This is a genomic window from Pseudoalteromonas sp. SG43-3, assembly GCF_014164385.1.
Lineage (GTDB): Bacteria > Pseudomonadota > Gammaproteobacteria > Enterobacterales > Alteromonadaceae > Pseudoalteromonas > Pseudoalteromonas distincta.
Genome location: NZ_JACJFC010000001.1, coordinates 173,015 through 230,685 on the forward strand (window position 1 = coordinate 173,015; position 57,671 = coordinate 230,685).

At 39.3% G+C, this 57,671-nt stretch carries 51 protein-coding genes and 1 tRNA gene (2 of these 52 running past the window's edge); 25 read left to right on the forward strand and 27 right to left on the reverse strand.

Features of this window, described 5'->3' with window-relative positions; all coding sequences use genetic code 11:
* From H5157_RS00875 to H5157_RS00895, 5 genes are all read right to left on the reverse strand, one after another.
* Positions 1-1,732, reverse strand: the 5' portion of a protein-coding gene (locus H5157_RS00875; RefSeq protein ID WP_182723936.1) for a VCBS repeat-containing protein. The gene continues 971 nt to the left of window position 1, outside the view; only the first 1,732 of its 2,703 coding nucleotides appear in the window; its start codon is at positions 1,730-1,732; the stop codon falls past the left edge of the window.
* Positions 1,733-2,046: 314 nt separating this feature from the next.
* Positions 2,047-2,724, reverse strand: a complete 678-nt coding sequence (locus H5157_RS00880) for a DUF799 domain-containing protein (protein WP_008165257.1) — start codon at positions 2,722-2,724, stop codon at positions 2,047-2,049.
* A gap of 1 nt (position 2,725) precedes the next feature.
* A complete protein-coding gene (locus tag H5157_RS00885) occupies positions 2,726-3,073 on the reverse strand; it encodes a DUF4810 domain-containing protein (protein WP_008165258.1) in 348 nt (115 codons plus the stop codon).
* Positions 3,073-3,753, reverse strand: a complete 681-nt coding sequence (locus H5157_RS00890) for a CsgG/HfaB family protein (RefSeq protein ID WP_076923668.1) — start codon at positions 3,751-3,753, stop codon at positions 3,073-3,075. The genes H5157_RS00885 and H5157_RS00890 overlap by 1 nt, the downstream gene beginning before the upstream one ends.
* Positions 3,754-4,052: 299 nt before the next feature.
* Entirely contained in the window at positions 4,053-4,829 is a 777-nt protein-coding gene (locus H5157_RS00895) for a DUF1223 domain-containing protein (RefSeq protein ID WP_259399334.1), read from the reverse strand.
* 177 nt (positions 4,830-5,006) lie between these two features.
* Here H5157_RS00895 and H5157_RS00900 point away from each other — a divergent pair, with 177 nt between their 5' ends.
* Positions 5,007-5,684 carry a glutathione S-transferase family protein gene (locus tag H5157_RS00900; protein ID WP_182723937.1) on the forward strand — a complete coding sequence of 226 codons (678 nt, stop codon included), beginning with the start codon at positions 5,007-5,009 and terminating at the stop codon, positions 5,682-5,684.
* A 52-nt stretch (positions 5,685-5,736) separates the two neighbouring features.
* On the opposite strand, the gene H5157_RS00905 is transcribed toward H5157_RS00900, so the two are convergent.
* The 6 genes from H5157_RS00905 to gss form a co-directional block, all read right to left on the reverse strand.
* The gene (locus H5157_RS00905) at positions 5,737-7,476 is read right to left on the reverse strand and encodes a SulP family inorganic anion transporter (RefSeq protein WP_182723938.1); all 1,740 of its coding nucleotides are present in this window, start codon (positions 7,474-7,476) and stop codon (positions 5,737-5,739) included.
* 257 nt (positions 7,477-7,733) lie between these two features.
* A complete protein-coding gene (locus H5157_RS00910) occupies positions 7,734-8,531 on the reverse strand; it encodes a hypothetical protein (protein ID WP_182723939.1) in 798 nt (265 codons plus the stop codon).
* Between the two features lie 309 nt (positions 8,532-8,840).
* Positions 8,841-11,780, reverse strand: a complete 2,940-nt coding sequence (locus H5157_RS00915; RefSeq protein ID WP_182694014.1) for a TonB-dependent receptor — start codon at positions 11,778-11,780, stop codon at positions 8,841-8,843.
* Positions 11,781-12,388: 608 nt separating this feature from the next.
* Complete coding sequence (gene dps / locus H5157_RS00920) at positions 12,389-12,913, reverse strand: DNA starvation/stationary phase protection protein Dps (protein ID WP_024595435.1); 525 nt, start codon at positions 12,911-12,913, stop codon at positions 12,389-12,391.
* Positions 12,914-13,149: 236 nt separating this feature from the next.
* A complete protein-coding gene (locus H5157_RS00925) occupies positions 13,150-13,518 on the reverse strand; it encodes a DUF2237 family protein (RefSeq protein ID WP_182723940.1) in 369 nt (122 codons plus the stop codon).
* A gap of 135 nt (positions 13,519-13,653) precedes the next feature.
* Complete coding sequence (gene gss, locus H5157_RS00930) at positions 13,654-15,516, reverse strand: bifunctional glutathionylspermidine amidase/synthase (protein ID WP_182723941.1); 1,863 nt, start codon at positions 15,514-15,516, stop codon at positions 13,654-13,656.
* A gap of 288 nt (positions 15,517-15,804) precedes the next feature.
* Between gss and H5157_RS00935 the strand changes: the two genes are divergently transcribed.
* The 4 genes from H5157_RS00935 (at position 15,805) to H5157_RS00950 (ending at position 20,101) form a co-directional block, all read left to right on the forward strand.
* Positions 15,805-16,638 (forward strand): mechanosensitive ion channel family protein, encoded by an 834-nt coding sequence (locus tag H5157_RS00935; RefSeq protein ID WP_182723942.1) that lies wholly within the window; start codon positions 15,805-15,807, stop codon positions 16,636-16,638.
* A gap of 241 nt (positions 16,639-16,879) precedes the next feature.
* On the forward strand, positions 16,880-18,952 hold the full coding sequence (locus H5157_RS00940) for a catalase (protein WP_182720839.1): 2,073 nt from the start codon (positions 16,880-16,882) through the stop codon (positions 18,950-18,952).
* A 104-nt stretch (positions 18,953-19,056) separates the two neighbouring features.
* Entirely contained in the window at positions 19,057-19,527 is a 471-nt protein-coding gene (locus H5157_RS00945; RefSeq protein WP_182723943.1) for a GFA family protein, read from the forward strand.
* A gap of 100 nt (positions 19,528-19,627) precedes the next feature.
* Positions 19,628-20,101, forward strand: a complete 474-nt coding sequence (locus H5157_RS00950; RefSeq protein WP_182673298.1) for a VOC family protein — start codon at positions 19,628-19,630, stop codon at positions 20,099-20,101.
* A 218-nt stretch (positions 20,102-20,319) separates the two neighbouring features.
* On the opposite strand, the gene H5157_RS00955 is transcribed toward H5157_RS00950, so the two are convergent.
* Positions 20,320-20,404, reverse strand: a tRNA-Leu gene (locus H5157_RS00955).
* A gap of 391 nt (positions 20,405-20,795) precedes the next feature.
* Between H5157_RS00955 and H5157_RS00960 the strand changes: the two genes are divergently transcribed.
* From H5157_RS00960 to H5157_RS00975, 4 genes are all read left to right on the forward strand, one after another.
* The gene (locus H5157_RS00960) at positions 20,796-21,785 is read left to right on the forward strand and encodes a fatty acid desaturase (protein WP_182723944.1); all 990 of its coding nucleotides are present in this window, start codon (positions 20,796-20,798) and stop codon (positions 21,783-21,785) included.
* A 401-nt stretch (positions 21,786-22,186) separates the two neighbouring features.
* Complete coding sequence (locus tag H5157_RS00965; RefSeq protein WP_002958068.1) at positions 22,187-23,479, forward strand: amidohydrolase; 1,293 nt, start codon at positions 22,187-22,189, stop codon at positions 23,477-23,479.
* 234 nt (positions 23,480-23,713) lie between these two features.
* On the forward strand, positions 23,714-24,127 hold the full coding sequence (locus H5157_RS00970; RefSeq protein ID WP_007377055.1) for a GFA family protein: 414 nt from the start codon (positions 23,714-23,716) through the stop codon (positions 24,125-24,127).
* A gap of 97 nt (positions 24,128-24,224) precedes the next feature.
* Entirely contained in the window at positions 24,225-24,446 is a 222-nt protein-coding gene (locus H5157_RS00975) for a hypothetical protein (protein ID WP_154903460.1), read from the forward strand.
* On the opposite strand, the gene H5157_RS00980 is transcribed toward H5157_RS00975, so the two are convergent.
* A complete protein-coding gene (locus H5157_RS00980; RefSeq protein ID WP_154903461.1) occupies positions 24,435-25,631 on the reverse strand; it encodes an MFS transporter in 1,197 nt (398 codons plus the stop codon). The genes H5157_RS00975 and H5157_RS00980 overlap by 12 nt on opposite strands.
* Positions 25,632-25,737: 106 nt before the next feature.
* Between H5157_RS00980 and H5157_RS00985 the strand changes: the two genes are divergently transcribed.
* Positions 25,738-26,532 (forward strand): helix-turn-helix domain-containing protein, encoded by a 795-nt coding sequence (locus tag H5157_RS00985; protein WP_182692930.1) that lies wholly within the window; start codon positions 25,738-25,740, stop codon positions 26,530-26,532.
* A gap of 7 nt (positions 26,533-26,539) precedes the next feature.
* Here the strand turns inward: H5157_RS00985 and H5157_RS00990 are convergent, their stop codons facing one another.
* The 3 genes from H5157_RS00990 to H5157_RS01000 form a co-directional block, all read right to left on the reverse strand.
* Positions 26,540-28,600, reverse strand: coding sequence for a TonB-dependent receptor (locus H5157_RS00990; protein ID WP_182723945.1), 2,061 nt, complete (start codon positions 28,598-28,600; stop codon positions 26,540-26,542).
* Between the two features lie 74 nt (positions 28,601-28,674).
* The gene (locus tag H5157_RS00995; RefSeq protein ID WP_182723946.1) at positions 28,675-29,331 is read right to left on the reverse strand and encodes a YoaK family protein; all 657 of its coding nucleotides are present in this window, start codon (positions 29,329-29,331) and stop codon (positions 28,675-28,677) included.
* A gap of 29 nt (positions 29,332-29,360) precedes the next feature.
* Positions 29,361-30,050, reverse strand: coding sequence for an ABC transporter substrate-binding protein (locus H5157_RS01000; protein ID WP_182723947.1), 690 nt, complete (start codon positions 30,048-30,050; stop codon positions 29,361-29,363).
* Between the two features lie 122 nt (positions 30,051-30,172).
* On the opposite strand from H5157_RS01000, the gene H5157_RS01005 reads away from it, so the two are divergent.
* From H5157_RS01005 to H5157_RS01015, 3 genes are all read left to right on the forward strand, one after another.
* Positions 30,173-30,421: a TIGR03643 family protein gene (locus H5157_RS01005; RefSeq protein ID WP_039485113.1), complete on the forward strand. Its 249-nt coding sequence runs from the start codon at positions 30,173-30,175 to the stop codon at positions 30,419-30,421.
* 76 nt (positions 30,422-30,497) lie between these two features.
* Positions 30,498-30,860, forward strand: coding sequence for a hypothetical protein (locus H5157_RS01010; protein ID WP_182723948.1), 363 nt, complete (start codon positions 30,498-30,500; stop codon positions 30,858-30,860).
* 23 nt (positions 30,861-30,883) lie between these two features.
* Positions 30,884-31,966, forward strand: a complete 1,083-nt coding sequence (locus H5157_RS01015) for an endonuclease/exonuclease/phosphatase family protein (protein ID WP_182723949.1) — start codon at positions 30,884-30,886, stop codon at positions 31,964-31,966.
* 216 nt (positions 31,967-32,182) lie between these two features.
* On the opposite strand, the gene H5157_RS01020 is transcribed toward H5157_RS01015, so the two are convergent.
* The gene (locus tag H5157_RS01020; RefSeq protein WP_182723950.1) at positions 32,183-32,515 is read right to left on the reverse strand and encodes a hypothetical protein; all 333 of its coding nucleotides are present in this window, start codon (positions 32,513-32,515) and stop codon (positions 32,183-32,185) included.
* A 54-nt stretch (positions 32,516-32,569) separates the two neighbouring features.
* Between H5157_RS01020 and H5157_RS20800 the strand changes: the two genes are divergently transcribed.
* Positions 32,570-32,992, forward strand: a complete 423-nt coding sequence (locus H5157_RS20800) for a hypothetical protein (RefSeq protein WP_220496763.1) — start codon at positions 32,570-32,572, stop codon at positions 32,990-32,992.
* Between the two features lie 102 nt (positions 32,993-33,094).
* Here H5157_RS20800 and H5157_RS01030 read toward each other — a convergent pair whose 3' ends face one another.
* Complete coding sequence (locus H5157_RS01030) at positions 33,095-33,439, reverse strand: hypothetical protein (RefSeq protein ID WP_182723951.1); 345 nt, start codon at positions 33,437-33,439, stop codon at positions 33,095-33,097.
* 384 nt (positions 33,440-33,823) lie between these two features.
* On the opposite strand from H5157_RS01030, the gene H5157_RS01035 reads away from it, so the two are divergent.
* Complete coding sequence (locus tag H5157_RS01035; RefSeq protein WP_182723952.1) at positions 33,824-34,171, forward strand: hypothetical protein; 348 nt, start codon at positions 33,824-33,826, stop codon at positions 34,169-34,171.
* A 158-nt stretch (positions 34,172-34,329) separates the two neighbouring features.
* Here the strand turns inward: H5157_RS01035 and H5157_RS01040 are convergent, their stop codons facing one another.
* On the reverse strand, positions 34,330-35,706 hold the full coding sequence (locus H5157_RS01040; RefSeq protein ID WP_182672851.1) for an NAD-dependent succinate-semialdehyde dehydrogenase: 1,377 nt from the start codon (positions 35,704-35,706) through the stop codon (positions 34,330-34,332).
* A gap of 216 nt (positions 35,707-35,922) precedes the next feature.
* On the reverse strand, positions 35,923-36,438 hold the full coding sequence (locus tag H5157_RS01045) for an NUDIX hydrolase (RefSeq protein WP_182716784.1): 516 nt from the start codon (positions 36,436-36,438) through the stop codon (positions 35,923-35,925).
* 234 nt (positions 36,439-36,672) lie between these two features.
* On the opposite strand from H5157_RS01045, the gene H5157_RS01050 reads away from it, so the two are divergent.
* From H5157_RS01050 to H5157_RS01075, 6 genes are all read left to right on the forward strand, one after another.
* On the forward strand, positions 36,673-38,013 hold the full coding sequence (locus tag H5157_RS01050) for a sigma-54 dependent transcriptional regulator (RefSeq protein ID WP_039485084.1): 1,341 nt from the start codon (positions 36,673-36,675) through the stop codon (positions 38,011-38,013).
* 14 nt (positions 38,014-38,027) lie between these two features.
* The gene (locus H5157_RS01055) at positions 38,028-38,237 is read left to right on the forward strand and encodes a histidine kinase (protein WP_039485081.1); all 210 of its coding nucleotides are present in this window, start codon (positions 38,028-38,030) and stop codon (positions 38,235-38,237) included.
* Positions 38,238-38,275: 38 nt separating this feature from the next.
* On the forward strand, positions 38,276-39,760 hold the full coding sequence (locus H5157_RS01060) for an ATP-binding protein (RefSeq protein WP_182716785.1): 1,485 nt from the start codon (positions 38,276-38,278) through the stop codon (positions 39,758-39,760).
* Positions 39,761-40,222, forward strand: a complete 462-nt coding sequence (locus H5157_RS01065) for a response regulator (protein ID WP_039485075.1) — start codon at positions 39,761-39,763, stop codon at positions 40,220-40,222. It abuts the gene before it with no gap.
* Positions 40,223-40,232: 10 nt separating this feature from the next.
* Positions 40,233-42,200: a hybrid sensor histidine kinase/response regulator gene (locus H5157_RS01070; RefSeq protein ID WP_182723953.1), complete on the forward strand. Its 1,968-nt coding sequence runs from the start codon at positions 40,233-40,235 to the stop codon at positions 42,198-42,200.
* 332 nt (positions 42,201-42,532) lie between these two features.
* Positions 42,533-43,153: a fumarylacetoacetate hydrolase family protein gene (locus tag H5157_RS01075; protein WP_182711480.1), complete on the forward strand. Its 621-nt coding sequence runs from the start codon at positions 42,533-42,535 to the stop codon at positions 43,151-43,153.
* On the opposite strand, the gene H5157_RS01080 is transcribed toward H5157_RS01075, so the two are convergent.
* From H5157_RS01080 to H5157_RS01090, 3 genes are all read right to left on the reverse strand, one after another.
* A complete protein-coding gene (locus tag H5157_RS01080; protein ID WP_149602191.1) occupies positions 43,104-44,027 on the reverse strand; it encodes an ABC transporter substrate-binding protein in 924 nt (307 codons plus the stop codon). The two genes, H5157_RS01075 and H5157_RS01080, sit on opposite strands and share 50 nt — an antisense overlap.
* Positions 44,028-44,144: 117 nt before the next feature.
* Complete coding sequence (locus H5157_RS01085; protein WP_154903473.1) at positions 44,145-45,197, reverse strand: aldo/keto reductase; 1,053 nt, start codon at positions 45,195-45,197, stop codon at positions 44,145-44,147.
* Positions 45,198-45,215: 18 nt separating this feature from the next.
* Entirely contained in the window at positions 45,216-45,644 is a 429-nt protein-coding gene (locus tag H5157_RS01090) for a thioesterase family protein (protein ID WP_002958095.1), read from the reverse strand.
* Between the two features lie 730 nt (positions 45,645-46,374).
* Between H5157_RS01090 and dinB the strand changes: the two genes are divergently transcribed.
* Positions 46,375-47,427: a DNA polymerase IV gene (gene dinB, locus H5157_RS01095; RefSeq protein ID WP_182723954.1), complete on the forward strand. Its 1,053-nt coding sequence runs from the start codon at positions 46,375-46,377 to the stop codon at positions 47,425-47,427.
* Positions 47,428-47,556: 129 nt separating this feature from the next.
* Positions 47,557-49,077, forward strand: coding sequence for a leucyl aminopeptidase family protein (locus tag H5157_RS01100; protein ID WP_182723955.1), 1,521 nt, complete (start codon positions 47,557-47,559; stop codon positions 49,075-49,077).
* 71 nt (positions 49,078-49,148) lie between these two features.
* On the opposite strand, the gene H5157_RS01105 is transcribed toward H5157_RS01100, so the two are convergent.
* Together H5157_RS01105 and H5157_RS01110 are read right to left on the reverse strand one after the other, a co-directional pair.
* Positions 49,149-50,786, reverse strand: a complete 1,638-nt coding sequence (locus tag H5157_RS01105; protein ID WP_154903475.1) for a methyl-accepting chemotaxis protein — start codon at positions 50,784-50,786, stop codon at positions 49,149-49,151.
* Positions 50,787-50,928: 142 nt separating this feature from the next.
* Entirely contained in the window at positions 50,929-53,154 is a 2,226-nt protein-coding gene (locus tag H5157_RS01110; RefSeq protein WP_182723956.1) for a S9 family peptidase, read from the reverse strand.
* Between the two features lie 111 nt (positions 53,155-53,265).
* Here H5157_RS01110 and H5157_RS01115 point away from each other — a divergent pair, with 111 nt between their 5' ends.
* Positions 53,266-53,670 carry an HIT domain-containing protein gene (locus tag H5157_RS01115; RefSeq protein WP_024597591.1) on the forward strand — a complete coding sequence of 135 codons (405 nt, stop codon included), beginning with the start codon at positions 53,266-53,268 and terminating at the stop codon, positions 53,668-53,670.
* A gap of 41 nt (positions 53,671-53,711) precedes the next feature.
* Here the strand turns inward: H5157_RS01115 and H5157_RS01120 are convergent, their stop codons facing one another.
* The gene (locus H5157_RS01120) at positions 53,712-55,412 is read right to left on the reverse strand and encodes a dipeptidyl-peptidase 3 family protein (RefSeq protein ID WP_182723957.1); all 1,701 of its coding nucleotides are present in this window, start codon (positions 55,410-55,412) and stop codon (positions 53,712-53,714) included.
* A gap of 296 nt (positions 55,413-55,708) precedes the next feature.
* Here H5157_RS01120 and H5157_RS01125 point away from each other — a divergent pair, with 296 nt between their 5' ends.
* Positions 55,709-56,548 carry an HDOD domain-containing protein gene (locus tag H5157_RS01125; RefSeq protein WP_039485043.1) on the forward strand — a complete coding sequence of 280 codons (840 nt, stop codon included), beginning with the start codon at positions 55,709-55,711 and terminating at the stop codon, positions 56,546-56,548.
* A 55-nt stretch (positions 56,549-56,603) separates the two neighbouring features.
* Here H5157_RS01125 and H5157_RS01130 read toward each other — a convergent pair whose 3' ends face one another.
* On the reverse strand, positions 56,604-57,671 hold the 3' portion of the coding sequence (locus tag H5157_RS01130) for an amidohydrolase (RefSeq protein ID WP_182723958.1). 615 nt of this gene lie beyond the right edge of the window; the window shows 1,068 of its 1,683 coding nt (coding positions 616-1,683); its start codon lies beyond the right edge, outside the window; its stop codon occupies positions 56,604-56,606.

Genomic DNA, 57,671 nt, shown 5'->3' on the forward strand with positions numbered 1-57,671 from the left:
AAGGTGATTCTCTATTTGCGTTATGCCATAAAATTTCGGGATTTGGAGTAATACCAGCGACTACTAGTATATCTTTACCTGAACTGCTTAAGCCTGTCCCCCAAACAATTTCTTCTTTACCATCATTATTAATATCGCCAACAACCATCGCAGCGCTGCCATGATCTATAAGTGGCAGTGTCCACAGCTCTGCATGGGTATTATCAGTAATATCGTAGGCGTGAACTTGACCCCATTGGCAGTCGCCAATTATTATCTCATCGGCTGGGTCGTTATCTATATTTGCTGTGGCTACAGAACAATTATCCTGATTATTAATAGTTAGGATTTGAGAGCGATCATTAGCATTCCATACTGTTATCGAATTCCATCCTTCAGTGCTAATGATCTCATCTATACCATCGCTATTTACGTCACCTGTTGCCATAATTGGGCCAAAGCCGTCAGCGTTAAACCATTGACTGCTAGCACTTTGGATATCAAAAACTTCACCGTTTGAGAGTATTAATTCTAATGATGTGTCGCTATCGATATTGGCAACAGCTATTTCAATAGGAGAATCTCCCTCTAGAGAAAAGCTAAAAAGCTCTGTTTGAAAATTATTGTCGTAAACAACAGCTTCTTTAGCGCTATAGCTTTCACCAAAAATTACGATTAATTCAGGTTCGCTATCACTATCAATATTTTTTACCATAAAATTGTGGATAGTTTTACTTGTCGAAAATACACTGCGAGGGGGCTGTGTAAAACCACTTACTTGATAGATATTATTATTTGTTCCTACAAAGGTATTGTTTGCGCCATTATCTTCTTTAAATACAGATAGGCGCATTTCATTCTGATTACCGCCAAAAGAGTATGGGTAGCTGTAAATTGATTCGAATCCATCGCTTTTTTGAGATATAACAGACAGTCCACCTAATTTATCAAGCACCAACATTTCGTTATTTTCATCGCCAATGAAGTTACCAATTTGCATACCGTTAGATATATGGGTGAGCTCAATATCCTTTCGCATTGTAGGTGCTTTAAAGTTTGGTATTGTTACATTTATTTCACTAACTAATGGCTCAAGGGTTCTATCAGATGTAAAAGCAAATTTAACCGTATTTTGTTGCGTTATCATAGGCAATAGTGGGGTCCATTTTACTTCCCCTTTGCTTGATACCGTCATTCCAGTGGGTCCGTATAATAACTCGACTGGGGTGTCTGACTCAGCATCTTTATTTACATTGAATGTAACTTCTTCGCCTGCTTTTGCTTCAGTAGGTGCGCTTGATAAAGACAACGTTATTGCTCTATCAAGTGTAAAAATAGCACTGCCGCCAGTGCCTGATTCATACCATTGCATTTGTTGTTCATTAGGAAAACTAGCAAATAGCTCAAGGTTAGCCCCAACAATATAATCAAAAGAACTTTCACAGTCATACCCTTGATTTTGTTGCTCAAAGCTTAGGGTTAATGAGTGACGTTCACCGCTATCAACAGGTGCATCAAATGAGTAGCTACCGGTTACATTCGACTGATTAGAATTGATTTCGAAACTACCATCTGTATTAAACTGAAATGTTTCTAAGCATTTATTTGGGTACTCGTAAAACCAAGTGGCACTAATTGATTTTGATGTTTCATTAACAGCAGTTACAGCGGAGTTTGGGGCGTCTTCACCCCCGCCACCGCAACCGGAAATGAAGCTCGTTGATAAAAATATTACAGAGAGTAGCTTTCGCATTACATCTTCCTTAATCTGAGCTTTGATAAGCCATATAAATAAACTGAAATATAAGATTAGCCATGACGCTGAGCATAACTAATGTATAAAAGTGAACGAATTGTGAATAAAAATAATCAGTAAATCTAGTTAAATCATAATTATTTGTAAACATAAGTAAATTGAACGACTGCTAAAGTGGTTGGTTTGAGATAATTAATAGTCGTACGGCTGTTGCGCATAGCCGGTACTAATTGAGCGTCCAAAAAAAAGGCCGGTTACTACTTGGTAGTACGGCCTTTTAAAACTCTAGAATAGATTAGTAATTATAAAGTTTATTTTTTCTTTTCGCTTGGTGCTGGTTGGCCATAATTAGGTGAACGAGGTCCATATAATAAGCCGTTGTAAACATCTGAAGAAAGTAAGCGTGTTGAAGTCATTGCTGCGATTTCAAAGCCTTTATCGGTTACCGTTTCAGCAATTTGATTGATTGCTGCAATAACAAGCATACCTACAAGGCCACCACCGCCATTACTTTGTTGTTCAGCTGAAGAGGCTCTTGCTTTACCTTGCCATAATTGCTCGCCAGTGCGTAAATCAACTAGTGAGGCTGACACAGTTACAGCTGTTTCGCTAGAAATTACAACATAGCTAGTACCGTACTCTTCAATAGTGATGTAAAGCGCAGAGTCTGCACCAAAAATTTCATGTAATTTATTCACCGGTACTTGGTGTACGTCGCTTGCAACAGTGAGGCCATTACCTTTAAAGGTTTGATCAACTAAAGCAACAGGAAAAACATAAAAACCCGACTCAGCTATAGGCGCGACCATTTGAGTCATCACACTGTATGGTGCAATTACTTCAGGTGTATTATTTAGCGGAGGTAAAATAATAACTGAGTGAGGGTCTGCTTGTTTAAATGCTGTGTAGTCATGTGCTGGTGGAGGTGAAACACAACCAGCGAGTAATGCGACTAATGCGATCGCTGTGTATGATTTTAAATTAAGCATATTAAGCGCCTTTCGCAGATTTTAGAAGGAAGTCGATGTAATGAACTGATTCTGGGAAAAGTGATTTCTCAGTTTCGAAGTGAGTAGTGCCTAATGAAGGATTACCCGTTTCAAAGTACAGCATACCTAGGTGAGCATGTAGGCCAGGTGCAACATTCTTACTTTTGTTTGCGGCATCGGCAATAATTTGCTCAAGCATACTAATTTGCTCTTCGGCTGTTACGTCATCTGCTTTTAAATAGGCGTATACGGCAGTGCTATAGTCACCGTAATAGTAAATAGGTTCTTTCGTTGAGTTACAACCCGTTAGGGCTATACAAACAAATGCTAAGGTAATTAGCTTTTTCATTATTTATTGCCCCATTGGCCAGCTTCAAGACCAGTAACTAACTTGTTAACGACTTCGCGAATAGCTAGATCAAGTACTTTGCCATTTAATGTGGCATCGTATGAAGCTGTGCTACCAAAACCAATAACTTCACGTTCTGATAGGCTGTATTCACCAGCACCTTGCACTGAATAAATAACTTCTGATGTAGTAACATCAACAACATTAAGCGTTACTTTAGCATAAGCAATTTGCGATTTACCTTTACCCAATAAACCAAAAAGCTGGCGATCGCCAATGGCTTTACGGCCAAACTCTGTTACATCACCAGTTACAACAAATTTAGCACCGCTAAGAACTTGTTTTGTACCTGTTAACTTTGCCTCTTCCGCAAGGGCTGCCATATTGTCGCGATCAAGCACACTAAAGCGATTTGTTTGTTGTAAGTGGCTCATTAGTGTTGTTTTTGCTTGGCTACCTAAACGGTCTTGGCCTGATGCAAATATACCATTTTGAAAGCTCGAACGGTTTACAAACTGACCTACGACTAGTTTGCTTTTTGCACCTGAGTAGGTTGTGTTATAGCTAGCAACAGTTGGTGTTTCTATTACTTTTGATGATGTTGTAGCACACCCAGCTAAAGAGGAAGCTGTAATTGCAGCGATTACAATTGTTTTAATGTGGCTTTGGTTAATTCGCATAAATTTTTGTCCATATAGATAATTGCAGAAGTTTTTATTGATAGGCGCTTGATTTTTATACTTATAAGTCAATTACTTATTTCAAGAGTCCATTCAACTTACTTTATAAACAAAAGTTGATGTAAATACAATGTTATTTATGTTTTATACAGATACACACAATGAAAAAGAATAAATTCTTTGTAATAACAATGCTAATTCATTAGTTTTTAAATTATTGAAAGCCTTTTTCTATAGTTGATATACAGGGAGATTTATTGCGTGCTGAGTTGTTAATTAGTAATTTTATTCAATTAACTTTAATTTTTAAAACCAATTGGCTGCAACTTGAAGTGGGGTAGGGTCGCCTTTTTAGATACCCAAAACACTAAGGTTTGCTTTGTTGGCGATATTTTTTTAGCGCGAGGCAGGGTTAAGCCAGTTAATGATAATTGCTGCTTGGTCTGCATGTCACTTTGCTCGTAGCCAATAACAACAAAGTCGTGTTTTAACTTGTGTCCTGCGTTTTCGCCGCTGTGTATTTGTGTTTCTATGCCAAAGCCTAATAGAGCTACATGGGCTATTAAGTTTTGGTTAGTATTATCTTCGGTATTAACAGAATCGTATTCGAGATTAATTTTACTGTTGTTTATAGTCGCTTTTAAATTACCTAAATAACGGGCTTTAGCTACGGGAATAGCTTGTTTATAAAACCAACCTTGCCACCCGTTGCCGTTAACCATAAATCCTGGAGTAGCTACAATCCTACTTTTACCGAGTGCCTTATACGTGCGTTGTCTTTTACTAAAAACAGCAGAGGCAAACGGGTCTTTCCATCCTAAATAATCCCAATAAGTAACATGAAAATTAATAGGGATTAAATCAGTCCATAGTTTTTCATCATCTGTAAACGTTGAAATCCAGCGCTCTGCTGGTGGGCAGCTACTGCAACCTTGCGATGTGTAAAGCTCTAAAAAGGTAGTCGGATTAGCTGTACTGGAAATAGTTACTTGCTCAGCAGCTTGGCTTTGAAAGCAAAAAATTATTAACCCAACAAGTGAGATTAAAAATGGACGGGATATTGCTTTAAAAGGCATGTTACTTCTCGCAAAGGCTGATATTGCATTCAGCCTAAATGATATTTACGAATGAAGTATCACGAAATACTCACAATTAAATCACGTTTTAACTGTGTATTTTACTTAGTTAAAACTTAATTTGAACACCCGCTCAAGTTGTGCTTTAATCGTTGCTCAATTATTGAGGAACTTTACATGATTAAATTTTATTTTCACCATACTCCTAACCCAATGAAGGTTGCACTCTTTTTAGAAGAAACAGGCTTACCGTTTGAACTTGTTCCTCTTGATACTTTAAAAGGTGAGCAACATACACCTGAATTTAAAGCAATTAATCCAAACGCTAAAGCGCCAGCAATTGTTGATGGTGAAACACGTGTGTTCGATTCGAATGCTATTTTAATGTACCTTTCTGAAAAGTATGGGAAGCTTGAAGGCAAGGGCGAGGACCGCGCTGAAATGCTGTCGTGGTTAATGTTTATCGCATCGGGTTTAGGTCCGTATTCAGGGCAAAGTGTTCACTTTAGACACATGGCGCCAGAAGGGCTTGATTACGCGGTTAATCGCTATTTACGTGAAGCGCAGCGCCATTACGAAGTACTTGATACTCACCTTGAAGGTCGTGACTTTATAGTGGGTGATACGTATACCATTGCTGATGTATCTGCATGGGGTTGGATTGATAAAGCACCGGTTGTATTAGGTGAAGAGGGTTTAGCACCGTACCCAAATCTTAAGCGTTGGTTTGAAAGTATTAATAACCGCCCAGCGGTTGCACGCGCACGCGCAATTGGCACTGACATCGAATTTAAAAAAGAGTTTGATGAAGACGCTAAAAAAGCGTTTTTTCCTTCAAACTATCCAAAAGTATAAAAAGTAATTAATACTAAACAGCAGATCAGTTAGCTGATCTGCTTATTGTATTTTATTGCTGTGTGAGCGGTTCTTTATTTTCGTCTGACTCAAACAAGCTAACCTCTTGCGTGTGCTGGCTTACGCTATTTCTTTTTAGGGCGATGTATAAATCTGAGTGAATATATATACCTTCTTTTCCTGACTTCATTCCTGCAATATCAAACCACGAAAGTAACTGACGTTTTCTACCTGCAAGCTCAAGCCTTATATCACGCTTTTTAAATATAACGTTGAGATCTGCAAGCATGGCCATTACGCTTAAATCTAAATGAGTAAAGCAGGGCACAGCGTCAATTATTACACATTGTGTATCGTCTTTTTGCCTTGCATATTGCTCAAGTAATCTGCGTTTAAAGTAGCTGGCATTAAAGTAAGTTAAAGGTGAATTAAAGCGATAGATAAACACGCCTTGCACTGCTTTTGCTTTATCTGTGGCGTCTAAACTTCTTACTACACCGTTAACATCTACGCCGAGTATATTGTCGGTTGGACGCATAACAGTGCGAATAAATTGAAATAACCCTAGTAATACAGCAAGTGTGATCCCTGGTATAACGCCAATAAATAACACAGCAAGTAAGGTGGCTGAGGCGAGATAAAATGCCTGTTTGTCTTTTCGTTTTAATTGCCAAACAGCTTTTAAATCGAGTAAATGGACAGAGGCAATAATAAGTACAATACCTAGCGCTGCGCTTGGAATAAATTCAAGTGGGGCTGTTAAAAATACAGCTATGACAGCAATAATGGCCGCTGCAATTATTGATACTAACTGCGTTTTACCACCTGTTGCATCGTTAACAGCGGTGCGTGAGTCGGCGCCACTGACTGCAAAACCTTGCGAAAGAGCTGACGCTATATTGGCAATACCTAACGCTCTAAATTCTTTATCGGCGTCTATGTCGTAGCCATTTTTAGCAGCAAAGCTGCGGGCAGTTAGCATCATACTAACAAAGCTCACGATGGCTAAGTTAAGTGCGGGTACCACCAGCTCACGAATAATTCCTAAATCAAAAACAGGGGTATTAAAAACGGGAAGCCCGCCAGTTACGGTGCCAATGGTTTTTATATCAAATTGTTTTAAATCAAAAATCCATACCAAAAGCGCACCAAAGGTAATAGCAAACATAGATGCAGGCCACGTGGGCTTTATCCGTTTCATGGCAAAATAGACCGCCAGTGTAAACAAAGCCATTAATAAGGTGGGAACATGTGTTTGCGCTAGGTATGTGGGCACACCACCGAGGCGTTCAAGTAAGTAGCGCTCATCAAAAGTAAAACCAAATACTTTAGAAAATTGACCCACAATAATAGTGATAGCTACGCCGTTTAGTAAGCCCATTAAAATAGGTTTAGATAAAAAGTCAGCTAATACACCTAACTTAAATTTACTGGCTATAAAGCACCAAAAGCCGGTCATGGCGGTCATGGTGACAACAAGTTGCCAATGCTTAAAGCTGTCACCTGCAGCAAGAGGTGTTACTACAGCGGCAATAACGGCGCAGGTTGCGGCATCAGGGCCGACTATTAATTGTTTTGAAGTGCCGAAAAGTGCATATAGCATCATTGGCAGTATGCAAGAGTATAACCCTACTGCGGCGTTAACACCGGTTAGTTGTGCGTAAGCAATGGCAACAGGTAAAGCCACTGCAGCTACTGATAGCGCCGCCCTTACATCATCAGCAAACCATTGGCGTTCATAGTGCAGCAATGTATTTAAACCGGGCATAAAATTATATAAACGCGACAGCACTTTAGTTTTCCTGCTAATAGTTACAACGTTTTGATAGTAAATTTAATATTCAAATAAGTATAGCTAGGACGACGGTTATTTTAATAAATTGCAGGTGATTATTTATCAAGATATTAAATTTATAATTTGGCAAAAAAGTGAAAATTGAATTTTCCTGAGGTGTCTTTTAATCAGCTTATGTGCGTAGTATTAATGTACTGATATTGAGCACCTCAAGAAATCACTAAATCTAAAATCTAGTTTTAAATTTTTTAAGATTATTTAGCACCACATGCCGGATATAACTCAAGCACCTCTGTTACTACTTGTCCAAATAAGGCTTGTTCTTGCTGTGTTAAATCTATAGCAGGAATAAATGGCATTGTGTCTGTTAATTCCGAGGTAATGATTTGATAAAAGGTCATCGCTGTAAGGACATTGCCAGCATAGGATGCATGATTACCGTCGGCACTATGAAGGTTTATACTAGGCATTATTTCTAATACTCGATTCCATACAAAGCCAACAGGCGCTATGCAGCTAGGTTGTTTTTTACTGATTGCTAAATGGAGGTCGTAAACCTGCTTTGCTTCTGCGGGATCTCCTTTTTGAGGATGCTCTGGAAATAAAATTGGTGTAATTTTATGCTCTTTTGCGTTCGAGATTAATCGCTCCGTTGCACCTGTAGGGTAGTCAGTCGAACCTGATTGTGAGTACTTTTGGCCTTGAAAAATTGCATGACTCCAGTTATCACTTTTTAATTTATCGACATTCGCATTTACTGCGACTATTTCATCTAAAAATCGACCACTGACAGTCGTTATTTTGACTGAAGTGCTAGGTAACTGGCTTGTAATAATTATTTCTAATAAGCCCCCTAACTGTGAACTATGGCTATTACCATAGATAATTATTTTGTAGTCACTTAAGGGACTGTTATTAATAACCGCTTTTGATTGTGGTATTTCAATGCTTTCAGCCTCTTTTGTTTTACTTCCCCCAGAGCCGCATGCTGTTAATAATAGTAATAGTAATGATAATGTGATTGATATTGTTGTTATGTATTTTAGAAACATTGTTAATCCTTTTTTCGTACCAATTATAAGTACAGCTTTAGAATACTAGACATTTTATAACCAAGCTGCAAGGTTGCTGGTTTTTAGTACAATGTATGGTGCTTAGTTTGTGCGCTAAAAGTGAAGTGCAGAAGGTTGATATTGTTTACGCGGTATCTAAATTTTAGTTTGGGGTATTATTCAATGATAATTTTATTGCTTTAAATAAATATTTAGTTATAAAAATTGTGCGATGTTTTAACACAAGTGCCACTTTTTTATAGACGTAAAAAAGCCTGCATAAAAGCAGGCTTTAGTTTTTAGGGAAAATTAAAATTTAGCGCGAATACCAAAGCTGTAACGGCGATCCGCTTCAGTGTACTTCCAAGCACCACCTAGTTCAGATAGGTAAATAGAAGGCTCACCCGTTAAGTTGGTCGCATTACCTACTAAGGTCACGTTTTCGTTAATATCCCAGCTTGCAGAGAAGTCTAACTGGCCTCTGTCGTCACGGTAGTTATTACCGTAAACAGTACCTTCTGCTGAAATACTGCCGTCTGAGTTAATATTTTCTACACGTTTCTCGTTTTCAGTATCTAAGAAACTGTCACGGTAGTTATAAGCTAGACGAGTAGAGAAACCTTCGTATTCCCAAAATACTTGTAAGTTATACGTATTTTTAGAAATATCTAATAACGGGTTACCGTTTGGTTGCTCGCTGTCTGCGTATGTGTAGTTTGCGTTAATGCCTAAGCCAGAAAATGCACCAGGTAGGTCTGTAAAGAACTGTTGATAACCAACTTCAAAGCCTTGTACTGAGCCGTTTTCACCGTTTACATTTTTAACAGTATCGATACCCGTTAGTCCTGCGTCACGTAAGCCTGCTACATGGTTAAAGCCATCAGCATCTACTGGGAAGTCAGTTGCATCCGAGTAAACTAGGTTGTCTTGTGAAACACCTGCAACGTCAAGCTGACATACTTGGTTCCATTGAGTTACGTTTTGACCTGTTGAAGTGCTTGATGCAGCTACACAGCTACTTTCGTTACTTAAGAAAGATTCAACATCTTTATAAAATACTGCGAAAGAAATTACGTTACCTTGGTCAAAGTAATGCTCTACAGATAAGTCGTATTGCGTTGCACGATATGGTTCTAAATCAATAGAGCCTTGCGTTGCACCTGTAATGTCGTTATTAACGTCAAATGCAGGACTTAGTTCGCTAAAGTCAGCGCGGCGCATAACTTTTGCAGCAGCAAAGCGGAATAATGTTTCGTCTGAGTAGTTATACGTTACGTTTAAGCTTGGTAAAAAGTCGCTGTAGTCATTGTCGCCAGTTACTTTTTCGCCATTAAGAAATACGCTTGATTCTAAATCTGTAGTTACATAACGACCACCCACAATTGCAGTGATGTTATCAAAGTCTAAGTAGGCTGATATATACACGGCAGCAGTATCTTCAACTACGTTGCGGTATGCGCTTTCTTGGAACTCTTGGTTATCTGAAAGACTACCTGTTGACGCTAGGTTAGTACCTGCAAGTAACTGCTGAAGCTGAGCGTAAGTATTGGCCGGGTTAGATAAACCGTTGTAGCTTAAAAAGGTTAGTAGGTCGTTTTGTCCCGAATGACCTAATTGGTCAAATGAGTTGTCGTGGCTAACTGTTGTAAAGCTATTTGAAAAAGCAGCGTTGTAGTCATCAACCCATAAAGTGGCTAACGAACCGTCTGAGTCGTTAAATGCATTTTTATAAATGTCTTTAATTTCTACTTTGTATTGCTCATATTCGTAATCGCGGTTAGTAACACGTACACCCGCTTTTACTTTAGATACCCAGCTTAAGCTGCTGAGTGGCTCAAACATTTCAACATCAAAACGAATAGCTGTTTCGTCATTGTCTGTTCTTCTATCTTCACTTTTAAACGTACGAAGTGCTAAGTTTTGTGGGTCAGTAAATGCATTAGGATCTGAATGAATGATGCTTGGTAATTTATTACCGTCTTGAGAAAATGCACCATCATATAAATGATTTGTTAGCTGAGTTCCACCACTTGCTTCAAATGTTGATTTTTCGATTGGGCGAAGTGTAAATTCAGAATCAGGTCTTACGCTTTCTGATGATGCTACCGCAATTTCACCAGAGATTTTGATACTGTCAGTAAGGTTCCACTCTGCACCAAGTGCATTTGAAAACGAGTCAGTTTCACGAAAGTCACTGTATGTTTTAGGAATACCAAATTCGTTTGTTAACGTGTAATTATTTACGCCGTTAGCATCTTGAGTTGTATTTGCATCTGTTGATAGTGAACCTGCGACACCTAAAATAGAGTTACCAGCTTGTTCACCTGAGCGCTTTGTGCCGCTTAAATCAAGATACACCATGCCATTACCTGATTGTGGTGCCCATTGAAGAGATAAATTTACAGCAGTTCGTTTACGCTGCTCTACGTATTGTTCAACACTGTGCTCGTCTCTTACGATAGCGTTGCCACTAGGTGTATTACCTTCTTGGCCATTAATTTCGATATCTTGAGGTTTAACACGGCTAGATGTTTCATCTTGGCGAATTTCGCGATCTTGGAATGAAAACATAGCAATGGCACCAAAGGTACCCATTTCATCAAAGTCCCAGTTGTTACCAATTGAACCACTAAAAATAGGAGCTACATTTTCTGTTTTATCAGCGTATTCGCCATCTAATGAAACTGCGCCAGTTAGTTTATCTAACTCTAATGGGCGAACTGTCTTTAAACTAACTGTTCCGCCTAATGCACCCTCAATCATATCGGCAGTAGGAGACTTAACTACTTCTACTGTTTTTAAGAAGCTTGATGGGTAATCTTGCAAGCTAATGCCGTCACGAGAGTCACCAATAGTAGAGCGACCATTTAATTCAACACGGTTTTGAGGTAAGCCACGAATCGAAACACTGTCACCCACACCAAAATCGGTATTAATAGATACGCCAGTAATACGTTGCAACGCTTCTGCAATATTATTATCTGGTAACTTACCAATGTCTTCAGCAACAATTGCATCTACAATACGTCCGTCAGTACGCTTAAGCATAGCGGCGGCTTTCATACTGCCTAGCATGCCTTTTACTTCAATAACTTCAATGTCTGCAGCTGCCGTTTCTGAAGCTGCGGGAGCCTCTTGCGCTGCAATATTTGAAGAAGCCATTAATAAAAGGGCTGCGGCACTGATTGTTGTAGAGCTACTTCTTTTATGCTTATTAATTAATGTTGAAGTAATTTGATTGAGTTTCATGTATCTCTCCCGTTTGGGTACGACTTGCGTCATTGTGTGTGTGTTGTTACTTGGCTTGGTTAACCAATTTAACTGTTTCTTTCCTGTAGTGTGTCATACAGGTGGTATGGTTGAAATTAATCCAATTCAACTTTATTTACAACCTTTGTTTACCAAAATTTCACAATGTGTATTACAAAAACCTCTTTTATTTTTCTTATATTTAATAAATTTAATGGCTTATAGGGTGTTTTTATTTTTTGTATTTTGAATGAATTTTATTGAAGTATCTTTACCAAAGGCATTTTTATATATTATTTGTACTATTTAATACATTTGTTAGTACTATTTTGAAATTTTATGTCGTACTTTTATACGTGTTTAGTTTTCTTTTTAAGTGATATTGAATTGGAAGAGCGACCATTAAAAGTTCTAAATGATTTATAAATTTGCGAAATAGTAGAGAGGTTAAAATAATTAAAAATCATTTTGGTAATACCAATTTTCTATTGTTTTTATATTGATTTTGTACTAGCTGGGGGGGGGCGGTAAGCTAGGTAGCGATAAATAGATTTTTACGCAAAAAAAAGCCCAGCATAATAATGCTGGGCTTTCTTACTTTAGATGTATTAGCTTTGTAATTCGCCTGTAGATGATTCTAAATGTGCTCGTATGAACCACTGAAATTGCTCTAAATCGGCTAGTTGGCTGGTGATCATATCTTCAGAGACCGGATCTAGCTCAGAAAGAGTCTCAATTGCTTTGCGGTGATCGGCATTAACGCCATTATATACTTTATCAAGCGCAGCCAAATGTTCGGTTACTAGGCCTTTGCCTACTGAGTATTCGTCCCAAGTACGGCGATCTACAATTGATTTTGGTGTGCCAACAGGTACTGCACCAAGAGTCGCAATTCGCTCTGCAATTGTATCTGTCATTTCGCGCACAATGTCTACTTGTGGGTCTATCATTTCATGTACGCCAATAAAATTAGGTCCCACTACGTTCCAGTGAATATGCTTTAAAGTTAGTTGTAAGTCTATCAATGCAACCATGCGGTTATCGAGGGTAGCTATTGTTTTTTGGGCTGATTCGTCACTCATACCTGGCGCGGTAAATTTAGTTGTTTTGTTTGATTCGTTATTGTTACTCATAATTTCTCCTACATTAAGTAATGTGTTGCTCATATAATATGTTGCGTTATGAGCATGACTTAAACTTAATGAAGCAACTGTTATGCCGTAAGTTGCTTTATTTGAAAAGTGATTCAAAAACAATTGGTTATATTTTAAATTAAGGTTTCTAAGGCTGCAGAGGAGATTGGGTTTTTGAAAAGCCTGCATATATTTGTAAAATATGCAGACTTCGATTTAGTTACTCTTAGGTGTATTTAAACGTTGGCTATGTATTCGTGCGCTTTTAAAACATCGAGCGGCACTATTTCTAATGATTTTTTATTTGTAGCCTCAAGCACCACTGGTGGCGCAACGTTTGCTGAATTAGCATGAAGCCATCTTACTGCACACAAGCACCATTTATCACCGGCTTTTAAACCTTCGAAATCGTAAAGAGGGTTCGGGCTTATTAAATCGTTACCTTGTGATTTTGAAAATTGTAAAAATTCATCAGTCATAATTGCACACACACTGTGATTGCCAAGATCTGACTCTGGTACATAACAAAACCCTTCACGTGTGTAGCCACCATTACCGCAACATAGTTTTAAGCGTGTGCCGAGTACATTAAATTGATTCGCCATGAAATACCTTAATTTGTGGTGTTTAATAAATTTACTCTAACAGGAGTAACTCGCTTGAGATAGCTATAAAACTTAAAAGAGGGAAGGGCTACACAAACTTAAGCCCGCAGCAAATTGCGGGCTTAGTATTGTTTATTATTTAATACGCAGCGCCATACAATCGCTATGACCGTTTATGATCATGCTTTTATCAACACGCACGCCACCACCAGAGTATTTACCGGCGGCGGTAAAACTACATATTTGTACAAAGTAGTCATCTACTTTAGGCAGTGCAAATAGTTGTTGGTATATTTGGTCTTGCTCGGCAAAGTGCCCCATTGTTTTTTCTATAACTTGCTGATGCTCATCAATAAGTTGAATATTAGCGCCACAGCGTCCTACTATTGGTTTAACTACATAACCGGATTGTAATAACTCGTCGTTAAGCTCAAACGCGGTATTAAGTAAATATTTATGATTAGGGAATAAGCTCCACAGTATTGGCAAAATAGCCTTGTTACTTGGAATTAATGTCCACAGCGGTTCAAACACCATGACATTTTTACGCAGTAATACATCGACTAAGCGTGGCGTTTCACCAGCTTTGAATTGTGGTTCAAAGTTATCACCTAATGATTGGTCGGCTTCGCATTCTTCACGAATTTGATCAAGTGCGGTTTCCCACGACCAGGTTTTCCATACGTAACTCAGTTGTGCGCCATCAGTATCTACTATGTTGCCTGACTCATTCCAGCGAAGTGTGCTTAAGCCAATTACTAGCTTACATTCAAAGCCTGCGGCTTCAATAGCTTCTTTCATAAATAATGCGTGGTAATGTTCTTCTGGTTCATCATCTTGCAGAATATGAACAAGACCTTTTACCTCACTTTTACGCCATGCTTTTACGAGATCTTTAAATAAATTTTGGCCTGCATCTACACCTGTTTTAACGCCAAAGTGTTTTGCCCATTTACCCTGAACTTTGCCGCTTTCCATGTAACACGATGCCGAATCGCAATTGTATTCGTAAACTTTTAAACCTGCTGCTGTTAAGGCAAAGTCAAACCGGCTGGTAATTAATTGGTTTAAGCGGTTATCCCACGATTGGCGAATTTTATTAAGCACAACATCGGGTAAATTAAACTTTTCTAATAACTCAGGGTGCTGCAATACATAGTCGGTTGCATGCATAAATAAGCCATGCAGCTCATTTGTTGCATGCTCAATGCTTTGCTGCGCCGTTTGAGATATTGCAAAGTAATTATGCTGATCCTCATCTACGGATGTAAGTTTATGGCCTTGCATCATTTCTACGTAGGCAGCTTCATCGTCATTCGCAATATTTAACCATGACTTGTTTGCTTGGCCTGTATCTGCTGCTTTATGGGCTTCTATAGTAAATAAGTCAGTGTTTAGCTCAAACGTTGGCTCAGCATATTCTGTTTCATCAGTTTGTGTCATCCAACCTAAAATAGTGGCGTCGCTGTAAGAGCACTCAATCCAATAGTCGCCATCTTTAGTTACTTTTGCTTTTAGTTCACGGCACCAGTTTTGATTTGTTGGCCATATTTGATGCCCTACATTTTGCTCAGCAAGACGTATTTTATCTTCATGCACTTCAACAATGACAGCAACATGACCTGTTTCTTCAAACTCGCCGCCTTCTTCCCATATAAGTAAACTACCTACTTGAGGGGGATGTTTAGCACCATTTTTAAACGCGTTTAGTGGCAATCTGTTTTGGCTATTTACATCGCGCACTGAACGCAGCTCAAAAATATCGTAAGCCATGGCTATGTCATCAAAAATATAACCATGATTGAGGTACATCCATCTACGGGCAAATTCAACGCATTGCCATTTATAGCCCATGTAAATACCGTCTAGGTAACTACGATAGGCGCTACGATTAGGATAAATGCTTTCATCAGCCGTATCATAATCAGATGAGTAAACAGCAACATTACCAGGTGCATAACCTAATAAAGTACCAAAATCACTAGCAGAAGATTTCATAAACAAAGATGTTCAAAATAAGGTGTGATAATTTGCTGACTATATGAGCCAAACTGCGTTATAGCAAGATATTACTGGGTATAATCTTTAATTAAATATTGGCGCTAAATAGGGCTTAAAATTATATTTTATCAATCCATCGTTTTAAAAGCAGTAGTTAAGAAATCCCTCCTTCAAAGCGCTTATACATGTAAAACTGAACCTATATTCGTACTTTAGTTAATTTTTTGTTAAACTATTGCGTTTGGCATAGCAAAACTAGCTAAAAGTTTTAAAACAGGAAAAACAATGGAAGACATAATAAACAACATTGATATTAATCAATATTTACCCGCTGCAATTACGTGGGCAACCAACATATTACTAGCAATTGCAATTTTACTTGCGGGCTTATGGTTAGCGGGCAAAGTACGCAATTTAATTATTGGCTTGTGTCATAAATACACTCATCTTGACGATACGCTTTTTCGCTTTTTAGGCAGCATGGCTCGCTACATCATATTAGCGTTCGTTATTATTGCTGTGTTAAATCGCTTTGGTGTACAAACAGCCTCTATTATTGCTTTACTCGGTGCTGCGGGACTTGCTATAGGCTTGGCGTTACAAGGTGCAATGTCGAACCTTGCCGCAGGCGTTATGTTGCTAATATTTAGACCTTATAAAGTGAATGACTTTATTGAGGCTGCAGGGCGTTTTGGTAAAGTAACAGAAGTAGATATGTTTACTACTATTTTACAAACGTTCGATAATCAACAGGTTATTATACCAAATAGTCAAATTTGGGGCGCGCAAATTATAAACCATTCACATCATCCAATTCGTGGTGTAGATATGCATTTTGGTGTTGCTTACGGTGAAGATACAACGGCTGTACGTAAAGTTATAGATGGGGTACTTGCAGCGCACCCACACATACTAAAAGATCCAGCGCCTTTTGTTGAAGTAGAAACTCTTAACAACAGCTCAGTAGACTTTTTAGTAAGGCCATTTTGTAAGGGCGAGCATTACTTCGATATTCTTTACACTGTGCCAGAGTTAATTAAAAAAGCACTTGATGAAAACAACATTGAAATACCTTTCCCACATCGTAAAGTTATTTTAGTTAACGAGAATAAAGATTAACTAAATTTAAAAATGCATAAACCTAAGAGCACTTTTAAGTGCTCTTTTTTGTGTGAAAAAGTTACATACCTGTGTAACCTTTTCTTTTATAAATCACCTCAAATACTACATTGTTATCTGTACAGCCCTTTTTTACTAGGTTTGATGTCTGGTCTTTATTTTGCATTTGCATAGTCGCTTTTAGTTTTAAAGCTCATAAAAACTATCGACCCATTAAATCAAACTGTATGAAGGACTAAACATGGCTGAATCATTTAAATACTCAGGTAATAAAGGGCATGGCGGCGAATTGCATCAAAAAGCGTCGGATGAACACCCTACCATGACCACCGCGCAGGGCTGCCCTGTAAGTGACGATCAAAACTCATTACGTGCGGGCAAACGTGGCCCCGGATTATTAGAAGATCACATAATGCGCGAGAAGATCTTTCACTTTGATCATGAACGCATTCCTGAGCGTGTAGTGCACGCTAGAGGCTATGGTGCACACGGATATTTTGAAACTTACGACACGCTTGAAGATTTAACCTGTGCAGATATTTTTCAGCGAAAAGGTGAAAAAACGCCTGTGTTTACTCGCTTCTCTACGGTTGCAGGTAATAAAGGATCACCAGATTTAGCACGTGATGTACGCGGTTTTGCGGTAAAATTTTATACCCAAGAAGGAAACTGGGATTTAGTGGGTAACAATATACCGGTATTCTTTATTCAGGATGCAATGAAGTTTCCTGATTTAATTCATAGCGCTAAAGCCGAGCCTGATCGTGGTTTTCCGCAGGCGCAAACAGCACATGATAACTTTTGGGACTTTGTGAGTTTGTCACCTGAGTCAATGCACATGGTTATGTGGGCAATGTCTGATAGAGCTATTCCACGCTCTTTACGCTTTATGGAAGGTTTTGGTGTTCATACCTTTAAATTTATTAATGCCAAAGGTGATGAAAAATTTGTTAAATTTCATTGGAAACCAAAAGGCGGAATGCAATCTGTAGTATGGAACGAAGCACTTAAGCTAAACGGCGCGGACCCTGATTTTCATCGCAGAGACATGTGGGAATCTATTGGCAACGGCGACTTCCCTGAGTGGGAACTAGGTGTACAGGTGTTTGATCAGCAATTTGCTGATGAATTTGAATTTGATGTTTTTGATGCCACCAAGCTTATACCTGAAGAGCAAGTACCAGTGCAAATTGTTGGTCGTATGGTGCTTGACCGTGTTGTAGACAACTTTTTTGCAGAAACAGAGCAAGTAGCATTTTGTACTCAAAACATTGTACCGGGGCTCGACTTTACACCTGACCCGCTACTGCAAGGTCGTAACTTTTCATACTTAGATACTCAAACCAAGCGTTTAGGTGGTCCTAACTTTACGCATATTCCGGTCAATGCGCCTAAATGTCCAATGCGTCATTTTCAGCAAGATGGCCACATGGCAATGCACAATCCAAAAGGGCGTGTTAATTATGAGCCAAACTCATGGAGCGGCGACGAAAACAACCCGCGCGAATGCCCAGTACATGGCTTTAAAAGCTCAAAGGAACCTGAAGTAAGTGGCGGTGATAAACTGCGTTATCGCTCAGAAACATTCAGCGATCATTACAGTCAAGCTCGTCAATTTTATTTAAGTCAAACAGAGGTAGAGCAGGCGCATATTCAATCTGCGTACGTGTTTGAGCTGTCTAAAGTTGAGCATTTGCCAATACGAGAACGTTTGGTATCGCACTTGTTAAATATTGACGAAACCCTCGCAAATAAAGTTGCCGAAGGACTTGGCTTGCAAGAAATGCCAGATCCGGCAGAAGCTGCAATGCCAACACGTAAAGACTTACCTGTATCTGATGCGTTAAGTATTTTGAAAAATGCGCCCAACACCTTCAAAGGCCGTAAATTAGGTATTTTAGTAAGTGATGGCTTTAATGCAGAAATTTTTGAATCGGTTACCAATGCACTTAAAAGTGAAGGTGCAAACTTTGAAATTATTGCCCCGCAAGTTGGCGGTGCTAAATGCAGTAAAGGTAAACACTTTAAAGCTGATCAGGTTATTAATGGTGGTCCATCGGTTTTATACGATGCGGTACTTGTACTCACCACCGAAGATGGAGCTAAAAAACTAGCTGCCGTAGCAGAAGCTAAAGACTTTGTAAGTGATGCGTACGCACATATGAAATTTATAGGCTTTACAAATGAGGCTAAGCCTTTATTTAAAGCGGCAGGCCTTGATGGAAAAGTAGATGATGGTTGGATAGATTTAGAGGCACATTCAGCCGATAAATTTATAAATACATTGCGTAATTTAAGATATTGGGAGCGTTAGTAAGCTCAATAATTAAAAAAACCACAGCATGTAATTGTTGTGGTTTTTTTTAGCTCACCTAGTTAAGGTATTAGTTCAAGCCAACAATAAATATTGGATATATTATGAAGCTTAATGGCGCTTGTCACTGTGGCAAAGTGGTATTTACGGTCAACTCAAAACACCCTTATCCTTACAATTTATGTTACTGCTCTATATGCCGTAAAACCGCAGGGAGCGGCGGGTTTGTTATTAATTTAAACGCGCAATACAGCACGCTTGAGGTTACAGGGCGTGAACACATAACTATTTATCATGCAAAAATAGGCGATAAAATCAGCCCTGCAGAGCGTCATTTTTGTAAGCATTGTAGTGCTAACTTGTGGTTATACGATGCACGTTGGCCTGAGCAAGTTCACCCCTTTGCTGGTGCAATAGATAGTGAGTTACCCATACCGCCAGAGCGCACTCATTTAATGCTTGGTAGTAAAGCAAATTGGGTAAATGCGCCCATTAATGTAGGTGACAAGCAGTTTGAAGAATACCCTGATGAAAGTATTGCTGCTTGGCATAAGCGTTTAAACCTCGAAAAGTAACGCAATTTTTTGTATGAGCTAAGCTTAAATTTAGGGGAAATTAAGCGCATATTTAGTTAATTAAATATTAAAAATCACCGCGTAAGTAAAGGAGAATATTATGGCAGTCTCAGCAATACCAAAAGGGTTTCATTCCGTTACACCTTATTTAATTATGAATGACGCACAAAAAGCGATAGATTTTTATTGTGATGCATTTAGTGCTGAACATGTAATGCAGATGCCTTTACCTGATGGTGGAATAGCCCATGCAGAAATAATAATTGGTGATTCGCATATTATGCTTTCAGATAATGGTTCTGAAGAGCATTTAAAAAACCCAAAAGAACTCGGTGGTACAGCGCTAAGCCTTATGCTTTATGTTGAAGATGTTGATACCGTGTTTAAAAAAGCAATTGAGCTTGGTGCAACAGAAATAAGACCCGTACATGATCAGTTTTATGGTGATAGGACCGGCACACTACAAGACCCATTTGGTCATATATGGATCATTGGTACACATAAAGAAGATGTTAGTGACGAAGAGTTAAATAATCGAATTGGGAATATAACAAATCAAGAGCAAGACGCATAACTCGCATGCTAATTAGATTTATGTACCTTTCTAATTACATTGATGGCTTTAATGGAAGGTTTGTGGCTTTTGCTTAAACTTAACTAGGTTTTACCTTGTTATCGACACGGTTTTCTTACCTAAAAGTAGCTCACTTCGTAAAGCGAAGTGGTATAGATTACTAGTTAAATTTTAGGCATAAAAAAACCTCAGCCAATAATTAGCTGAGGTTCAAAAAGTGGTACCAGCGGCCGGACTCGAACCGGCACTCCTTTCGGAAGGGGATTTTGAATCCCCCATGTCTACCAATTTCATCACGCTGGCATAGTTTTTCTTTAATCTTTTAAGCATAAAAAGATAAAGAAAAACCACTTAAAATAAAAAGGATACTTATATACCTCTTATTCTGTATCCGCATTATACAAACAAAAGAGGGGGCGGCAAGCCTTTTCTTTTATTTGCATAAACAACTGGTTGATAATTAATCGTTTATAGCAAGGAGACTCCATCGGTGAATTTTTTAAGTCTTTTTGGGCTGATATATAAAGCGAATATTTTGGGTTATGAGTGCTATTAAACTGTTATGCGATTGAATAAATAAGCAATTGAACTATTGATAATAGTGAATCGTATTATAATAATTATTCCTGCTTTATGCCGATTTTGCGCTTGATTCAGGTATTATTTGTACAACAAGGTTTTTAAGACATTAATTATGACCCAATTAAGTGCCAAACAGAACATTCAATCGATTGTTAAAGCTATTAAGGCAGAGGAAGCATCACTTCGTCAAAAATACCCATTACTTGCACATCAAAATACCTTAGGGTTAATTATTTTATTGCTGTCGTTTAGCGCATTAATTGGTGCTGGTGTTTTATATTATTTAGCCCTAATACCTGCTTGGGCATGTATAGTACTTGCGGCTATTGCTGCGTCTATTTCCCATGAGTTAGAGCACGACCTTATACATAAACAATATTTTAGCAATCAGCCTTTCATGCATAATTTTATGATGTTAGTAGTATGGTTAATGCGGCCAAATACTATTAGCCCATGGTACCGACGTAAAATGCATTTACACCATCACAAAACCTCAGGCACACAACAAGACCTAGAAGAACGCTTGGTGGGAAACGGTATTAAAAATCCATTTTTACGTGCGCTAGTTATTGTAGATGGGTTATTAGGGCTAATTATTTCTACTAAACGTTTTAGAAAAGAAATTAATGGCTTTAGTTTTTCGAGTGTTTTTAATGCGGGATTTCCGATAGCGACTGCGTATTTTGCTGTTTTATATAGCGTTATTATATTTCATATCGTTGATTTATTTATACCACTTTCGCTAAATTCACCTAATTGGTTGTTAAGTACAATGGATGTGTTTGAATTTTTAATGGTTGTGCTCATTGTGCCTAATATTATTCGCTCAAGCTCGCTTAATTTTGTTACCTCAAGCATGCATTACTATGGCGGCGTTAATAATATGCTTGAACAAACTCATGTACTAACGAGTCGTTTATTTATGCCGTTTCACTTGTTTTGTTTTAACTTTGGTAAAACGCATACCATTCATCATTTTGTGCCAAATCAGCCGTTTTATTTACGCCAAATGCTAAGTAAAAAAATACTTAGAGTAATGGCGCAGCACAACGTGCGCTTTAATGATTTTGACAGCATTAAAAATGCGAATGCATATAAATAATTACCCCCAACATAAGGGGAGGTTCTACATTGCTATTCTTATTTTATAGTTTGAATAGCAATTATGTACCAAGCCTATTACTCGTTAACTTCCTCTATCCACCACCGCGCTTATTAAAACTCACTTTACGTGCGTCGGTTGACTATTAAATGCCATATTTAAATCAACAAAAGCAAAAGTGGTAGGCTTAATTAGCGCTAAAACTTTAAACTAAAAATAGATAAAACCAGTGAAAAGTGAAGTGGCCCTTCATAGTTGAGCATCTAGCTTAAATGGGATTGATTATTGTAGAGCCTTCAGTAATAGTGGTTATAGAGCAAACTAATTATGTTCTCAATAATACATAAGGGCTCGTGCTCATCAATATTATAAAACCAATAAATATAATAAGGACAAACAGGATGAAAAAATCACTAATTTCAATAGCGTTGGGCTTTGCTGCCCTTAGTGCGTTTAATGCCAATGCAAACATTGATCAGCAAGTTAAAAAGATAGAGCAACAGGTTATTGATTGGCGACGTGATTTTCATCAAAACCCTGAGCTTGGAAATCGCGAAACCCGCACAGCAGGTATTGTCGCTAAGCACTTAAAGTCGCTGGGTATGGAAGTACAAACAGGGATTGCTTATACAGGTGTTGTGGGGCTATTAAAAGGTGCAAAGCCAGGCCCGACAGTAATGCTACGCGCAGATATGGACGCGCTGCCAGTTACTGAAAAAGCCGATGTTGATTTTAAATCAACTAAAACCACTAATTACCGTGGTGTAGATGTAGGCATAATGCATGCTTGTGGTCACGACACGCACGTGGCTATGCTAATGGGCGCTGCACAAGTGCTTGCAAACATGAAAGATGAGCTACACGGTAATATTATGTTTGTATTTCAGCCTGCAGAAGAAGGCGCACCAGAGGGGGAAGAGGGGGGCGCTGAGTTAATGCTTAAAGAAGGCATATTTAAACAATACAAACCAGAAGCTGCTTTTGGGTTACACATAACATCTAGTTTGCACAGCGGTAAAATTGGCTATAGAAGTGGCCCTGCAATGGCCAGTGCAGACCGGTTTGAAATAACAGTACATGGCAAGCAGGCACACGGCTCTGCACCGTGGACTGGGGTTGACCCCATTGCCGCAGCTGCGCAAATAGTAACAGGCGTAAATCATATTGTTAGTCGCCAAATCAACATTACCAAAGAGCCTGCTATTGTCTCGTTTGGTAAGATAGCGGGTGGGGTACGTAATAATATTATTCCTGAAGAAGTCGAAATGGTAGGTACAATTCGTAACTTTGATATGGATAACCGAGCACAAATATTTGAAAAAATAAAAACCACAGCCACGCACATTGCTAAATCGTCAGGTGCTACTGCAGAGGTACATATTCACGAAGGTTATCCGGTAACGATTAATAACCCAAAGTTAACTGCGCAAATGTTACCTAGCCTTAAAAAAGCAGCAGGTAATGAAAACGTAGTTGAAATGGGAAAAATAACCGGCGCAGAAGACTTTTCGTTTTACGCATTAGAAGTGCCGAGTGTATTTGTATTTTTAGGCGGCACACCAAGTGAGCAAGATTTAAATACAGTGGCTAGTAATCACTCACCTTATTTTTATGCCGACGAATCATCGTTTAAAGTAGGCACTAAGGCGCTCAGCCTGTTAGCTGTTGATTATTTAAACGCACATAAAAGATAGCTTAAACACACCACGTTACGCTATTAGCTTAACGTGGTATTGCTGTTTTATTTAAAACATCGCATCATGTTTGTAGCACTTGCTCAATTTTGAAAAAATCACTCTCAAAAATTAAAAACCTAACCGAATATACAAATGAACCGGCGAGCAATTTTTTATATTTTAAAAATAATGAATCGATACTGCCGGTCTTATATCTCGATTCAATCTTCATAAGCATTAAGGATTTAAATAATGGAAATTACTGGAAGCTGTTACTGTGGTGAAATTAAATACCAGGCAAAGTCTCAAAATAACAATGCACTTGTTTGCCATTGTAGCGATTGCCAACGTATGTCGAGCGGCCCATTTAGAGCCGTTATAATTGCAGAGCCAAATTCGGTAGTATTTACCCAAGGTGAGCCAAAAGAGTTTGTTAAAACAGCGCAAAGTGGTAACAAGCGTGCGCAAGGTTTTTGTGGCACATGTGGTACAACACTTTATGCAACTAATGAAGCTAAAGCTGACCGTGTATATGGCTTGCGTATTGGTGCGGTTGATCAGCGTGATCAGTTTACGCCAACAGCACAAATTTGGGCTAAATCAACATTGAGCTGGTTGAGCGGCTTACACGAAGTACCTGCGTTTGATACAACCCCACAAAACTAGTTATTTGGGGTTATCAGTATTACTTTTTTAGTAAGCGGTTTGAAATTTATTTAACCAAATGACTGTCTACTTATAAGTCAGTCATTTGGAGAATAATATGTGTAGTTCACCTAAAAGCAGCCGAGCAGTGAAAAAAACAGCCATTAGTTTTAATGATGAGCTTACTCAAGAGCAGCGCTTGCGTTTTACTGCAAAAGCTAATTTAGCACAAGAGCGCCGTGAACAGCGCGAAGTAACGAATAAACGCTATGAGCAAAAGCACGCGAGTAGTAAACCTTCGTCTGGTTTATTTTCGTGGTTACAGCAGCTAGTTAGCTGATTTAGCTAAAGTGGTGTTTTTACCACTGCCCAAACCACATAAAGCACACAGTACTCCGGCAATAGCGCACAACCACAATGGCGCACTCCAACTGCCTGTTGTAGTGTGTAATGCACCAGCTAGCATAGGACCAATAGCCGCGAGCAAATAACCTACGCTTTGCGACATACCTGAAAGCGACGCTGCTTGTTGCGAATCGTCAGTTCGTAAACTAATAAACGACAGCCCCAATATAAAACATGCCCCAGAGCAAAAGCCCAGCATTAGGGTCCAAACAAAAGCAAAGCTAGGCATGTAAAGCAGCCCCAATGCACTGAGTGCACTCAACATGGCTAAAATAAAGCTAAGCGCGCTTTGATCTTTTAATTTGGCAAGTAACGGAATTAATATTAAACCCGGTAATGCAGTCGCTATTTGAAAAGCACCATGATAAGCACCTGCTTGGGTAGCTGAGTGACCAGTTTCGGTTAATATGCTTGGTAACCACGTAATAATTATATAATTTAAAAACGAGTTTAAGCCCAGCAGTAGGGTAATTTGCCATGCTAGTAAATAACGCCATACACTTTTTGACGTGTCGGTGTGTTGAGCAATACTCGCGGGTTTTGTGTGCTTACTTAATTGCGACATCCATACAATAATACTCGCCAAAGTAATAAGAGCTGATGAGCCCAGCGCAAGTTGCCATCCTAATCCGTTTAACTGACTAAGCGGAAATACCAAAGTAGAAAACCCACCCGATACCACGCCCATAGTAAGCACGTAGGCTGAGGTCATTAACGCAACCTTTGCAGGGAAGTCGCGCTTAATTAAACTTGGTAATAATACGTTTGCGATTGCAATGCCCACACCAATAATAGCGGTGCCTACAAAAAGCATGGCTGAGGTATTTATTACCCGCGCTGCAACCCCTGCAAGTATAAATAACAAAGCCACAAACAAGGTGCGCTCTAACCCTTGCTTTTTAGCAAGAGTTGCCGCCATTGGCGATGCAACCGCAAAGGCTATGAGTGGCAGTGTTGTTAAAAAACCAGCTTGCGATGCGCTAAGCCCAAAGTGATTAATAATTTGTTCAAGCACAGGTGCAATACCTGTAAATGTGGCGCGTAAATTTGCGGCAATAAGTAATATGCCAAGCACAAGTAATATGCCAGCAAAGCGTGATTTAGGTGTGTTATTTAACAACAGGGAAGACCATTAAAGCTAATACTTAATGGGCGCTAGTATAAAGGCTTAGTAAAAACTATAATTTAGAGATAATGACATTAAATAACTAAAAACAGACAAAACTATGTTTGATGCAATTGGTTGGGACGACATTAAAAATTTTGAAACTATGGCGCAGCCCATAATAGCCAAAATAGAGCATGCCCATGCAAGTCACGAAATACCACTGCATACCCATCCAAAAGGGCAATTAATTTTAGCGCTGCATGGGTATGTAACGTGTGAAGTGTCGGCCAAAATGTGGATGGTGCCCACGCACAGTGCAATTTGGATCCCAGCACAAAAGGTGCATAGCAATAGGGCGTCTGATAACGCGCAGCTTTGTCATTTATTTATTGATAGTAGTAAAAACGGTATGCCGCTAAATACCTGTACGTTAGCTATTACGCCGCTGGTTAAAGAGCTAATGTGTGAGTTGGCTGGGCATAATCAGCACTATACTTTAAATAGTAAAACAGCGCGTTTAGCGCAGGTGTTATTTGATCAACTTATTGATATGCCCGTACAACCACTGGATTTTGTATTATCTAAAAACGAGGTAATTCAAACCATGAGCGATCAGCTTATAAACAAGCCAAACAACCGAAAAACACTACCACAATGGGCTAAGCAGTTTGCATTAACTGAGCGCACATTAGCGCGGTTAATTAAAAAAGAAACCGGTATGACATTTGGAAAATGGCGTACGCAATTGCATATAATTACAGCCTTAAAAGCGCTTTCTGATAAGCAAAGTGTGCAGCAGGTGTCGGAGTTATTAGGGTATGAGTCGGTGAGTGCATTTATTACTATGTTTAAAAAGGTAATGAAAAAGTCGCCCATGAAATACATGAGCGATTTAAATCAGCTTAGCCCTTAAATAAGCATTACCACGTATAAGTTGCCGAAAGCATCGCGTTACGAGGCCTACCCGGGAAGTATCTGTCGCCGGTAAAACTGGTGTAATCGGCGCGCTCTGCATAGGCCTCATCAGTTAAGTTAATAATACGAGCAAGTAGCTCAAGATTACTAGTAACTTGCCACTGTGCGCGTAGGCTTAAAACATCATGCCCTTGGTATTTATTTAAGTTTTCTGGGTCGGTGTAGTAGTTACCAACGCGGTGCCACTGCAAAGCAAATTGCGCGTTGTTTAATGCCTGCCATGTTAAATCGAGATTAGCAATATTACGCGGCGCGGTATCTATGTCGTTGCCGTTTATATTTAAACCGTTAAGTATTTGGTTGTTAGTGTAAGTATGCTTTGCGTGTGTGCCTGCAAAGTTAAGTGCAAGCGACTTAGTGAGCTGGTAGTCAAGCTCAAGCTCAATACCACGATGGCGAGAGCTGCCATTATTTACCGTAAAAAAGTCACTATCGCGGTAAATCGTATTGTGTTTACTCATAGCGTAAAGTGACACGCCATAACGTAGTTTTTCGTAAATCCCTTTAATACCAAGCTCTGCGTTATTTGCTATTTCGGCGCTTAAATTTGCAGTAGTTTGCTCGCGTTGTAATTGGTATAGCTCAGCCGCTTGTGGCGCTCTGTAACCGCGAGAAAAGTTTGCATAAAGCGTGTTATTTTTATTGTACTGATAACTAACCCCAAGCTTTGGCGATAGATTACTAAAACTATTTTTAGCACTCGCTGGGCGGCTGTATCGGCAGCCACCAAAGCCGCATTCTGTACCATCGTCTTTTGTTCTACCTGCTAGCATATTATTGGTGTAGTCGTACTGCATATGCTCGTAGCGCACACCTGCGGTAAGTAACCATTTATTTAATTGCCAATCAACCGATGCAAAAGGGGCATAAAGCGTGGCGTTTACATCGTAATCGTAATGCTTACCTTGGGGTACTGTAGCAACTAAAAATGCAGAACCTTGAGTGGGCTCGTTTTGGCTTTGAGTAAAATCGGCTTGCGTGTATTCGCCATCAAGCCCTAGGTTTATTTTTATATTACGTTGTAAATTATGTTGATAAAGCGATTGCACACCAAAGCCGGTTTGGCTGTTTGTTTCAAGCGGTGTGCCGGGTAAAAAGTGCTTAAAAAAGTCCATGCTTTGGTCGCGAAAATATAACGTAGTAGAGAGCACATCATCGTTATTTAATTGCCATGTTGCATTGCTCCATGCTCTAAATGCGCGTGCTTTTCTAAATGCGTCAGGGTCAAAGTTTTTTTGCGCGAGGTCTTCGTTTTTATAGCTTTCAAAGCCTGTAATAAATCCCGCAGTTTGCTGATCAAGATTTGTATAAGTAAGGCCTGAGGTAAGTAATAAATTATTATTTGAATAGCGATGGCGAATATTTACTTTTTGTTGCTCTACGCTTTCGTCGTCGCGGTAACCGCTATCGTCGGTAACACTTGCGTTAATGCCGATACCGCTGTTGCCGTAATCTTGCCCTGCGCGTAATTTGTAGCGAGTATAACCGTACGAGCCATAATCTAAACCAACTAAGCCACCGCCTTGTGTGGTGTCGGGCGTTATTACATTAATAACACCATGCACAGCGTTTGAGCCATAAAGTGCAGAGCCAGGGCCTTTTAGCACTTCAATGCGCTGCGCCATTTCGCTGTGCGCCTCAAATAGCTCGTTTATATTACAAAACCCAGCGGCTCTAAGTGGTATGCCATCCTCCAAAGTCAATATGCCACCACAAGCGCCAGCGCCCGAAAGTACCGGAGAGCGAAGTGCGGGTAAATACTCTTGGCCATTTCCGCGTTGAATATTAGCTCCTGCTACACGTTGCAGGGCTTCTTCAATATGGGTAGGCGCTATGCTATTTAGCTGCGCTTCGCTGAGTGTACTTATTGATAAAGGCATTGGGGTCGATAGCGCTTCAATACGTGATGCCGTAGTTGTTATGGTTTCTATTGCATCGTCGTTTTGATTATTGGCAAACGCAGTGTGGCTAAAGGGTAATATCAGCGGCAAAAAATAAGGTTTCATACATTCCTTGAAAGTAATCTATATTGCATTGCCTCTATAATATGCGGTTTTAATATGCATTTAAACTTGTTGCGTTAAAGTGTACGTAACCTATAAACCCGATACGTAATTGATAAAACAAAACAAGCCACAGCAGGAAATACCAAAGCCAGCACTAAGTAATGCTTAAATAAAACGTAGCCGGTTATACCGCCTAGTAAAAAGCCTGCAATAATGAGTAAAAACATAACGCCTTTACGGGTATCAAATTGCTCACCTTTAAGCGCTTTACCTAGCATTAAACCAAGGTCAGTAAAAATACCGGTTAAATGTGTCGTACGTATAACAGCACCACTGTAATTAGTTGCTAGCGCATTTTGTAACCCACACGCAGCAGAGGCAAGCGTAATTGCATAAACATAAGATTGATTAAGTAGGTAGGCACTTGCTAATAGTAAAGCGCCTTCAATAAATAAGAGCGTGTCGTAATGGCGGCCAAGTTTTAATGAACGCCCTGCAAGTAAAAAACCAGAAAGCGCCGAGCCCAACATAAAGCTAATGAGTATGCTAAACAACAGCAAAGCGGCTGAGGTATTGCTCATTAGCTTAATACCCAACAAAGTAACAGAGCCTGATAAGTGCGAAATGGCTTGATGCTCAAAACCTAATAAGCCTACAGCGTTAACTATGCCCGCTATAAATGCGAGCGTAAACGCGCCATATTCAACCCACTTTGGTAGTTTTGTAAACATTGGTTATCTCTTAACGTGTACAGTGTTAATTATTGAGTTTGTGCTTTAAAGCGCTTTATTTGCTCATCAACTAATTTTGTATCTATTACGCCACGCTTAAAAGCAATGTAAGTAGGAAACGTAAACTCATTGAACTGCCTAGCGTATACGTTTTGATATTCCTTTGAGTACCACAAACCTGCTTGATAGTTAGTTATTGCGTATTCAACGCGATTTTTTTCTAGCAGCTCAAAAGTGTCTTTAGTTGAAAGTGAGCGAAGCAGATTATTCTCATCAAGTTTATACTTTTTAGCAATAACCTCAGGCACAGCAACACCGCGTAGCATCGCTATTGGGGTATTTGATAAATCGTCAGTGAGTAGTTTATCTTTGTTTAAAGCAAATAAACCATACTTAGTAGTATGCAAGTGCACGCTTGTAAAATCTAAATACTCTGCTCGTTCTTTTGTATTGGCCAAAGAGAAATAGCAGTCGTAGTAGCCCAGCGCCATTTCTTTTTTAACGCGCGCCCATGGAAGATGAATTACGTCAATCTTAAGATTTAAATTACGCTCAATAAACGTTAAGTATTCAATATCTAAACCCGTGAACGTATCGCTTTTCTCATCAAATATAGTAAAAGGCGGGTAGTGAGTTGTTACGCAGCGCAGGGTTTTACTTGGCGCTGCAAGTAATAATGAAGGTAAAGTTAAAGCTAAAAACAGAAATATTGCGCGCATAAATAAAAATTCGATATCTTTTAAAATACATAAATTGAACGCCAATTATACAGTTACTGAGCTTAATTGCATTGATCTAAGTATTTTTACCTAGCGTATAGTTAAATTTTGTGAGATATACCATGTTTAACGCAGAGCAGCAGTCACGCATTATCGAAATGGCGTGGGAAGATAGAACCCCTTTTGAGGCAATAGAGCAGTTATACGGATTAAAATACTCCCAGCTGGTGGTATTTATGCGCGAACATATTTCAAAAGGCAGTTTTAAAGTGTGGCGTAAACGCCATGCTGGTCGTAAAACAAAACACTTAAAATTACGCGATCCCGCTATTATGCGAAGCCACTGTAAAACACAATATAAACAACGTTAAATAAGTGTAAGTTGTTTCATATGATGTTCAGCCGTGTTTGTTAGCCTTTAGCTATTAATTACGCTAGAGATTATTTATGAGAGCACTAACATACACAGCACTAATAGCATTGGCTTTATGTTCAATAAGCGCAGATGCGAAACCGCATAAAGATAAGCATGATCATAAACACGGCCATAATAAGCATCATTCACATAAACACAACGACAATGACTACCTTTCTAAAAAAGAGGCTAAGCAGCTAATTCGCGCAGGTTGGACGCCACCAGGGCTAAGTAAAAGCTACCACCGAGGCGACTATTTAGATCGTGATTTATATAAACGAGGTAGAGTGATTGAACGCTCTAGAGATAATGGTACAGTGAGTATTGAAATAGACCGTACAGTTATTCACATGGTGCACGACACCCGAGAAATACTTTCAATTTTAAGTCGCTAAACTAATTTTATAAGGATATTAAAATGCTCATTGCGCTGGCTATAATTATTGGCTTTTTTTTACTGGTTACCTTGTTGCCTATGTCGTACAGCCAGCATTACTTAGTGCGTAGCTGCGACTTTGTGCGCTTACAGGTATTTTATATTGCCAGTTTTGTAGCCGTTATATCGTTGTTTTTATTATGGCAAAGTAGCGCAATAGGCTACGTGTTTATAGCCTTAACCTCATTACTTATAATGATTTTACAAGGTAAATGGATTTACCCGTATACGTGGCTTGCTAAAAAAGAAGTGCAAAGCGCACCAAAGCATATAGACCACAGCGTACGAATTATGTCGGCAAATGTACTTATGTCGAACCATAAAAGTGAGCAGCTAATTAGCCTTGTAGATGAGCACCAACCCGACCTGCTCATTACGCTTGAAAGCGATAGCTGGTGGGAAAATAAATTATCAGTCATTAAAAAAAATTACCCGTATTACATAGAATGCCCTAAAGATAATCGTTATGGCATGCACTTATACAGCAAGTTTAAAATACTCGATGCACAAATATGTGAGCTAATAGAAGAAGATATTCCTTCAATTCATATTCTGTTTGAAAACGATGAAGGCCTGCAAATGCAAGGGCACTTTATTCACCCCGCACCACCAAGCCCGACCGAAGAAGACTCATCACGTCCGCGCGACTCAGAGCTAATAATGGTGGCTAAAGCACTTAAAAACCCAACACGACCTACCATAGTTGCCGGAGATTTAAACGACGTAGCATGGTCGCGTAGCACCCGTTTGTTTATGCAAATAAGTGGCTTTTTAGACCCTCGAAAAGGCCGTGGTTTTTATAACACCTTTCATGCAAGCTACTTTTTTATGCGTTGGCCGCTCGATCACTTATTTCACAGCGAAGGCTTTAAAGTAAAGCGTATTAAGCGCTTAGCTAAGTATGGCTCTGATCACTTTGCACTCCTTACTGAGCTTTCTTACGAAAACGCTAATCAGGAGTCACTAGAAGATAAACCCGATGAGCTTAAGCAAGAAGAAATTCAAGAGCTTGCTATGAATAAGGCAGATAAGCGAAAAGTGCCGAGGTTTGAGGAAAAGTTATAGCTATTAGGCAGTGTAGGTCGGATAAGCGAAGCGCCATCCGACACAGTAAAATACCTTGCCAGTTATAATCATTATTTATGTTGTCGAGTGGCAGGAGAGTGCCAATTGCAAACAGTGGTAACGCTAAGCTAAGCGGAAATTTGCAGTTGGCTATAATGCGCGAGGCACGAGTCGCAGCCAACTGTAAATTTTCCGTTTAAGCGCCTTGTTAAGTTTTTATTTAGCAACAGCCTTCGCTAGATCCGCTGCAACAGACTTAGCCCATTCGGCATTTGCATCAATACCACACGAGCCATTGTGATTATGTGTTAAAACTTGAATCTCCCAAATTTTAACACCACTTATTTCAATCTGTTTCAAGCCTCGCTGTTTACCATCTACACAGCCTGACCTTCGAGATCGAACTCTTGCCTCACCTACTGAAATAGCCGACTCTATTGCTGCTTGAATAGTTTCGCCTTTTCCTGTGACCCACTCACCTGCAAGTGCAGATGTAGATAAAAAAAGAGATGAGGTACAAATCGCAGTTATAATTAACTTCTTGTTCATCGTAGTTTCCTTTTGTTTTAGTTCCCTAATAACAACCATGTACATACGGGATATATGCACACGACTACAAAAAAACTTAACCCTTGGGTAATTAGCCGACTTTGGTGGCACAGAATTGGAGTAATGACGATGGGTAACGAAACTGAAAAACAGGAAAACGGCACAGGGTTGGGCGGTCTGATTGACCCTGTTGTTAAGCCTAGAATCTTGCACCTTACTTTAAAAAAGAAATGGTTTGACATGATAGCTGACGGTATAAAAGATGAAGAATATCGCGAAATTAAAGATTACTGGGTTAAGCGTTTAGAACATAAAGTTTATGACGTTATTCAGTTTAAAAACGGGTACAGCAAAGAAGCAAGAAAAATGACGGTTGAATTTAAAGGGTTGTCTGTTGGCCACGGCTTCCCCGAGTGGGGCGCACCACTCGGAAAGGCTGTTTTTAAACTAAAGCTTGGCGCAATTTTAGAGGCTTAACGCCCACATAAGGGGCAGTAACACGTGGGCTAAAATCAGAGCGAAGCGACAGTGCCCACGTGTTACTGTCCCAGCGAGCCTGCGAGCGACTTAATGTGATTGTTATGCGCCGTTTAGTGCACGATAAAAGAAGACTTCAAAGAGCACTAAGTGCAATAGCATTGCTGTAATAAGGTAAGGGACTAAACTCAACTTTTTTACCGCAAGTAATGCAAGTGTACCTTGAATGAAATTTAAGCTGGCAAGTATTACAGCGGTTACCATGATAATCACTCCTACTGTCCCAGCGGCATACGGGAAATCTAGCAAAATACTAGAGGCTCCATTTTTAAATATTAAAACGCCAGTATAAAAAAATAGCGCGGCAATACCGTAATTTCTGAGGTTATCGAATACAAATTTCAGGTTTACATCTTTGCTTTCTACTTTTATGAAATTATTTTCCATTATTGAAACTTCCTTTTAGGTGCATAACAATTTAATAGTGCGCTCATCGCGCATATTTCTGCCGACGTCACGCTCATTTTTCTGAATGATATAGTTTTAACAAATAGTTTAAGGTATTACTATTACTAAGTTTCTGAAACTTTAAAGAAAAGATAAATAGAACAATATGCGCTCAGCGCTCATTTTCATGAATATATGCGCAAAGAGCAGCCTTACCAATCAATTCACGACGATATTTGGCCAATCTCAATGACCGCTTATCGCTCATTGTTGCCTGTCAGGTTAAGTCTAGTGAAATAGATTGCATTGCATAGTTAAAGTTTTTATATTGTTCGGCAATATTTTATTTGGTGCTAATAAAGCACTGCGTGCAAAGGAAAGCATGTGAATTATAAAAAAATGTACTACCCAGTTAAGGCGCTTGCTGTTTTATCTTTAGTTGCTGTTGCTATTAAGTACTGGATGCCAACTGAAATTGGCTTTGCGTTTATACTGTTGCCTTATTTGCTTCTATATTTTTTAGCTAACGCTAAAAACTATAAAAATAAACGGCTCATTTTTATTAGAATTATAGCTGCATTACTTACTATTACTTTAGCGGCAGTACTTGTCTTTGGTATTGAACTTGACCCTCAAGCTGGGATTGGTATTATGTTTTTGCTGATAATGCAGCTAGCTGCAATTAGTGCCTCTGAATTTATTATATTATTCTTTTATATTGATAATGATTAAAAAGCAAACTGCTCATTTACAGTTATTACTGTTTAGTTGCTTTGTGGTTTGAACTTAGTAAAGACTAAGCTCTTCTGTAATCTAATTTTAAAGTTAAAAAAACCTAAAAGCGGTTACCCACTTTTAGGTTTTTTAATGTACTAGTATTTAAGGCTAAATTAGCTATTGATCATAATACATTTGATATTCACAAATTCGCGCATACCAAAGCCGCCGTGCTCTCGGCCGTAGCCACTTTCTTTAACACCACCAAACGGTAGGTTAGGTTGTGCTAAACCGTAGCCGTTAATATTGATCATACCGGTGTCGAAGTACTTTTTAGCTAGTTCAATGGCTTTTTTCTCATCTTTAGAGAAAATACCGCCGCCTAAACCGTAGCGAGAGTCGTTAGCGATGCGCATTGCATCGTCGTTGTCTTTGGCTTTAATAAGCGAAGCTACTGGGCCAAATAATTCGTCGTCATAGGCTGGCATACCAGGGGCTAAGTTATCTAGTAGAGTAGGTGGGTAGTAATAGCCTGTTTGCGAAGGTATTTCGCCGCCCGTTACTATGTTTGCACCTGCTTTAACTGATTCCATTACTTGGTCGTGAATGCCGTCGCGTAAATCTTCACGAGCCATTGGGCCTAAGTCTGTATCGTCAGCCATTGGGTCTCCCATTTTCATGGCTTCAAATTGCTCTTTAATTTGCGCTTTAAAGTCATCATATAGTGACTCTACAACAACAAAACGTTTAGCTGAAACACACGTTTCACCGTTATTGATCATGCGCCCGGTTACACAGGTTTTAACTGCAAGCTCTAGGTCTGCGTCATCAAGTACTAAGTAAGCGTCGTTACTACCAAGCTCTAACACTGTTTTCTTAACGTGTTTGCCTGCTTCTTCTGCTACTTTTTTACCTGTCGCATCACTACCGGTAAAGGTTACGCCGCTAATTGCTTTGTGCGAAATTAAAGAACTGGCTGTTTTGCCGTCGATAAGTAGATTGTTAAAACAATACTCTGGGAAACCAGCTTGTTTAAATAGCTCTTCTATTTTTTCAGCCATGCCAAATACATTACCAGCATGTTTTAATACGGTTGTGTTACCCGCCATGATGTTAGCTGCACTGTAGCGAATTACCTGATAAAGCGGAAAGTTCCACGGTTGAATACCTAATAGTACACCTGTTGGTTGGTAGCTGATGATTGCGCGGCCGCCGTCCATATCACGTTCTTCGTCAGCAAGTACTTGTGGGCCTTGTTCGGCTGTATAACGACAAATTCCTGCACATAGTTCAACTTCTTGAAAGCCTTGCTCGTAAACTTTACCCATTTCTTCGGTCATGAGTTTTGCAATAGCTTCTTTTTGATCTTCAAAGAGTGAGGCTAACTTATTAAGGTATTTTGCACGTTCAGTGAATGACGTTAATCGCCATTTTAAATATGTTTCGTGAGATTTTTCGATTACCTGTTCTGCTTCCTTTTGAGAAAGTAGTGTATAGGTTTCAATGGTTTGCTCAGTTGCGGGATTAATCGTTTTAACTGTGTTACTCATTTCTATCTCCTTACAAATTTAGTTATTTAAAAGGTGCAAGGCTAGAGCCAGTTTTTATAAAAAGTTGATTTTGTTTTTATCCATCTGATTTTATTAATTAAATTTATATTTTTGCTGAAGGAGGATTTTTTAAATATAAAAATTGAGGTGCTCGAGGCAGTAAAATATTCTGGGCGTTGCAAAATTTACAACACCCTCTGGGGCAAACACAGAGCTTTATATTAGCTCCTTTGCAATGCGCTTTAATAAGTAAGTTTCTCGTAAAATAGAAAGCCCTTGTTTTTCACTGTTAGCAATGGTGCGCTCGTTATGTGCAATTGCGTCGTTAATATCAACCCATTTAGCTGTCATGCCATTTTGCTGCTCGTAATGCTCTAACTGCGCTTTGCCAAACTCGTCGGCTATACTGCATACAAAGCAATACGATTTAATATGAATAATATCAAAATCGTCCTTATACCAAGGGCGATACTCTTCATAGAGTCCAAAAGCTTCAACTACACTTATTTGTTGTGCACCGGTTTCCTCGCTTAGTTCGCGAATTAAGCCTTGCTCAATACTTTCGCCGTCATCTACTCCACCGCCGGGTAGGCTGTAGTCTTCATAACGGTTTGTATACATTAAAAGTATTTTATTATTTTTAATTACAATGGCGCGAGCTGTTAAGCGTGTAAATTGAGTACCTTGGTCAATATTAATACCTGAATGTATTAAGGTTTTTAATTGCTGCATTTCGTCTCCTTTTTTAGGTTTTTAATAATAATAGTTGCTACCATTCTATAAATAGAAACGATTTTAATTATTAATCATAATTTGTGATCGATTTTTTTCAGCATACGTAAATATTAGGTTGGTAACATTAATAGCATTTAATCGCTTAAGTTTATTTTAAAAATTAGATTCTGGGCGCACCTTTAAATTAATATCAAGGATGCGTAGAATAAGAAAAAAGCATAGGGATTTATCATGTTAGACATACTTTTAGTAGATGACGACGTTGAATTTAGTGACGTTGTTTGCCACATAGTCGAATTCCTCGGCCACAATATAAGCACAGCTACCAGTTTAAAAGAAGCACATCAATGGTTTGAAAATAATGCCTTTGATCATGTGCTGCTTGATTTTATGCTGCCTGATGGTAGCGGTTTGCACTTACTTGATCACTTAAAAACGATTGGGCAATCTCCAAAAATTACACTTATTTCGGGCCATCCTTCAGTTAAAGGTATTTTAGCTGATATGTGTGAGCCAAATGTAGGGCATTTATTAAAACCATTACAACGTGAAGATTTAGAACTCGTTTTAAATGGCCCTAAAAAAGCAGTTAAAAAAGCAAAGTCGAGCGGTATTGTACGCCACTTTGGCGGTTTAATTGGTGAATCTGAGCCAATGCAAAAGCTTTATAACATGATTGAACGCGTAGCTAAAACAAATGCTAACGTGATGCTTATGGGTGAAAGTGGTGCAGGTAAAGAAGTAGTGGCTCAAGCTATTCATAACGCAAGCCAGTGCGAAGGGCCATTAGTTGCTAGCAACTGTGGCGCACTTTCAAAAGAGTTAATTGGTAGTGAGTTATTTGGCCACGAAAAAGGCGCATTTACAGGCGCAATTGCACGTAAAGAAGGTGTATTTGAGCAATCAAATAACGGTACTTTGTTTTTAGATGAAGTAACTGAAATGCCAATTGATATGCAGCCAAATTTACTGCGAGTGCTTGAAACTAAAAAGGTAACACGCGTAGGTGGTAACAGAGAAATACCAACCAATTGCCGTGTTATTTCAGCTACTAACCGCTCGCTTACCGATTTGGCACAAAATAATGTTATTCGTGAAGATATTTACTTTAGGTTGGCTGTTTTTCCTATTGATATACCGCCACTTCGCGATAGAAAAGAAGATGTACCTTTATTAGCGAAAGCCTTTTTAGATCAACTTAATGACGAAAACGGCACTGCCTTTAGTTGGACTGCCGCACAGCTCAAAGAGCTGCAAAGCTATGAATGGCCGGGTAATGTGCGAGAGCTCCGCCATGCTATACACCGTGCATTTATTATGAGCGACCCACAAACCAGCGACATTATTTTACCTGATAACTTAGAGTCACCCTTTTCGCGCGTTAATAATCAAGCTGCCGAAAAGCCTGTATCAGCAGGGCAAACAATTGAAGAAGTTGAAAAAGAACTTATTCATGCAACGCTTGATAAGGTGCAAGGTAATAAAACGCTTGCTGCACAAATGCTTGGTATTAGTACTAAAACACTTTATAACCGCCTTAATGCATATGGCGGTATTGGCGAATATAAATAGATTTGAGGAAGGGCATGACATCCGATAACCAAACAGAGCAACTCAATAAATTAGTACACGATGCAAGAGGGCCGCTAAATCGTATTTCGATGAATGCTGAGCTGATTAAATTGGTACTTGAAAACGATATGCCAAAAGAAAAAGCGTTAGATGCACTTGATAAAATTATCAATAATTGCCAACAGTGCAGCGAAAGTTTGCAAAAAATATCAGACTCTCAATAAATATTAAGTGTTGTATAAACTTTAATTCGGGAAGCTAAATGAGCAAGAAAAAACAGCAAGGTAAAGCGAATATCACTTGGGCAACATTTATGGTGGTTGTGCTAGGTATTATTGTGGGCAACGCATTTTTAGCATTGAATACGATTCAAGGCTTAACACAAACCCAAAAAAGTTTAGACAACACTAGCATGCTAACCACTGCAATTGAGAAGCTGCATCTATCCATAGTGCAGGCTGAGTCTGGGCAGCGTGGTTATTTATTGACAGAAGAGACTGACTATTTAACGCCGTACTACGATGCTGTAGGCCAAATTGAAGCGCAAACAGATCATGTCAAGTCGCTTCACTCTGAGATTGACGGTCAAGCTGAGCGTATAGCCCAGTTGTTAGTTCTTGTAGATAGTAAAATTAAAGAATTAAAACAAACTGTAAACCTTGCGCTAGATGACAAAGAAAGACGTGCGTTGTATGTATTAAATACGCATAAAGGAAGAAAGCTTTATAAGCAAATTAGAGAGTATGTTAATGAAATTCAAGACCGTGAATTACTCTTTAAAGTAAGCCATTTTTCTAAATTAGCACAGATTAAAAATGAAGCTAAAATTACATTCGCTATAACAGCAATAACGAGTGCGTTACTGATTATTGGTATGTTTATTATGACGCGCCTTAATTTGAGAAATGCAGCACAATATCGTTTTGAGCTTGAAAAACAAAACGAAACATTAGCAATGAAGGTTTCTGAGCGGACACAAGAGCTAACATTATATTCAGATGAATTGAGCCGTAGTAACCGAGAGCTTGAAGAGTTTGCTTTTGTAGCAAGCCATGATTTACAAGAACCTCTTAGAAAAATCCAAGCCTTTAGCGACCGTCTTGAAACCATGTTTAAAGATGAATTGGGTGAAAAGGGGATGGATTACATTGGGCGCATGAAAAATGCAGCGCAGCGTATGTCTAACTTGATTAACGACTTATTAGAGTTTTCGCGAATTACAACGCGTGGTAAAGATTTTGATGACACGAATTTAAATGAAGTTGTAGCTGATATATTAAGTGATTTAGAGATTGCGATAAAAGAGTCTGAAGCACAAATTGATGTAGATGATTTACCAGTTATTCAGGCCGATAAAAGCCAAATGCAGCAGCTGTTTTTAAACTTGTTGTCGAACGCTGTTAAATTTAGGCGTCCCGACGTAAACCCACACATAAAAATTAGTTATCAAGATGAAGATATTTTCAGCTCTGATCATAATACTCATTTAAGTTTTCAAGTTATTACCATAGAAGATAACGGTATTGGTTTTTCACAAGACTATGCCGATAAAATATTTGTACCGTTTCAGCGCTTGCATGGACGCTCACAATATAAAGGCACGGGTATTGGCCTTTCTGTATGTAGGCGTATTGTGGAGCGCCACGGCGGAACAATTACAGCCCAAAGTAAAGACGGTGAAGGTGCAACCTTTATTATAAAACTACCTGTGGAAGCTGAGCTTTTCACATTGCAAGGAGAGGCTTAAATGCCCTATTCAAAAGTAAAACCGATTACTATTTTAATGGCAGACGACGATGAAGATGATCGTTTGTTAACACAAGATGCCCTTGCTGAAAGTCGTGTACTTAACGAGCTTCATTTTGTTGAAGATGGCGTTGAGTTGCTTGAGTATTTAGAGCGTAAAGGTAAGTTTGAAGACAAAGCAGTTTCGCCGCGTCCTGGACTTATATTACTTGATTTAAATATGCCTAGAATGGATGGCCGTGAAGCGCTTGAAGCTATAAAAGGAAACCCTAACTTAAAGGGCATTCCGGTTGTTATATTAACTACGTCTAAACAAGAAGAAGACATGGTTAAAGGGTATAACTTAGGTGCTGCATCTTACATTACAAAACCAGTAACGTTTGATGGTTTGGTTGATTTAATGAAAACGCTAGGAAAATACTGGGTAGAATTTGTAGAGCTACCGACAACATTTAACGATTAATGGAGATTGTATGTTAGATAAAGTGACTCAGTTGCTGCTTGTAGAAGACGATGAAGATGATTACATACTCACCTGCGACTATCTGGACCAATTGGATTCACACACGTTTAACATTCAATGGATAAGCTCTCCAGAGCAGGCAATTGCAACGCTTAGTAAAAATGAGCACGACATTTGCCTGCTTGATTACCGCTTGGGTGCATCGAATGGTTTAGATGTATTAAAAGAAGCAATTGCCAATGGCTTTAGCGGTCCCATTATTATGCTTACCGGGCAGTCAAACGACGAGTTAGACTCGGCGGCGCTTGATGCCGGTGCAGTAGATTACTTAATTAAAACAGAAATGAGTTCGAGCCGCTTTGCGCGTGCTATTCGTTATGCTTTGGCACGTAAAGATGTTGAAGGCGAGAGAGTAGAACGCTTAAAAGCTGAAGCCGAAAACCGTTCAAAAGATCGATTTTTAGCTCATTTGAGCCATGAGTTACGTACTCCTCTATCGTCTATTTTAGGCTACACCGAACTGTTAATGCAGAGCGATTTTAGTCAGCAAGCTGAAAATGAATTGGGTGTTATTTATCGAAACGGTAAACACTTATTGAGCTTGTTAAACGACGTGCTCGACTTATCTAAAATAGCAGCCGATAAACTGGAACTGACCCTAAGCGAAGTTAACCTTGATAGCATGCTTGCCGATGTATACACGCTAATGCGCGTATCGGTTCTTGATAAGGGCCTTACGCTGCGCTTTGAATCACATCAGCCATTACCTTTGGTTGCACGACTGGATGCAACAAGAGTTCGTCAAATTTTAATAAATCTAATAAACAATGCGGTTAAATTTACCGATAAAGGCGAAATTGTTGTTAATGCGTGGATGCAATGGGTTGATGATCGCGAAATGCTATTTTTTAGCATTAAAGATTCAGGTATGGGCATTGCCCCTGAAAAACAAGAACTCATATTTAAGCCATTTGAACAAATAGCCGATGTAGAATCACGCTCTGTAGGTGGCGCAGGCTTAGGTTTGGCAATATGTGCTGAATTGTTAGCGCGTATGCACGGTGATATTAGTTTGCACTCTGAAATAGGCAAAGGTTCTACATTTACGATTTCGGTATATCCAGGTGATATTAGCGAAGTAGAACGACAAGTACTTAATTTTAGTAGTGCCCCACAATTACAAAGTAAATCGGCTCCATGCAAAGTGCATGGGCGAGTATTAGTGGTTGATGATTTACGTGATTTACGCATGCTAGTTGGTCATATGATCAGTACCTGTGGTGCGCGCGTAGATTATGCCGAACATGGCCAGCAAGCACTTGAAAAAGTACGCATAGCAGATGCGTATAAAGCGCCTTACGATATTATTTTTATTGATATTCATATGCCTGTAATGGGCGGCAAGGAAGCTACCATAGAGCTTAGAAAAATGGGCTACAAAGGCCCAATAATTGCGCTCACTGCAGCTACTATGAAAGGCATACATGAGGAGCTTGCTGCACTTGGTTTTAACGATGTAATACCAAAGCCTGTTGATAGCGCGGCTTTATATCAATGTTTGCAAGATTACTTGGTAGCGCCAGAGCATGCACCGCAAGCTAAAGATATAAATCGTAGTAATGGCTTAACCGAGAAAAAGCAGCGCTTTTTACTTGTGGAAGACGATCATGATGCAGCGCAAATTACGCAACTACTTTTAGAAAGTTTAGGCGTTGAAACCGTCATTGCGTCTAGCTGCGCACAATGTTTGCAAATACTTAATCACGACCAGCAATTTAATAAGGTATTGTTAGATATGCATTTACCTGATGGTCGTGGCGTTGACTTAGGCCAGCAAATTAATGAACGATACCCTGAATTACGTTTAGTGATTGTAAGTGGCGCAGAGCCAGATCCAAGAGAAATAAAAGATTTAAATATTGACCGAGTTTTACTTAAACCTATTAATTTGAGCTTACTTGAAACGCTTATTAGCTAGGGCCTGTTTATCTTTCGAGGTTAAATTTGCAGCAGTTTGTTTGGTATTTAGGCAAGGCAGAGTCTATGTAGTGTGGTTATTCCCCATAAATAGGCGATAACGTAGCACAAATGCCAAATATGCGCTGCCCGAAGGGTTCTGCCCAGGGGCTATTTACTCTTTGTTGCTCGGTTTTTACTTATTCGTACAGGGATGTAAGTCAGTAGAATAACGCAGGAGCAGTTATCGAGCCCACTAGGTTACAAATCTCGCGCCGCGATTAAATAGCCCCTAGATTGAACAAATTTTAATCCTGAAAGGTCAACAGGTCCAATAACTGAGACATTATTTATATGCATTCAATAAAGTTAGTATCTGAAGAATTAACACCATCAAAAGTAGTGTGTGTTGGTCGTAATTATACCGCACACATTGCAGAGCTAAATAACGAAACGCCAGATCAAATGGTTTTATTTAATAAGCCAAATAGCGCAATTACTAATACGTTATTTGCAGCTCACAACGGCGATACGCTGCATTATGAAACCGAGCTATGTTTTGTAGTTAAAGATAAAAAATTTGCAGGTGTTGGACTCGGCCTTGATTTAACTAAGCGTACTGCGCAAAGTAAATTAAAAAATAAAGGGCTTCCATGGGAGCGCGCTAAAGCGTTCGACGGCTCTGTAATTTTAACTGATTTTGTAGCGCTAACTGATGCAATGAAGCACTTTACCTTTGAACTTAAAATTAATAATGAAGTGATTCAGCGAGGTGATACTCATTTTATGCTGCACAACCCTGACTCAATTTTACAAGAAATTAGTGAATTTATGAGCTTAGAAGACGGTGATGTAATAATGACAGGTACACCGTCGGGCGTAGGTGAGGTAACAGCTAAAAGTATTTTTGCAGTGGCGCTTTATGCTAATGATCAGTGTTTGCTTGAGCATCAGTGGCAAGTAAGTAAAAATTAATGACTTGCTGTTGGTAGTGTTTATCAAAGTCAGTAAAGGTGGTTTTAAGCCAATTATGCTGACTTTGTTGATACTCAGGCGATTGAAGTACATTATTTTTTAATGCGCGGTTAATTTTTTTAAGGGCTTGCTCTGCAAAATTATTAGGTGCTTTAGCCGCACAGCCTATTGCTCCTCTTATAAATTGAATGTCATTTTCTGCAATTGGCACACTTTCTATATTCGTATACTCCCCTTGTTTATTAAAGTAATCAGCCATAAACGGGTAATCAATTGAGTAGTCTAAAAAGCCGTGACTCAAGCGTGCTATAACAGCCTGACTTTCATTTTCGCTACTCCAACTTAACGAAGACTCTTTATCTCGTTTTGTATTTTCAATAATTGTATTAATTTTAGTTGTAAATTTACGTGCAGCCGCTTGCCCGTATACATATTGCGGGTCGGTTAATAAATTAATAAGGTGAATAGGCGAGCCGTGCTTTTCTTCTAATTGCGGCTTTAGCTCTTTAGTCGTGATAATTGAAAATGGGGGATATACCGTTGTTGGATTTGAGTAGTTAAGTTGTTGGTTATTATTTTTTTTATAAATAACACACGGAAAACATACATTTTTCCCTTCATTTAAATATTTATTTATACGCTGCTGAGGAACAATTAAGCGAGTATGTTTTACATCAGTTATGGTTCTGATGAGTTGCTCGGTTAGGTTGTCGCAAATACCGCCTTGTGGTGCGCTTTCACTTTTAGCTATATGAAAAGGGGGCGTGTAACTTTGCAGCCAAATAATCTCTTCTAGAGGTTGTACTTTTTGCTCAACGGCGTGCGCGTTGAATACAATTAATAAGCAAAATGCATAGTATCCGTTTTTCAGCATTGATAAGTGTTCGTTGAATTAAGAAAACTTAATAAAAGTATAGTGTTGGTTGTAGTAGGGTCAAATATTTTAGTTAAAAAGCAACCTCATTCAAGGCTGCTTTTAACTCATACATGCTTAATAAGGCATCGGATGGTTTCTAAATATGGTGTTAATCTCACTAAGAATTTCGTCGTTTAGCGTTATGCTAAATGCGTCTATATCTTCCTTTAATTGAGCTATAGATGTTGCCCCAATAATTGAAGAAGTTACGCCATCTACTTGGTTACACCATGCTAAGGCTAGTTGTGCTGGAGTAATATTGTTTGCATGAGCCAGCTCAACATACTGCTTAGTTGCTTGCTCTGCATTGGGTGTATCTCTAAAAATACCGTTACGCTGCATGAAGGTCCAACGAGAACCTTCTGGGCGAGCACCGTTTAGGTATTTTCCCGTTAATAAACCGGCTGCTAAAGGCGACCACGGTAAGTAGGCAATATCTTCGTGTACACATTGTTCTATTAAATACGGCCAGTCTTTAGCGTGCGCTAAGCTAAACTCATTTTGAATAGATACCATACGCGGTAAGTTATGCTCTTTGGCCAAACTTAAAAACTGGCTTATACCCCATGGCGTATCGTCAGATAAACCGCAGTGCTTAATTTTACCTGCTTTAACACATTCATTAAGGCCTTCTAGAATATCAAGCATACTAGCTTGCTGCTCTTGTGTATTTACGTCGGTAAATTTAAGAGTGCCGGGCCATTGTCTGCCAAAGTGAGGGGTAGAGCGGTTTGGCCAATGTAGTTGATATAAATCAATGTAGTCTGTTTGAAGTCGCTTAAGTGAATCATCCACGGCTTCTATTACTGTTTGGCGAGTAATATTGCCGCCATCACGTACCCACGATAATCCATTGCCTGCAATTTTTGTAGCTAGTACCACATCGCTGCGCTTTTGCTGATTACGCGATAGCCAATTGCCAATAATTTCCTCGGTTTTACCATAGGTCTCTGGCGAAGGAGGTACAGCATACATTTCGGCTGTATCAATAAAGTTTACGCCTTGCTCTAGCGCGTAGGCTATTTGTTCATCAGCGTCGCTTTGAGTATTTTGTTTACCCCAAGTCATACTCCCTAGGCACACTCGAGATACGTTTACGCCACTGCTACCTAGTGGGTTGTATTGCATAAAAATTCCTTAACTAAATTAGTTTTGAGCATGGCTGATTAAAGCCGATAAAAGAGGCTCGGAGATTGGGGCTTTTTGCCCTGTAGTAAAATCAAACATTACAACTTTAGATGCACCCGTAGTCGTTATTGCTTTTTGTGCATGGCTGTAAACTGTGTAGTTCATGGTAAAGCGATCTGTTTTAAGATCTGTAATTGTAACGCCTACAGTGAGTGTGTCGGGAAAAGTTACTGGGCGTTTATAGCGAACGTTATTTTCGCTTATTACTGGGCCCACACCGTTTGGGCTTATTGTGTCGAACAAATTTATTTTATTTAAAAAGTCGATTCGGGCTATTTCAAAGTAACGTAAATACACTACATTATTTACGTGTTGTAGCGCATCCATATCAGCCCATGCTACGGTGATATCGGTATGAATAGGGTGCTGATCTTTAAACGTTTGCATTATTTATTGGCCCTTGATTTTTAAAGTACTTAGATTATCAACATGGTGTTACGAGCTCAAGGTAATTAATGGCATGTTTTTTTATAAGATGATTGTACCTGTTTAATTTTAGGTCTACAGTTAAATTACACAGACACACAAAAACACACACAAAGGTAATAATATGCAGAATATAATTAATTGGTCCTTAGCTTGTTTGGTTTTTATAGCCTCTTTTACCTGTTACGCGATGGGGAATGAATCTGGCGCTATCATTTTAATGTTGGCAGGATTTTTATTTGAGGTTATGTATTGGCTACGTGGTTATAAGAGATCGGAGGACAATAAACACTTTTTTTAATCGTTAACTAGTAGGGCCTGTTGACCTTTCAGGATTAAAATTTGTTCAATCTAGGGGCTATTTAATCGCGGCGCGAGGTTTGTGACCTAGTGGGCTAAGTAAAAACCGAGCAAAGCTTCCGCGTCCTGCTCACGCCCCTTACCTACATCCATGTAGGCAACAAAGAGTAAATTGCCCCTAGGCAGAACCCTTCGGGCAGCGTATGTTTGGCATTTGTGCTACGTTATCGCCTATTTATGGGGAATAACCACACTACATAGGCTCTGCCTTGCCTAAATACCAAACATACTGCTGCAAATTTAACCTCGAAAGATAAACAGGCCCTAGGCTTGCTTATCACATTTGATTCTATAATAATGACTGTATAAATAACCAGTTTTTGTTGTGGTGATGAAGAAGTTTATTCACATAGACATGGATTGCTTTTATGCAGCAGTAGAAATGCGAGATAATCCAAAACTTGCATGTGTACCGCTTGCTATTGGAGGCAATAGCCGACGAGGCGTGCTCTCAACCGCTAACTATATAGCTAGAGAGTATGGCGTGCGATCGGCTATGTCGAACTATCATGCTAAACAATTATGCCCCGATTTAGTTATTGTCCCAGGGCGCATGGCTGTATACAAAGAAGCTTCAAACCAAATACGTGAAGTATTTAGCCGCTATACAAACTTAATTGAACCCCTTTCTTTAGACGAAGCCTACCTAGATGTAACAGACAGCACCGCTTGTAAAGGCAGTGCCACACTTATTGCACAGCAAATAAGAGCCGATATTTACAATACTACAGGGCTCACTGCATCAGCTGGTATTGCACCGATTAAATTTATTGCCAAAATAGCCAGTGACGAAAATAAACCGAATGGTCAATTTGTCGTTTTGCCTGATGAGGTCGATGACTTTTTAGCGCAATTACCGCTTGGGAAAATTCCAGGAGTGGGCAAAGTAACGCTCGAAAAGCTAAATTTAAAAGGCTTATATACCGGCAAGGATGTACGTGAAAAAGGCGTTAACTGGATGCAGCAACATGTGGGTAATTTTGGTGTGTCGCTTTATCAAAAATGTGCAGGTGAGTATGTTGGTAAAGTATCCACAGATCGTATAAGAAAATCGCTGAGTGTTGAACATACCTACGAGTACAACAAAACAAGTTTGCAAGAGTGCTTAGATGAGCTGCCAAGGTTGTTAGACGAATTAGTTTTAAGGCTTAATAAACAGCAGTTACGAAACCGTATTAATAAATTGAGTGTTAAGGTGAAGTTTGCAAATTTTGTAGTGACCTCTGCCGATCAGGTATACCACGAGCTCAACACAGAAATATTTATCCAACTGTTTACTAAGGCCTACCAGCGTGGGCTACAACAGCCTGTAAGATTACTTGGCATAGGCGTTGGCATTAAAAACGAGCCAGAGCAAAACTTCCAACTTAGTATTCTCGATTAAGCTGTAAAGCCTGTAACTCCAAGTTGCCATTTATTGATAGGTTATGTGATTAGCTCATCGCTCCTTGCTGGTCTTCAATATTTAAATCGACGATAATAGGGGCTTATGTTTTCTAACAGGACCTTATTTATGGCATACCCTCAAGCGGTTAGTGCAAGCCTTGAATGCACATCTCATGATGCGCTTATTATTATTAGTAATGACTTTTCTCAGTTACCAAATAACTCATTACGTGATGCTATTTTAGCTCAAGCAAACGTAGATTCTCGCATCGGTAAGCAAGTTACTTTATTAGTAATTGAAAACAAGCGCGTTGTACTTGCGCCAACCGGTCCGTTAAATAGAGATTACGACGACGTGCGTCGTTATTTTGATGCTGCTAAATTAGCAATTAACGAAGCAAAAGCGTCGGGCAGTATTAACCCTGCATTATTTTTACCAAATTTAAATGGCGATAGCCGTTATCAGCATGCTTTAGAGGTTGCTTATTTAGGCGCTTGCCAAGCCTTATGGCAGCCATTAGAAGCGCGTGAATATCACGGTGAAAGCATTGAACCAATTACACAGATTGGTTTAGTTGGCGCAAGCGAGCAAACTATTAAAGCTGTTAATGCAATTGCAGCTGGCCAATATGCAGCGCGTGACCTGTGTGGTACTGAACCTGAGCGTATGGCTCCCCCACGTTTTGCTGATTACTGCGTTGAATTGTTTAAAGGCTCAAACATTGCAGTTGACGTAATTGATGATATTGCAGCTATTGATAAAAACTACCCAATGCTAAGTACAGTTGCTCGCGCATCGTATGCAGTTGAGCGCCATCACCCACGTGTTGTCAAGCTTGAATATGTACCAGAGGGCGAAATTACTCGCACACTTATGTTTGTAGGTAAGGGCCTTGTATACGATACAGGCGGTGCAGATTTAAAAGTAGGCGGCCATATGGCAGGCATGAGCCGTGATAAAGGCGGCGCAGCTTCTGTTGCGGGCTTTATGAAAGCCGTTGCTGATTATCAGCCTAAAGGCGTTAAAGTGGTCTCGTACTTAGCTGTTGTTCGTAACTCTATTGGCTCAGATTGTTTTGTGCCAGATGAAATTATTACTAGCCGTGAAGGTGTTCGTGTCCGTATTGGTAATACCGATGCAGAAGGGCGTTTAGCAATGGGCGACCTGCTTAGCGAAATGAAAGATTTAGCTAAAGGTGAGGTTAATCCAACGCTGTTTACTGTTGCTACATTAACGGGTCATGCAGCTCGCGCAATGGGTCCTTACGGTGCGTATGTTGAAAATGGTCCAGCTCGTAGTGCTGGTGTTTCACGTCAAATAGCTGACCTTGGAGATTTGTGGGCCGATGGCGCTGAAGTATCGCGTTCACGCCGTGAAGACTACGACTTTATTAAACCACGTACGCTAGCTGACGATGTTTTATCTAGCAATAACGCAGCATCTGCCGTTACTGCTCGTGGACATCAGTTCCCTATGGCGTTTATGGCTATTGTTGGTGGGCTTGATAAGCACGGTAACGACTCTGCACAGCCTCTACCTTATGTTCATATGGATATAGCAGGTAGCGGTGTTGAAGGCGGTGATTGGCAGCATGGTAAGCCAACAGCTGCATCAGTAACGAGCTTGTTTGCACGTTATTGTTTGTAAGCTAAAAACTTACATGTAATAAAAAAGCCCTGTTAATTCAGGGCTTTTGCATTTTATGAGAACGCTATCGATTAATCTAATTTAAAACGATTAACTACGCTCGAAAGACCTTCGCTACTTTGTTTGAGGTTATCACTGGCATCGGTAAGCTGCTTAGTATTATTTAATGATTGCTCAGTTGATTGAGATAGCTCATTAATACGCAAATTAACCTCGTCGGCAGCTTGCGTTTGTTGTTCTGTGGCACGTGCTATTTGGCTGTTCATTTCGGTAATAATTGAAACAAGTCGTTCTATTTCATTAAGTGAAGTATTGGCTGATGACGCCTGCTCTACGGTAGAAACTGAAAGTGCTTGGCTTGATTTAACTGCTTCTACTGCTGCTTTTGCACCTTCTTGTAGTTTAGTGATCATGGTTTGAATTTCGTCAGTACTTTGCCCTGTACGACTGGCCAGTGTTCTTACTTCATCTGCAACAACAGCAAATCCTCGACCATGCTCTCCTGCGCGAGCAGCCTCAATGGCAGCGTTTAATGCCAGTAAGTTTGTCTGCTCCGATATACTTCTTATTACATCAAGCACAGAGCCTATATTATGGCTCTCGTTGGCTAAATCTTCTGTTACACGGCTTACTGTTTCAATGTTGCTTGAGAGCGTTTCTATTGCTGTAATTGTTTGCGCAACCACATTTTTACCCGTTGATGCATTTTGTGCTGCATCCTTAGCTGCTTGCTCTGCGGCTTCAGCGTTACGGCTCACATCGTGTATTTGGTGAGTCATTTGCTCCATTGCAGCTGCAACTTGGGTTGAACTATCGTTTTGAAGCTCAATAAATGAGTGGCTTGTTCTACTTGAGTCGTCAACTGTATGCGCATGTTCGCTTACATCGTTTGCACTTTGTGCTACATGAACAAGTGACTCTCGCATTTTTAGAGCAAATAAATTAAATGAACGTGATAGTTCAGATATTTCATCATTACCGGATTCATTTAATTTACGGGTTAAATCGCCTTCGCCTTGAGAAATGTCTTTCATCATATCGGCTGCTAAGCGAGTCGGTATTAAAATACTCTTACCTATAAAGTAACTAAGTAAAATAACAGCAATAATCATAATTATTGCACTGATGACTATAAGGTTACGTTGCTCGCTAAATGCTTCGTCAATTGAATCAAGGTAAACACCCGAGCCAATAATCCACTGCCATTGATTAAAACCTTTAACAAATGCGATTTTTTCAACCGGTTTATCTTTACCTGGTTTTGGCCATTTATAAGGGATAAATCCCTCGCCAGAGCGTTTAACTATATTTACCATATCAACAAACAATGCTTTGCCGTCAGGGTCCTTGTTATTAGTTAAATCTTTTCCATCAAGCGCAGGTTTTATAGGGTGCATAACCATTGTTGGCTGGTAATTGTTAATCCAAAAGTAATTGGTTTTGTCGTAGCGCAGTGCTTTTATTGCATTAAGTGCTTGTGATTGAGCTTGTTGTTGAGTGAGAGTGTTATCTTGTTCAAGCGCATAATAGTGCTCGATTATACTGTACGCCGTTTCTACTACATTTTGTGTTTTTATGTATTGCTCGTCTTTTAGCGAACTATATTGATGAGTTAGGCTCGATATACTAAGTATTATTAGTCCAAATACAACGATGGCTATTAACAGTGAAAAACGCTGGGATATACTAAAACTTCGTAGATTAGGCATACATTTATCCTCAAAAAGTGTGCGCTTTAGCGCATAGAATAAGCGTAGCTAAAAAAAGAGTTTAATCTAGGCTTAACGCCTATTAATGCAAAAAAAAGGCTGATTTATCAATCAGCCTTTAGTCTGTTATTACTTTACTTGCTTATTTAACGTCAAAATGGCGATTAAAGAAGTTTGTAATTGTTTGATGTAAGTGTGTTTGCACTTGTTTACCGCGTAGGCTGTGCTTAGAGCCTGGGTAGGTCATCATTTCAAACTGCTTTTCGTTATCTTGCAGTTGTTTAAACAACTTAGTTGAATGCGTAAACAATACGTTGTCATCAGCCATTCCATGGTAAATCATTAATGGGCCTTTTAAGCCATCAGCATATGGAAATACTGCGCTGTCTTCATAGCCTTTAGCATTTGTATCGGGGTGACCTAAATAACGCTCTGTGTAATGTGTATCGTATAGAGCCCAATCGGTTACTGGAGCACCTGATACGCCGGCTTGAAAGTAATCGCCCGCTTTAAACATAGTCATAAGTGCCATGTAGCCGCCGTAGCTGTGGCCATAAACACCGATGCGTTGTGGATCAACGTAATCAAGTGTACGTAAAAACTCTACGCCTTTAATTTGATCGGCAACTTCAACCACACCTAAATGTTTATAAATAGCATCTTCAAACTTTTTACCACGGTTGTACGAACCACGGTTATCCAGTTGAAAAATTACGTAACCTTGTTGCGCCATGTACTGAAAGTACAAGTTTTTACTGCGCCAGCTATTCGTCACTCGTTGAGCATGCGGGCCGCCGTATACGTTAACAATAACAGGGTGCTTTTTGCCATCAGCAATGGTGCTAGGCTTAAATAAACGGTAATGCATAACTTGACCATCATCGGCTTTAATTGTGCCGTATTCTGGTTTTGTTAAGTCGCTTAAATAAGGAGTAAGGGGGTGGCTACTATCAAGCTTATTTTCTTCAAGCCAGGTAATAAATTCACCGTTTACTTTACGAAGTGCTGCTGAGTTTGGTTTATTATCAGACGAGCTATTATCGATAAAGGTTTTATTGTCCTTTGCTAGCACAACATTGTGGTACTGACCTTTTTCGGTAATACGTTTAGAATCGCCTTTTTTAAATAAAGGCGCGCTGTATAAATGGCTTTCAAGCGGTGTATCTTTTCGACCGGCAAAATACACAATGCCTTTTTTCTCATCAATACCTTTTAAGCTATCAACAGCCCAGTCACCTGAGGTAATCTGGCGAACAAGTTGACCGTTTGTACGATACAGATATAAATGTTTAAAGCCGTCGCGCTCAGATGCCCATACAAAGTGTTTTTTGTCTTTTAAAAACTCAAGATCAAAATGTAGGTTAATCCACGTTTCGCTATTTTCGGTCAGCGCTACTTTTTGGGCTTTAGTTTCGCTGTTATAAAAACGCAGTTCTAATTTATGTTGCGAGCGATTTTGCCATTGGTACGAAAGTGTATTGCCGTCTTTTAGCCATTTAGCGCGTGCAATGTAAATGTCTTCATCTTTACCTAAATCAATCCAATCTACTTTTTGGTCGTTTAGCTTAACCACACCAAGTTGAATTTTAACATTATCGGTACCTGTAAACGGGTAGCGCTGGTTAAATAATTTAACTTCATCAGCGTAAATTTCGTTACGGATAGCTTCTTTTACAGGGGTTTCGTCAACGCGGGTATAGGCAATTTTAGTTTCATCACCTGACCACCAGTAACCTGTCATACGGCTCATTTCTTCTTGAGCAACAAATTCGGCCATACCATTTTTAATTACGCCGCCGCCATCTTTACTAAGCTGAATCTCTTTACCTGATTCAAGCTCTAAAGCATAAAGGTTTTGCTCTCGAATAAACGATACGTAGTTACCTTTAGGTGAAAAGCGTGCATCGGTTTCAAATGCTTCAGTGTCGGTTAGTTTTTTACTTTTAGCTGAGGCTAAATCGTAATAATAAAGGTCACCATTGAGTGGGAATAAAAGTGCTTTGCCATCTTTAGACCATTTGTATTCAAGTATGCCTTTACCAAAAATACGTTGGCGTTCGCGGCGTGCTTTTTCTTCATCTGATAGGTTTTCTGGGCCTGAAAATAACTTTGCCGAATCAACTAGCACACGGTTGGTGTTATCTTTTAGATTGTATTCCCATAAATCGTAGCGGTTGTAGTCATCGCTTTTGCCTTGTAGGTAAGTTACACGGCTGCCGTCAGGCGAAAATTTAAGTTGTACAGGTGATTTACCAGAAAGGCTCGGATCGTCAAAAATTCGCTCCAGCGATAAAGGTTTTGCTTGAACACTAATAGCGCCAACCATTAACGGTATAGCTAGTGAGAGGTGTTTTATTTTTTTTAGCACAAGGTTGCCTTAGCTTATTATAAATATTGCTTTGATGGTAAAGCCAAGCGTGTGCAACTGCAACTAAATGCTATAAAGTGGCGATTATCAAAGACAAAGTAGGACATAGCAATGACTCACCCTGAATTTAAACTAGCGCCAGAACTTAAACGCGACTGTATAGAACTTGCCGATTGGCCGTTGTGTAAAGTACTTTTATTGAACGACAGCTTGTATCCGTGGTTTGTATTAGTGCCTAGGCAGGCTAACTTAAAAGAGATAATTGATTTATCTGAGGATGATCAAATTGTTTATTTAAAAGAGTCAGCCAAGCTAAGTAAATTATTAATGGATGTATTTAAACCTGATAAATTAAACATAGCGGCTTTAGGTAATATGGTGCCGCAATTACATATTCATCATATTGCGCGTTTTACGAGTGATGCTGCATGGCCTGCGCCAATATGGGGTAAACACCCAGCAGTGCCTTATACAGATCTACAAATCACAGAGCTAAAAAAAGCGCTGCAGTTTTAAGCTGCAACGCTTTTTTAGGGTTTAACTAAGTTTAACTAAACTTATTTAAGCCCTAGTACTTCCTTACCTTGCTTAAATGTTACATCTACAGGGATATTAGCTTTGCTTAGTTTTTCTAAGTCTTTAGCAAGTTCTTCTTTAATGTCGCCATGCGTTGCAATTAGTTGATCTACTTTTTCGTAATCGCCATCACCTTGTAAGGTTAAAATTAAGCGAGAAAGCTTGGCCATTGCAATGCTCATTTTTTCCATATTAACGCGGTATAAGCCTTCTTCATTTTTAGAAAAAGCACCTTCTTGAGCAAAAAAGTTAAAGCGGATCATATTTGCTTTACCATGCGCGCTTGATGCGCCAAAACGAACTGAGCGGAATATACCTGCCATGAAGGTGGTGTAATAATCTTCAATAGTGCCTTCAGTAATTTCGCCTTTTTTAAGTAACTGTTCAATCATGTATAGACCTAAAATATCGGCTTTACCTTCTTCAAGTGCACTTGCGTGTTCTTGTAGTGATTGACGAACAGTACCTTTACCTGTGATTGTATTTTTAATACCTAAACCGTGAGCCACTTCATGGAACATCGTATTGGCAAAAAATGCGTCAAAAGTAATGTGTTTACGCTGCTCTGGTACAATTAACTGCTCTGAAATTGGCACTAAAATTTTATCAAATTTAGCACGCATTGCGTTTTTAAGTTGCAGACGACGAGTTCCTTTTTCTAGCTGTACTTGCTCATCGTTTGGTAAGTTAATTGCTATTGTTTTACTACCCGCGTTTGAATGCCCAGCGTAGTAAACAACATCATATGCATTTAGGTCGGCGTCAGAGCCTGGTACTTCTTGTTTGTACTTAGCATCTACAGGTAAGCCTTTTTGAAGTTCAGGTAAAAATGCTGCAAACTTAGCTAAGCGTTCGCTCCATTTTAAATCTTTAATAAGTACGTAAGATTCATAAGCTGCGCGGTAACCAAATAATTGATCTTCATAAGTTTCAATTGGACCAATAACCACATCTACTGGGTTATTTTTCATATCCATCCAAGCAAAGTCAGATACTTGAAAGTCATCTTTTTGTAGAGCATCGGCACGCAAGTTTAGATAGTTAGCAAATTCTTTATCGTCAGCAAGTTTGCTTGCATCACGTAAAATATCAGCGGCTTTTGCAAGCTCATCAGCGTATTCTTTTGAATAAGGCACGCTGTAAAGCTTACCTTGCTCATCACGCTTAATTACAGAATAAAGCCCTGTTTTATCTTCAACGTCTGCATTGTTTAACTCTTCTTTGGTTATATCAGCAGGGTAAAACTGTGCGCCAAGAGGTTTTTCTTTATAGCTGGATAAAAATGCTTCATCACCATTTAAACGATCCCATGGACCATAGTTAATATCAGCAAATTTACGTACTTTTTCATCGTTTAGTTTTGCTAAAAAAGCATCTTTATTTTCACCAAATGCTTGCTTCCAAAATAACTCATCCATTATTTTTGAAGCGTCAATAAGCTTTGCAACCATTGCTCGTTGATTATCGCTTAAGTGCGATAAATCACTTTGTAAGCTAAAGTCGGTGTAAATATCTAAACGTTGTTTATCTGCATTAATAAGCTTAGGGCCTGACTGTGCACTGCTTTTTTGAGCAAGCTCTACGGCTGTGTTGTCGGTAGAAGACGGCGCTTGTTCAGAACATGCGCTAAGAAAAACAACACCAGAGAGCATAATTGCTTGGCTAATTTTATTTAAGATCATTATATTGCCTGTTAAAAAGTAAGTTTAATAATTTGTACTGCTTTAGTTAAAATATTAAGTATGTACAAACGCTTCCTTATTGTGAGTGCATTAAAGCAAAACTAAATGGTAAATAGCAAGTATTTGGCGTTGTAAGGCAAGCATGAGCGGTAAAGCATTATAAATAAAAATAAACTTCTATAATTTTCTTAACTTTATCGGTAAGTTAGACAATACTAATTATATTACTAATACGAAAATTAACTGCCTGAGTTTGCAGTTACTTTACAGGCTGAACACAAAAGGATGGCAGCTTTATGTCTACAGAAAACGCTTTATTAACGATTCTAGTCGATAGAATAAATAACGATACGTTGGTTTTACCAACGCTACCTGAAGTAGCAATTAAGGTTCGCCAAGCTGCAGATAACCCAGATGTGAATTTAATCCAAATGTCAGATGTAATCTCACAAGATCCAGCGCTTTCAGCTCGTATGATAAAAGTAGCTAATAGTGCGATTATGGGACGTTCTGTAAAAGTATCTAATTTACAACAAGCAGTGACTCGTATTGGATTACGTCAAATTAAAAACATTGCTACAGCTATGGCTATGGAACAATTATTTGTATCAAATAATGAGCTAATTAAAGGCTACATGGGTAAGGCATGGCAAAAAACATTAACCGTTGCTAGCCATTCAATATCACTTATGGAGTTTTATTTAAAAAATAGTAAGCACACGTCACTTAACCGCGATTCTATTACACTCGCCGCACTTGTTTATAATATTGGTGTATTACCAATTTTAACTGAAGCTGAGCGCCACCCAGAGGTATTTGCTAATCCAAGCTTTTTGGCTCATGCAATTCAAAAGCTTAGCGGAAAGGTTGGCTCATCTATTATGCAAGCGTGGGAATTCCCTAAAGAGTTTGTTGATGTAGCTCAGAGCTGGGCTGACCCAAGTTACAAACCTGAAAAAGTAAGTTACGTGGATTTTATTCGAGTAGGGGCTATTTTAGAGGGCACGTTACAGGTTTCTGATAAGTCTGCAGCGCTGCAAACGTATATAGACAAAGGCGTTATACCGTCTATGCAGCTATTCACAAGTGATGAGTACAACGACATGCTAAAAGATGTGAAAAACATGTTTAGCTAAAAGTGCCTTCCTACACAACCAAAAAGGGTTAACTTGCGTTAACCCTTTTTTAGTTTTATTTTTCGGTGGTATTTTCTGTCTTAGTTTTTTCGTATCGCTTTATTCCTGCTACCCATGTTTGCAGTACGTTTGTTTTGTATATCTCCTCAACAGGCACTTTAAAGTAGTCTTTATCAATTAAAATAAAGTCGGCCCATTTACCTTTTTCTAAACTACCCACCTTAAATTCTTGATGAGCTGCATAGGCGCCGCCAAGAGTAAATGCACGTAATGCATCTTCGCGGCTTAGTACTTCACTTGCACGCCAGCCGTTTTCCGGTAGTTTGTTATGATCCATGCGTGTGATGGCTGAATACAAACCATCAAATGGATTTGCAAGCTCTACAGGGTAATCAGAGCCCGCTGCAACAACCGAACCTTGCTGTAAAAATGTTTGCCACGCGTAGGCGCCGCTTAGTTGTTTTTCAGTTAAACGCTGCTCTGCCATATGCATATCAGAAGTGGCATGCACCGGCTGCATTGAAGGGATTATTTTTAACGCTTTAAAGCGAGGGATATCATCAGGGGTTACAATTTGGGCGTGCTCTATTCGGTTTCGCAGTAATATACCGCCCGTTTTTTTAAACACATTTTGATAGGCATCAAGTACTACTTTATTTGCTTTGTCGCCAATGGCGTGAGTATTTGCGCTAAAGCCGCTTTTAAAGCTTTGTGTAAAGAGTGCTTCGAGTTTCTCTTGCGTTTCAAGCATTAAACCATGGTGACCAGGTCTGTCTGCATATTCTTCAATAAGTGCTGCACCACGAGAGCCCAGTGCGCCATCGGCGTAAACTTTAACACTGCGAATTTCCATAAAGTCATTTTTGTCGTGGTATCGGCCTGCCTTTAACATTGTGTCTAAATCAGGGCTTGCACCACTTAACATTGCCACAATACGCAGTGGTAAATTACCAAGGTCGCCGCGCTCTTTATAAACCTCCCATGTGGTTTTATCAATACCTGCATCGTGAGTAGAGGTAATGCCTAAACTTAATAAATGTTTACCTGCTGCATCTAGTGAGTCACTTATATCTTGTTTTGAAGGGGCTGGCATATGCTGGGTAATTAGCGATTCTGCTTTGTC

Coding starts and splice junctions, on each gene's coding strand:
- H5157_RS00995 (WP_182723946.1), bottom strand. CDS start 29,331: ATGTTTACAAAACTACCAAAGTGGGTTGAATATGGCGCGTTTACGCTC.
- dps (WP_024595435.1), bottom strand. CDS start 12,913: ATGAGTAACAATAACGAATCAAACAAAACAACTAAATTTACCGCGCCA.
- H5157_RS01005 (WP_039485113.1), top strand. CDS start 30,173: ATGTTTAACGCAGAGCAGCAGTCACGCATTATCGAAATGGCGTGGGAA.
- H5157_RS00975 (WP_154903460.1), top strand. CDS start 24,225: ATGTGTAGTTCACCTAAAAGCAGCCGAGCAGTGAAAAAAACAGCCATT.
- H5157_RS00935 (WP_182723942.1), top strand. CDS start 15,805: ATGGAAGACATAATAAACAACATTGATATTAATCAATATTTACCCGCT.
- H5157_RS00950 (WP_182673298.1), top strand. CDS start 19,628: ATGGCAGTCTCAGCAATACCAAAAGGGTTTCATTCCGTTACACCTTAT.
- H5157_RS00925 (WP_182723940.1), bottom strand. CDS start 13,518: ATGGCGAATCAATTTAATGTACTCGGCACACGCTTAAAACTATGTTGC.
- H5157_RS01040 (WP_182672851.1), bottom strand. CDS start 35,706: ATGAGTAACACAGTTAAAACGATTAATCCCGCAACTGAGCAAACCATT.
- H5157_RS00965 (WP_002958068.1), top strand. CDS start 22,187: ATGAAAAAATCACTAATTTCAATAGCGTTGGGCTTTGCTGCCCTTAGT.
- H5157_RS01105 (WP_154903475.1), bottom strand. CDS start 50,786: ATGCCTAATCTACGAAGTTTTAGTATATCCCAGCGTTTTTCACTGTTA.
- gss (WP_182723941.1), bottom strand. CDS start 15,516: ATGAAATCTTCTGCTAGTGATTTTGGTACTTTATTAGGTTATGCACCT.
- H5157_RS01120 (WP_182723957.1), bottom strand. CDS start 55,412: ATGATCTTAAATAAAATTAGCCAAGCAATTATGCTCTCTGGTGTTGTT.
- H5157_RS00880 (WP_008165257.1), bottom strand. CDS start 2,724: ATGCTTAATTTAAAATCATACACAGCGATCGCATTAGTCGCATTACTC.
- H5157_RS00985 (WP_182692930.1), top strand. CDS start 25,738: ATGTTTGATGCAATTGGTTGGGACGACATTAAAAATTTTGAAACTATG.
- H5157_RS01020 (WP_182723950.1), bottom strand. CDS start 32,515: ATGAACAAGAAGTTAATTATAACTGCGATTTGTACCTCATCTCTTTTT.
- H5157_RS00890 (WP_076923668.1), bottom strand. CDS start 3,753: ATGCGAATTAACCAAAGCCACATTAAAACAATTGTAATCGCTGCAATT.
- H5157_RS01055 (WP_039485081.1), top strand. CDS start 38,028: ATGACATCCGATAACCAAACAGAGCAACTCAATAAATTAGTACACGAT.
- H5157_RS01100 (WP_182723955.1), top strand. CDS start 47,557: ATGGCATACCCTCAAGCGGTTAGTGCAAGCCTTGAATGCACATCTCAT.
- H5157_RS00895 (WP_259399334.1), bottom strand. CDS start 4,829: ATGCCTTTTAAAGCAATATCCCGTCCATTTTTAATCTCACTTGTTGGG.
- H5157_RS00885 (WP_008165258.1), bottom strand. CDS start 3,073: ATGAAAAAGCTAATTACCTTAGCATTTGTTTGTATAGCCCTAACGGGT.
- dinB (WP_182723954.1), top strand. CDS start 46,375: ATGAAGAAGTTTATTCACATAGACATGGATTGCTTTTATGCAGCAGTA.
- H5157_RS01070 (WP_182723953.1), top strand. CDS start 40,233: ATGTTAGATAAAGTGACTCAGTTGCTGCTTGTAGAAGACGATGAAGAT.
- H5157_RS01065 (WP_039485075.1), top strand. CDS start 39,761: ATGCCCTATTCAAAAGTAAAACCGATTACTATTTTAATGGCAGACGAC.
- H5157_RS01030 (WP_182723951.1), bottom strand. CDS start 33,439: ATGGAAAATAATTTCATAAAAGTAGAAAGCAAAGATGTAAACCTGAAA.
- H5157_RS00900 (WP_182723937.1), top strand. CDS start 5,007: ATGATTAAATTTTATTTTCACCATACTCCTAACCCAATGAAGGTTGCA.
- H5157_RS00990 (WP_182723945.1), bottom strand. CDS start 28,600: ATGAAACCTTATTTTTTGCCGCTGATATTACCCTTTAGCCACACTGCG.
- H5157_RS00910 (WP_182723939.1), bottom strand. CDS start 8,531: ATGTTTCTAAAATACATAACAACAATATCAATCACATTATCATTACTA.
- H5157_RS01015 (WP_182723949.1), top strand. CDS start 30,884: ATGCTCATTGCGCTGGCTATAATTATTGGCTTTTTTTTACTGGTTACC.
- H5157_RS00945 (WP_182723943.1), top strand. CDS start 19,057: ATGAAGCTTAATGGCGCTTGTCACTGTGGCAAAGTGGTATTTACGGTC.
- H5157_RS01050 (WP_039485084.1), top strand. CDS start 36,673: ATGTTAGACATACTTTTAGTAGATGACGACGTTGAATTTAGTGACGTT.
- H5157_RS00960 (WP_182723944.1), top strand. CDS start 20,796: ATGACCCAATTAAGTGCCAAACAGAACATTCAATCGATTGTTAAAGCT.
- H5157_RS01085 (WP_154903473.1), bottom strand. CDS start 45,197: ATGCAATACAACCCACTAGGTAGCAGTGGCGTAAACGTATCTCGAGTG.
- H5157_RS00970 (WP_007377055.1), top strand. CDS start 23,714: ATGGAAATTACTGGAAGCTGTTACTGTGGTGAAATTAAATACCAGGCA.
- H5157_RS01010 (WP_182723948.1), top strand. CDS start 30,498: ATGAGAGCACTAACATACACAGCACTAATAGCATTGGCTTTATGTTCA.
- H5157_RS01075 (WP_182711480.1), top strand. CDS start 42,533: ATGCATTCAATAAAGTTAGTATCTGAAGAATTAACACCATCAAAAGTA.
- H5157_RS00915 (WP_182694014.1), bottom strand. CDS start 11,780: ATGAAACTCAATCAAATTACTTCAACATTAATTAATAAGCATAAAAGA.
- H5157_RS01060 (WP_182716785.1), top strand. CDS start 38,276: ATGAGCAAGAAAAAACAGCAAGGTAAAGCGAATATCACTTGGGCAACA.
- H5157_RS01000 (WP_182723947.1), bottom strand. CDS start 30,050: ATGCGCGCAATATTTCTGTTTTTAGCTTTAACTTTACCTTCATTATTA.
- H5157_RS01090 (WP_002958095.1), bottom strand. CDS start 45,644: ATGCAAACGTTTAAAGATCAGCACCCTATTCATACCGATATCACCGTA.
- H5157_RS01045 (WP_182716784.1), bottom strand. CDS start 36,438: ATGCAGCAATTAAAAACCTTAATACATTCAGGTATTAATATTGACCAA.
- H5157_RS00940 (WP_182720839.1), top strand. CDS start 16,880: ATGGCTGAATCATTTAAATACTCAGGTAATAAAGGGCATGGCGGCGAA.
- H5157_RS01080 (WP_149602191.1), bottom strand. CDS start 44,027: ATGCTGAAAAACGGATACTATGCATTTTGCTTATTAATTGTATTCAAC.
- H5157_RS20800 (WP_220496763.1), top strand. CDS start 32,570: ATGCACACGACTACAAAAAAACTTAACCCTTGGGTAATTAGCCGACTT.
- H5157_RS01125 (WP_039485043.1), top strand. CDS start 55,709: ATGTCTACAGAAAACGCTTTATTAACGATTCTAGTCGATAGAATAAAT.
- H5157_RS01115 (WP_024597591.1), top strand. CDS start 53,266: ATGACTCACCCTGAATTTAAACTAGCGCCAGAACTTAAACGCGACTGT.